General features: G+C 62.9%; 42 protein-coding genes and 3 tRNA genes. 17 read left to right on the top strand and 28 right to left on the bottom strand.

Going from position 1 to position 45,797, the window contains the following annotated elements:
* A partial coding sequence (locus J4D52_RS24265; RefSeq protein ID WP_207272162.1) for an acetyl/propionyl/methylcrotonyl-CoA carboxylase subunit alpha occupies window positions 1-1,877 on the top strand: 1,877 nt, incomplete at its 5' end.
* A 56-nt stretch (window positions 1,878-1,933) separates the two neighbouring features.
* Here the strand turns inward: J4D52_RS24265 and J4D52_RS24260 are convergent.
* A complete protein-coding gene (locus J4D52_RS24260; RefSeq protein WP_025804745.1) occupies window positions 1,934-2,599 on the bottom strand; it encodes a LexA family transcriptional regulator in 666 nt (221 codons plus the stop codon).
* Between the two features lie 131 nt (window positions 2,600-2,730).
* Here J4D52_RS24260 and J4D52_RS24255 point away from each other — a divergent pair, with 131 nt between their 5' ends.
* Window positions 2,731-3,072, top strand: coding sequence for a DUF6124 family protein (locus J4D52_RS24255; protein ID WP_025804746.1), 342 nt, complete (start codon window positions 2,731-2,733; stop codon window positions 3,070-3,072).
* A gap of 510 nt (window positions 3,073-3,582) precedes the next feature.
* On the top strand, window positions 3,583-4,734 hold the full coding sequence (locus tag J4D52_RS24250; protein WP_102676976.1) for a M14-type cytosolic carboxypeptidase: 1,152 nt from the start codon (window positions 3,583-3,585) through the stop codon (window positions 4,732-4,734).
* 39 nt (window positions 4,735-4,773) lie between these two features.
* Here the strand turns inward: J4D52_RS24250 and J4D52_RS24245 are convergent, their stop codons facing one another.
* Entirely contained in the window at window positions 4,774-5,220 is a 447-nt protein-coding gene (locus J4D52_RS24245) for a helix-turn-helix domain-containing protein (RefSeq protein WP_102676977.1), read from the bottom strand.
* A 97-nt stretch (window positions 5,221-5,317) separates the two neighbouring features.
* Here J4D52_RS24245 and J4D52_RS24240 point away from each other — a divergent pair, with 97 nt between their 5' ends.
* Window positions 5,318-6,529 carry an MFS transporter gene (locus tag J4D52_RS24240; protein ID WP_102676978.1) on the top strand — a complete coding sequence of 404 codons (1,212 nt, stop codon included), beginning with the start codon at window positions 5,318-5,320 and terminating at the stop codon, window positions 6,527-6,529.
* Window positions 6,530-6,571: 42 nt separating this feature from the next.
* Here J4D52_RS24240 and J4D52_RS24235 read toward each other — a convergent pair whose 3' ends face one another.
* Together J4D52_RS24235 and J4D52_RS24230 are read right to left on the bottom strand one after the other, a co-directional pair.
* The gene (locus tag J4D52_RS24235) at window positions 6,572-7,111 is read right to left on the bottom strand and encodes a cytochrome b (protein WP_025804750.1); all 540 of its coding nucleotides are present in this window, start codon (window positions 7,109-7,111) and stop codon (window positions 6,572-6,574) included.
* On the bottom strand, window positions 7,108-8,193 hold the full coding sequence (locus J4D52_RS24230) for a catalase family peroxidase (RefSeq protein WP_102676979.1): 1,086 nt from the start codon (window positions 8,191-8,193) through the stop codon (window positions 7,108-7,110). The genes J4D52_RS24235 and J4D52_RS24230 overlap by 4 nt, the downstream gene beginning before the upstream one ends.
* Before the next feature lie 177 nt (window positions 8,194-8,370).
* Between J4D52_RS24230 and J4D52_RS24225 the strand changes: the two genes are divergently transcribed.
* Together J4D52_RS24225 and J4D52_RS24220 are read left to right on the top strand one after the other, a co-directional pair.
* Entirely contained in the window at window positions 8,371-8,877 is a 507-nt protein-coding gene (locus J4D52_RS24225; protein WP_025804753.1) for an RNA polymerase sigma factor, read from the top strand.
* Window positions 8,874-9,626, top strand: a complete 753-nt coding sequence (locus J4D52_RS24220) for an anti-sigma factor (protein WP_102676980.1) — start codon at window positions 8,874-8,876, stop codon at window positions 9,624-9,626. The genes J4D52_RS24225 and J4D52_RS24220 overlap by 4 nt, the downstream gene beginning before the upstream one ends.
* A 132-nt stretch (window positions 9,627-9,758) precedes the next feature.
* Here J4D52_RS24220 and J4D52_RS24215 read toward each other — a convergent pair whose 3' ends face one another.
* From J4D52_RS24215 to J4D52_RS24185, 7 genes are all read right to left on the bottom strand, one after another.
* Window positions 9,759-10,760: a spore coat U domain-containing protein gene (locus J4D52_RS24215; protein ID WP_102676981.1), complete on the bottom strand. Its 1,002-nt coding sequence runs from the start codon at window positions 10,758-10,760 to the stop codon at window positions 9,759-9,761.
* 32 nt (window positions 10,761-10,792) lie between these two features.
* Window positions 10,793-13,150 carry a fimbria/pilus outer membrane usher protein gene (locus tag J4D52_RS24210; protein WP_102676982.1) on the bottom strand — a complete coding sequence of 786 codons (2,358 nt, stop codon included), beginning with the start codon at window positions 13,148-13,150 and terminating at the stop codon, window positions 10,793-10,795.
* 127 nt (window positions 13,151-13,277) lie between these two features.
* Entirely contained in the window at window positions 13,278-14,069 is a 792-nt protein-coding gene (locus tag J4D52_RS24205) for a molecular chaperone (RefSeq protein ID WP_102676983.1), read from the bottom strand.
* A 27-nt stretch (window positions 14,070-14,096) separates the two neighbouring features.
* Window positions 14,097-14,597, bottom strand: coding sequence for a spore coat U domain-containing protein (locus J4D52_RS24200; protein ID WP_025804758.1), 501 nt, complete (start codon window positions 14,595-14,597; stop codon window positions 14,097-14,099).
* A 4-nt stretch (window positions 14,598-14,601) separates the two neighbouring features.
* Window positions 14,602-15,135, bottom strand: a complete 534-nt coding sequence (locus J4D52_RS24195; RefSeq protein WP_025804759.1) for a spore coat U domain-containing protein — start codon at window positions 15,133-15,135, stop codon at window positions 14,602-14,604.
* A gap of 20 nt (window positions 15,136-15,155) precedes the next feature.
* Window positions 15,156-15,695: a spore coat U domain-containing protein gene (locus J4D52_RS24190; protein WP_102677006.1), complete on the bottom strand. Its 540-nt coding sequence runs from the start codon at window positions 15,693-15,695 to the stop codon at window positions 15,156-15,158.
* 57 nt (window positions 15,696-15,752) lie between these two features.
* Entirely contained in the window at window positions 15,753-16,253 is a 501-nt protein-coding gene (locus J4D52_RS24185) for a spore coat U domain-containing protein (protein ID WP_169914325.1), read from the bottom strand.
* 309 nt (window positions 16,254-16,562) lie between these two features.
* On the opposite strand from J4D52_RS24185, the gene zapE reads away from it, so the two are divergent.
* Window positions 16,563-17,708, top strand: a complete 1,146-nt coding sequence (gene zapE / locus J4D52_RS24180) for a cell division protein ZapE (RefSeq protein ID WP_102676985.1) — start codon at window positions 16,563-16,565, stop codon at window positions 17,706-17,708.
* Window positions 17,709-17,801: 93 nt separating this feature from the next.
* A complete protein-coding gene (locus tag J4D52_RS24175; protein ID WP_102676986.1) occupies window positions 17,802-19,115 on the top strand; it encodes a leucine-rich repeat-containing protein kinase family protein in 1,314 nt (437 codons plus the stop codon).
* An 85-nt stretch (window positions 19,116-19,200) separates the two neighbouring features.
* On the opposite strand, the gene J4D52_RS24170 is transcribed toward J4D52_RS24175, so the two are convergent.
* Both J4D52_RS24170 and J4D52_RS24165 read right to left on the bottom strand, forming a co-directional pair.
* On the bottom strand, window positions 19,201-19,905 hold the full coding sequence (locus J4D52_RS24170) for a YebC/PmpR family DNA-binding transcriptional regulator (protein ID WP_025804764.1): 705 nt from the start codon (window positions 19,903-19,905) through the stop codon (window positions 19,201-19,203).
* A 206-nt stretch (window positions 19,906-20,111) separates the two neighbouring features.
* Entirely contained in the window at window positions 20,112-20,975 is an 864-nt protein-coding gene (locus J4D52_RS24165; protein WP_102676987.1) for a LysR substrate-binding domain-containing protein, read from the bottom strand.
* A 128-nt stretch (window positions 20,976-21,103) separates the two neighbouring features.
* Between J4D52_RS24165 and J4D52_RS24160 the strand changes: the two genes are divergently transcribed.
* From J4D52_RS24160 to J4D52_RS24150, 3 genes are all read left to right on the top strand, one after another.
* The gene (locus J4D52_RS24160; RefSeq protein WP_102676988.1) at window positions 21,104-22,213 is read left to right on the top strand and encodes a 2-aminoethylphosphonate--pyruvate transaminase; all 1,110 of its coding nucleotides are present in this window, start codon (window positions 21,104-21,106) and stop codon (window positions 22,211-22,213) included.
* 120 nt (window positions 22,214-22,333) lie between these two features.
* Window positions 22,334-23,161 carry a phosphonoacetaldehyde hydrolase gene (gene phnX, locus J4D52_RS24155; RefSeq protein ID WP_102676989.1) on the top strand — a complete coding sequence of 276 codons (828 nt, stop codon included), beginning with the start codon at window positions 22,334-22,336 and terminating at the stop codon, window positions 23,159-23,161.
* 171 nt (window positions 23,162-23,332) lie between these two features.
* A complete protein-coding gene (locus J4D52_RS24150; RefSeq protein ID WP_063432071.1) occupies window positions 23,333-23,881 on the top strand; it encodes a cytochrome b in 549 nt (182 codons plus the stop codon).
* Here J4D52_RS24150 and J4D52_RS24145 read toward each other — a convergent pair.
* Both J4D52_RS24145 and J4D52_RS24140 read right to left on the bottom strand, forming a co-directional pair.
* Window positions 23,878-24,810 (bottom strand): 1-aminocyclopropane-1-carboxylate deaminase/D-cysteine desulfhydrase, encoded by a 933-nt coding sequence (locus tag J4D52_RS24145; RefSeq protein ID WP_102676990.1) that lies wholly within the window; start codon window positions 24,808-24,810, stop codon window positions 23,878-23,880. The genes J4D52_RS24150 and J4D52_RS24145 overlap by 4 nt on opposite strands.
* Window positions 24,811-24,979: 169 nt before the next feature.
* Window positions 24,980-27,019, bottom strand: a complete 2,040-nt coding sequence (locus tag J4D52_RS24140; RefSeq protein ID WP_063432075.1) for an NADPH-dependent 2,4-dienoyl-CoA reductase — start codon at window positions 27,017-27,019, stop codon at window positions 24,980-24,982.
* A 211-nt stretch (window positions 27,020-27,230) separates the two neighbouring features.
* On the opposite strand from J4D52_RS24140, the gene J4D52_RS24135 reads away from it, so the two are divergent.
* A complete protein-coding gene (locus J4D52_RS24135; protein WP_025804771.1) occupies window positions 27,231-28,361 on the top strand; it encodes a carbon-nitrogen hydrolase family protein in 1,131 nt (376 codons plus the stop codon).
* A 4-nt stretch (window positions 28,362-28,365) separates the two neighbouring features.
* On the top strand, window positions 28,366-29,403 hold the full coding sequence (locus J4D52_RS24130) for an AraC family transcriptional regulator (protein WP_102676991.1): 1,038 nt from the start codon (window positions 28,366-28,368) through the stop codon (window positions 29,401-29,403).
* Window positions 29,404-29,421: 18 nt separating this feature from the next.
* Here the strand turns inward: J4D52_RS24130 and J4D52_RS24125 are convergent, their stop codons facing one another.
* The 3 genes from J4D52_RS24125 to J4D52_RS24115 all read right to left on the bottom strand — a co-directional run bounded on the left by J4D52_RS24125 (window position 29,422) and on the right by J4D52_RS24115 (window position 31,611).
* A complete protein-coding gene (locus J4D52_RS24125) occupies window positions 29,422-29,583 on the bottom strand; it encodes a hypothetical protein (protein WP_155274250.1) in 162 nt (53 codons plus the stop codon).
* A gap of 167 nt (window positions 29,584-29,750) precedes the next feature.
* Complete coding sequence (locus tag J4D52_RS24120) at window positions 29,751-30,620, bottom strand: DUF2242 domain-containing protein (protein ID WP_102676992.1); 870 nt, start codon at window positions 30,618-30,620, stop codon at window positions 29,751-29,753.
* Between the two features lie 91 nt (window positions 30,621-30,711).
* The gene (locus tag J4D52_RS24115; RefSeq protein WP_102676993.1) at window positions 30,712-31,611 is read right to left on the bottom strand and encodes a LysR family transcriptional regulator; all 900 of its coding nucleotides are present in this window, start codon (window positions 31,609-31,611) and stop codon (window positions 30,712-30,714) included.
* Between the two features lie 125 nt (window positions 31,612-31,736).
* Here J4D52_RS24115 and J4D52_RS24110 point away from each other — a divergent pair, with 125 nt between their 5' ends.
* Window positions 31,737-32,942, top strand: a complete 1,206-nt coding sequence (locus J4D52_RS24110; RefSeq protein ID WP_102676994.1) for an MFS transporter — start codon at window positions 31,737-31,739, stop codon at window positions 32,940-32,942.
* 55 nt (window positions 32,943-32,997) lie between these two features.
* Here J4D52_RS24110 and J4D52_RS24105 read toward each other — a convergent pair whose 3' ends face one another.
* The 9 genes from J4D52_RS24105 to J4D52_RS24065 form a co-directional block, all read right to left on the bottom strand.
* Window positions 32,998-34,869, bottom strand: a complete 1,872-nt coding sequence (locus J4D52_RS24105; RefSeq protein WP_102676995.1) for a SurA N-terminal domain-containing protein — start codon at window positions 34,867-34,869, stop codon at window positions 32,998-33,000.
* Between the two features lie 233 nt (window positions 34,870-35,102).
* A complete protein-coding gene (locus tag J4D52_RS24100) occupies window positions 35,103-35,432 on the bottom strand; it encodes an HU family DNA-binding protein (RefSeq protein ID WP_020296819.1) in 330 nt (109 codons plus the stop codon).
* Window positions 35,433-35,525: 93 nt separating this feature from the next.
* Window positions 35,526-37,922 (bottom strand): endopeptidase La, encoded by a 2,397-nt coding sequence (gene lon, locus J4D52_RS24095; protein ID WP_009044652.1) that lies wholly within the window; start codon window positions 37,920-37,922, stop codon window positions 35,526-35,528.
* Window positions 37,923-38,085: 163 nt separating this feature from the next.
* Entirely contained in the window at window positions 38,086-39,369 is a 1,284-nt protein-coding gene (gene clpX / locus J4D52_RS24090; protein ID WP_007927204.1) for an ATP-dependent Clp protease ATP-binding subunit ClpX, read from the bottom strand.
* A 106-nt stretch (window positions 39,370-39,475) separates the two neighbouring features.
* Window positions 39,476-40,117: an ATP-dependent Clp endopeptidase proteolytic subunit ClpP gene (gene clpP / locus J4D52_RS24085; RefSeq protein WP_007927205.1), complete on the bottom strand. Its 642-nt coding sequence runs from the start codon at window positions 40,115-40,117 to the stop codon at window positions 39,476-39,478.
* Window positions 40,118-40,210: 93 nt separating this feature from the next.
* Window positions 40,211-41,521, bottom strand: a complete 1,311-nt coding sequence (tig, locus tag J4D52_RS24080; RefSeq protein WP_009044653.1) for a trigger factor — start codon at window positions 41,519-41,521, stop codon at window positions 40,211-40,213.
* 423 nt (window positions 41,522-41,944) lie between these two features.
* Window positions 41,945-42,029: transfer RNA gene (locus J4D52_RS24075), tRNA-Leu, on the bottom strand.
* Between the two features lie 56 nt (window positions 42,030-42,085).
* Window positions 42,086-42,161 (bottom strand) — tRNA-His (locus J4D52_RS24070).
* 40 nt (window positions 42,162-42,201) lie between these two features.
* Window positions 42,202-42,278, bottom strand: a tRNA-Arg gene (locus J4D52_RS24065).
* A gap of 280 nt (window positions 42,279-42,558) precedes the next feature.
* Between J4D52_RS24065 and folD the strand changes: the two genes are divergently transcribed.
* Together folD and pbpG are read left to right on the top strand one after the other, a co-directional pair.
* Window positions 42,559-43,413 carry a bifunctional methylenetetrahydrofolate dehydrogenase/methenyltetrahydrofolate cyclohydrolase FolD gene (folD, locus tag J4D52_RS24060; RefSeq protein WP_007927213.1) on the top strand — a complete coding sequence of 285 codons (855 nt, stop codon included), beginning with the start codon at window positions 42,559-42,561 and terminating at the stop codon, window positions 43,411-43,413.
* A 284-nt stretch (window positions 43,414-43,697) separates the two neighbouring features.
* On the top strand, window positions 43,698-44,636 hold the full coding sequence (gene pbpG / locus J4D52_RS24055; protein ID WP_102676996.1) for a D-alanyl-D-alanine endopeptidase: 939 nt from the start codon (window positions 43,698-43,700) through the stop codon (window positions 44,634-44,636).
* A 92-nt stretch (window positions 44,637-44,728) separates the two neighbouring features.
* Here the strand turns inward: pbpG and J4D52_RS24050 are convergent, their stop codons facing one another.
* Complete coding sequence (locus tag J4D52_RS24050; protein WP_025804781.1) at window positions 44,729-45,403, bottom strand: PA2778 family cysteine peptidase; 675 nt, start codon at window positions 45,401-45,403, stop codon at window positions 44,729-44,731.
* A gap of 221 nt (window positions 45,404-45,624) precedes the next feature.
* On the opposite strand from J4D52_RS24050, the gene J4D52_RS24045 reads away from it, so the two are divergent.
* Entirely contained in the window at window positions 45,625-45,792 is a 168-nt protein-coding gene (locus J4D52_RS24045; RefSeq protein WP_164485783.1) for a hypothetical protein, read from the top strand.
* The last annotated feature ends 5 nt before the right edge of the window (window positions 45,793-45,797 follow it).

Below are 45,797 nucleotides of genomic sequence, written 5' to 3'. Positions count from 1 at the left end.
CCGCCAAGGCCATGGGCCTGACCACCGTGGCCGTGCACAGCGCCACCGACCGTGACGCCCGCCACAGCCGCGAAGCCGACCTGCGCGTCGACCTGGGCGGCAGCAAGGCCGCCGACAGCTACCTGCAGATCGACAAACTGATCGCCGCCGCCAAGGCCAGCGGCGCCCAGGCCATTCACCCCGGCTACGGCTTTCTTTCGGAAAACGCCGGCTTCGCCCGCGCCATCGAAGCCGCTGGCCTGATCTTCCTCGGCCCGCCGGCGTCGGCCATCGACGCCATGGGCAGCAAGTCGGCGGCCAAGGCGCTGATGGAAACCGCCGGCGTGCCCCTGGTCCCCGGTTACCACGGCGAAGCCCAGGACCTGGAAACCTTCCGCGTCGCCGCCGAACGCATCGGCTACCCGGTGCTGCTCAAGGCCACCGCCGGCGGTGGCGGCAAGGGCATGAAAGTGGTGGAGGACGTCAGCCAGCTGGCCGAAGCCCTGGCCTCGGCCCAGCGGGAAGCCCAGTCGTCCTTCGGCGACTCGCGGATGCTGGTGGAAAAGTACGTGCTCAAGCCGCGCCACGTGGAGATCCAGGTGTTCGCCGACCAGCACGGCAACTGCCTGTACCTCAACGAACGCGACTGCTCGATCCAGCGGCGCCACCAGAAGGTCGTCGAAGAGGCCCCGGCCCCCGGCCTGAGCGCCGAACAGCGCAAGGCCATGGGCGAAGCCGCGGTACGCGCGGCGCAGGCCATAGGTTACGTCGGCGCCGGCACCGTGGAGTTCCTGCTGGACGCCCGCGGCGAATTCTTCTTCATGGAAATGAACACCCGCCTGCAAGTGGAACACCCGGTCACCGAAGCCATCACCGGGCTGGACCTGGTGGCCTGGCAGATCCGCGTGGCCCAGGGCGAGGCGCTGCCGATCACCCAGGACCAGGTGCCGCTGATCGGGCATGCGATCGAAGTGCGGCTGTACGCCGAGGACCCGGGCAACGACTTCCTCCCTGCCACCGGGCGCCTGGCGCTGTACCGCGAATCGGCGGCGGGTCCCGGACGGCGGGTGGACAGCGGCGTCGAGGAAGGCGACAGCGTGTCGCCGTTCTACGACCCGATGCTCGGCAAGCTGATCGCCTGGGGCGAGAACCGCGAGCAGGCGCGCTTGCGCCTGCTGGGTATGCTCGACGAGTTCGCCATTGGTGGGCTGAAGACCAACCTGGCGTTCCTCCGGCGCATCATCGCCCACCCGGCCTTCGCCGCCGCCGAACTGGATACTGGCTTTATCCCGCGTTATCAGGATCAGTTGCTGCCACCGGCCACAGCCCTGAGCGACGAGTTCTGGCAAGCCGCCGCCCAGGCGTTCGCCCAAAGCCAGCCGGACCAGCTGCGTGCCGACGACCGTCACTCCCCCTGGGCCAAGGCCAGTGGTCTGCGCATCGGCCTGCCACGGGAAACCGTGCTGCACCTCGACTGCGAGGGCCAGGACCGGGCGGTCAAGCTGGACCCAAGCAACGCCGCCATTGCCTTGCACGGCGAGCAGCTGTCGATCGAGCACAAGGGGTTGCGCCAGCAGCACCGGGCGATTCGCCAGGGCGACAGCCTGTACCTGCAGTGGCAGGGCGAGATGCACCGCGTCACGGCCTATGACCCGATTGCCGCGGTGGAGGCCAGCCACAGTCATCATGGCGGCCTGACCGCGCCCATGAACGGCAGCATCGTGCGGGTGCTGGTGCAGGCCGGGCAGAGTGTCGAAGCCGGCGCGCAACTGGTGGTCCTGGAAGCCATGAAGATGGAACACAGCATCCGCGCCCCCCAAGCCGGGGTGGTCAAGGCACTGTATTGCCAGGAAGGCGAGATGGTCAGTGAAGGAAGTGCCCTGGTGGAGCTGGAATAAGCTCCTGAGGCAGAAGATCGTTCCCGCAGCCTTGCGGGAACGATCGTATTTTTACGTCAGAATTTCGCAGTAGCCTGCACCACTACACCAATAATCCGACACTCATCGCTGTAAAGCGCCTTCGGGTAAGTCGGATTCAGCGGCACCAGATAACGTTGCCCACCCTCTTCCACCAGCTTGCGGAAAATCGCTTCGGTACTGCCCGGGCATTGCACGATCACCAGCTTGCCGGGAACCGCCTCCACCGCCGGATCCACCAGGATCAACATGTCCTGGGCGATGCTCAGGCCGCTCGGGGCAATCATCGCGTCGCCCACCACGACCAGCCAGAAAGCCGAGCCTTCGGCCTGGTAGTCGGAGAGCTCGTAACGCTCGGCGGCGTAGCCCGCGCCACCGGCCTCGCGAACCTCGCCAACGCCCCGCCAGTCGCTGACCGGGTAGCGAAAGTACGGGTTGTACTTCTGCACCAACGACGGCCCTTCCAGCAGCAACTGGCCCTCGTCATCCACCTGGGGTTTTTCGCGGATCACCAGCGCGACTTCGAGAAAACCCAGGCCGATTTCTTCCAGCACCCGGTTCATGTCTTCGATCTTCGGCTGGCGGCGTTTGCTCAGCCAATGGCCGATGCCGCCCTGGGACATGCCCAGGCGCTCCGCGAGCTTTTCTTGCGTGACCTTGCGGTCCTTCATGTTGGATTTAACCAACTCGATCCATTTGTCCATGGACCGGAACAATACGTTGTGTATTTCGGCCCTCAACACACAAGTTGTAGTATTTGAAACCTAGTCACAAATACATTAAGTATTACCATTCCTCAGACCCTCTTATTCCACGTCAAAGGATGGAACCGCTCATGAACACAACCAGCAAAGATGCACCGGAACTGGAAACCGATGTCGGCTTCAACGCCCTCAAGGACAGCGAGGCCGCCCGCCGGGCCATGGACTACTACTTGAAACCGGCTATTGCAGAAGCCTCGATCGACGAGAAATTCTTCGAGGTCAAACCCAGCATCAGCAGCGAGGAAGCGATGATCCACGCTTCCGACCTGCTGCGGTGCGCCGCGGCCAGCGCCTACGAGGCCGCCGACCACCTGCGGGGTACCCGGCGGGACCTGGCGTTTTCCGTGGTGCACATGATCGACATGGCCAAGGCACTGGTGGATCGCTCGCTGGACAGCCAGCGCCAGGAATGAGATGCACGGCGGAATTTGCCCGCGGCTCATCCGGCCGATGAACAGGGCTGGCAACAGGGACAGGAAATTATTTTCCAAAAGGCGGGGAAAAACATTTGACTTGCAAATGATAATGATTATTATTGCAAGCAACTGGTCGCGAGATCAGTCGATAACCCAAGAGACCTTAGGTCGGACTCCTGGATTATCTCCTCATCAGGCTAATCACGGTTTTTGACCCGGCTTTTTGCCGGGTCTTTTTTTTCTGCCAGTTTTTCTGGCTTGGCTTCAGGCTAATGAAGACTGGGTACCGCTGAATTGGCGGCGATGATAGCAAAAGAATGCCTCATTGCAAGCCGACGCCCGCCGCAACGGCTCGCAAATGTAAAAACAGCGCTTGAGAATCAATCGCATAGCTTCTAAGCTGCTTTCGCGTCAAGGACGACGCCCCCCTCTCCCACGGAAATTACCCCCGGTAATTCCCTGCCTTGCTAAAGTAACGGCCATAAAAATCCTGTTCAGGAATCGACCATGACCGTGGCTCAAAGCTCGTTTCAAATCTCTGCCAATTTCGACAGCGGCAATATCGAAGTACTGGATGCCAGCAACCCCTCGCAAGTCCTGCTGGCCATCAAGCCCGACACCCGCAGCGCGCATTTCCAGTGGTTCCACTTCAAGGCCAGCGGCCTGCGTGTTGGCCAGGAACACTGGTTCCGCCTGAGCAATGCCAGCAAATCCTCGTACAACAAGGCCTGGAGCGGCTATCAGGCGGTGGCGTCCTACGATCACGTCAACTGGTTCCGCGTGCCGACGATTTTTGAAGGCGACACCCTGCGCTTCTGCCTGGAAGCCACCCAGACCCACGCCTGGTTCGCCTATTTCGAACCCTACAGCCGCGGCCGGCATGACTGGCTGATCGAGCAGGCGCTGAACAAGGCCGGCGCCGAACTGCTGGCCACCGGCAAAAGCGTCGAGGGCCGTGATATCCAGTTGCTGCGCAAAGGCAACGGCGGCGAAGGCCGGCGCAAGGTCTGGATCATCGCCCAGCAGCACCCTGGCGAGCACATGGCCGAATGGTTTATGGAGGGGGTGATCGAGCGCCTGCAGCATCGCGACGACGCCGAACTGAACCGACTGCTGGCCAGCGCCGACCTGTACCTGGTGCCGAACATGAACCCCGACGGCGCCTTCCACGGCCACTTGCGCACCAACGCCATGGGCCAGGACCTGAACCGCGCCTGGCAGAGCGCCAGCCAGGAGCTCAGCCCGGAAGTGCTGTTCGTCCAGCAGCAGATGGAGCAGTACGGCGTCGACCTGTTCCTCGACGCGCACGGCGACGAAGAAATCCCCCACGTGTTCACCGCCGGCTGCGAAGGCAACCCGGGCTACACGCCGCGCCTGGCCAAGCTCGAGGAGCATTTCCGCAGCCACCTGAAACACAAGACCCGGGACTTCCAGACCACCCACGGCTACACCAGGGACAAGCCCGGCGAAGCCAACATGACCCTGGCCTGCAACAGCGTCGGCGAGAAGTTCGATTGCCTGTCGCTGACCCTGGAAATGCCGTTCAAGGACCACGACGACAACCCCAACCCGCTCACCGGCTGGTCGGGCAAACGCTCGATGCAACTGGGCAAGGACGTCCTCAGCACCGTGGCCGACATGGTCGGCATCCTGCGCTGATCCTGCCGCGCTGGCCGCGGCTCGAACCGCGGCCAGCGCCTATTGCACCGGCACCCGCCGGCAATCCTCGGGCCCGAGCAAGCGCCCGTCCGCCGAGCGCAATTCCAACGGTCGCAGCGGCAATCCCTGCTCGCGGTCGACCATCAGCGAATGCGCTTCCCCCGCCTCATAGAAATACGCCTCGCCCCACTGCCGTAGACCGATGATCAGGTTGAACAGGCCGTTGCCCTTCGGCGTCAGCACGTACTCCTGATAGGCACTGCCGTCCGACGCCGGCAGCACTTCGAAGATGCCATGGGCCACCAGGGTGCGCAGACGGGCGGCGAGGATATTCTTGGCCATCCCCAGATTGCGCTGGAACTCGCTGAAGCGGCGGATGCCGTCAAAGGCGTCACGAATGATCAGCAGCGACCACCAGTCACCGATAGCGTCCAGCGAACGGGCCACCGGGCATTCGGCGCCCTCCAGGCTTGTACGTTTGACCATGATGCAGACTCGCGGCAGGAAAGTGGTTGCAATATAAAACCAGTCTCTCTACCGTACAACTGGTTTCATAAAGCAACCAGAAATCACGGAGCCGAGCATGACAGCCGCAATCGCCCCCCTGCCATCCGCCACCATCCCGGCGTCGGTGGTGCTGCTCTTTGCCATTGCCTGCGGGTTGGCGGTGGGCAATGTCTATTACGCCCAACCCCTGCTCGACGCCATGGCCCACAGTCTGGAGATGCCGCAAGCGACCATCGGCCTGGTCATCACTCTGACCCAGGTCGGCTATGGCCTCGGCCTGCTGTTCCTGGTGCCGCTGGGCGACCTGCTGAACCGGCGGCGCCTGATCGTCGGCCAGATGAGCTTGTCGGTCGTTGCCCTGTTGATGGTGGCGCTGGCGGCGGACAGCACTTGGCTGTTGCTGGGCATGGCCCTGACCGGGCTGCTCGCGGTGGTGACCCAGGTGCTGGTGGCCTATGCCGCGAACCTGGCCGCGCCGGGCGAACGTGGCCAGGTGGTGGGCAGCGTGACCAGCGGCATCGTGCTCGGGATCCTGCTGGCGCGCACGGTGTCGGGAACCATGGCCGACCTGGCCGGCTGGCGTTCGGTGTACCTGCTGTCGGCCGGGCTGACCCTGCTGATGGCGCTGCTGTTGTGGCGGGTGCTGCCCAAGGTCGAGCAACCGGCAGCAATGCACAGCTACGGCCAGCTGATCCGCTCGCTGTCCGGCCTGTTCCGCGAAGAAAAGGTCCTGCGCGATCGAGCGGTGCTGGCGATGCTGATCTTCGGCGCCGGCACCGTGCTGTGGACCCCACTGGTGCTGCCCCTGAGCGCCCCGCCGCTGTCGCTGTCCCATACCGAGATCGGCCTGTTCGGCCTCGCCGGCGCCGCCGGTGCCCTGGGCGCCTCGCGCGCCGGACGCCTGGCCGACCGTGGCCTGGGACAGTGGACCAGCGGCCTGGCGCTGAGCCTGATGCTGGCCTCCTGGTTGCCGATCGCCTACACCCAATCGTCGCTCTGGGCCCTGCTGCTGGGAGTGATCGCCTTCGACCTGGGTTTGCAGGCGGTGCATGTCACCAGCCAGAGCCTGATCTACAGCACCCGCCCCGAGGCCCAGAGCCGCCTGGCCGCGGGCTACATGCTGTTCTACTCGATCGGCAGCGCCAGCGGTTCGATCGGCGCCACCGCCATGTACGCCTGGGCCGGCTGGACCGGGGTGTGCCTGCTGGGTGCCGCGATCAATGCCGTGGCGCTGCTGTACTGGCTGTGGAGCCTGAACCCGCGCAAAGCCCTGGTGTGTGCCGGTTGAGACGGGGCCGGTGCGATCCTTTTCGAGCACACCGCCCTCCCCTCAGTCCTTGCCGCGCAGCATGCTCTCCAGCACCCCGTCGCGGCGCACCCAGCCATGGAACAGCGCCGCCGCCAGATGCAGCAGCACCGTCAGGAACAGCAGGTAGGCGAGAACACCGTGGGCCTTGCGCAGAAAGGCGAACAGTTGGGCATTGGCCGGCAGGATCGACGGCAACTGCAGCGAGCTGCCGAGCATCACCGGGTCGCCCGCCGCCGAAATCATCGCCCAGCCCAGCAGCGGCAGGATCAGCATCAGCGCGTACAACAGCACGTGGGAGGCCTTGGCCGCCAACGCCTGCCAGCCCGGCAGGTCCGCCGGCAACGGCGGTTGCCGGGTGGAAAAGCGCACCAACAGGCGCACTATCACCAGCAGCAGAATGGCAATGCCCAACGGCTTGTGCAGGTGGATCAGCCACTGATGGCGCTCGGACACCGAGGCCACCATGCCAGCGCCGATAAACAACATGGCAATGATCATCAGCGCCATCAGCCAGTGCAGCAGGCGCGCCAGTGGCGCGAAGTGGTTCGGTTGGGCGCTCATGGGCGGGACTCCTGGGCAGCGTGGGGCAATTGGTCGACTTCACTGGTACGGCGCAGATAGGAGCTGGCGTAGGCCGCCGAACGGGCCGCCAGCAGCGGATCGTCGGAGGCGGCAATGCCGCTCGGCAGCACCAGCGGGTCGTAGTTGATGTCGCGGCATTCGCCATCGTTCTGCAGTTGGCTGCGCTCCAGCACCAGGGTCCCGGCATTCAGCACCTTGCGCTCGCTGGGCCAGGCCTTGCTGGCGTCGTCGGTCGGGTCGCCCGGGTTGGCCAGGGTGATGTTCAAGCGCCAGCGCAACGGACCCGCGGCCAGGCGCTGCACCAGGTCTTTTTCGAGGAAGTCGTTACCCTCAGGCACTACCGCGCCGGGCGCGTCCTGGGTCAGCGGCACCACGCCCCAGCGCACCGCCTGGCGTTGCCCGCTGGCGCTCACCAGGTAAAACGCGTTGATGCCGTTGTAGGTCTCGGTGGCATAGCTGGCCGAGGGCTTGGCGCCCTTGATCCATTGCAGGAACGGCATGGCTTCCGGGTGGGCAGCGAAAAATGCCGGCACGCTGGCCGGGTTCGGCTTGCCGGTCGCCGGGTCTGGCGAACTGGCCTGCTGCAACTGGTAAAACGCCTCGGGGGTGCCCACCGGGAACACCGGCATGCTGTTCATCCCGGTGCGCCATTGCTGGCCGTTGGCCTGGGTGAAACGCAGGGCCAGGCTGCGGATCGGCACGCTGCCGTCAGGCGCATAGGGGTTGCCGGCCGGCAAGGCGAAACGCCCGACCACCGGGGTCCGCGCTTCATTGAACACCTGGGCGCTGGAATAGCTGCGGGCCTCGCCGCTGCTCTCGAAATAACCGGCCACGCACACGCCCTTGGCGTGGTTGCGACGAAAGCCCGGATGCACGCCGTTGTTTTTCTCCAGCACATCCACCAGGGCCTTGGGGGTCAGGCGCTGCGGATCGAAGCTGCCGTGCACATAAGCCATGGCGCCGGCCAGGGCCGCAACCACCAGGGCGATCCCGGCCAGACGCAGGCTCAGGCTGGCCGCGCTCAAGGGCGGACGATCAGGGGGTGATGGGCGATCTACCATGAATATCTCCAGGGCCGCGGGCCACAGGTGGAAAGGACAGGTCAGACGAACCCCGGCAGCGGTTATTCCCTGGCCCGCTATTTATTTTTCGGGCACGGGAATAACCTGCGTTGCCGGGCGTCTGGCGCAAGTGTGCTGTTGCAAGCGTAGCGACTGGCCAACGACCCGCAGGAACCCATGAACGATATCGACGAACAGCTGCGTGAAATCATCCCCCGGTTGCGGCGCTTCGCCCTGTCCCTGAGCCGCCAGCCCAGCAGCGCCGACGACCTGGTGCAGGCATGCCTGGAGCGGGCGCTGTCGAGTTGGAGCGAAAAACGCCCCGAGGGCGATCTGCGGGCCTGGCTGTTCGCCATCCTCTACCGGCAGTTTCTCGACGCGCACCGCCGCTCACGGCGTTATGCGCGCATGCTGGAATTCTTCACCGGGCGCGACGACGCCCAGCCCTCGGTGGAACGCAGCGTAGTCGCGCAATCGACCCTGGAAGCCTTCGACCGCCTGCCCGCCGAGCAGCGCGCCCTGCTGCTCTGGGTCTCGGTGGAAGGCCTGAGCTACAAGGAAGTCGCCACTATCCTCGACGTGCCCACCGGCACCGTGATGTCCCGCCTGTCCCGGGCGCGCCAGGCCCTGCGCCAGCTCAGCGACGGCGAAATCAGCAGCCCTTCTTTGCGGATACTCAAATGATCAGCCTGCCCCCCAGCGAACGCGACCTGCACGCCTACGTCGATCATCAGCTCAGCGAGAGCGACCGGCGCCTGCTGGAAAGCTACCTGAGCAGCCACCCGCAGCTCGCCGCCCAGGTCCAGGCCTGGCAGCAGGACGCCCAGCAGCTGCGCGCGGCCCTCGGCGGTGCCCTGCGACAACCGGTCAACCCCAACCTCGACCCGACGCTGATTCGCCAGCGCCTCAAGCGCCAGTCGCGCCGCCACCTGGCCAGTGCCGCGCTGCTGTTGCTCGCCCTCGGCGTCGGCGGCCTGAGTGGCTGGCAGGCCCGGGAAATGACCCTGGCCAGTGCTGCGCTGCCGATGACCGACGCCCTACAGGCCTACCGCCTGTTTGCCCAGCAAGGCGTTCTCCCGGCCGACCTCGAGGTCCGGGGCACCGGCGCCATGCAGGCCTGGCTCGACCGCTACTTCACCCAGGCCGAGCGCCTGCCGGACCTGCGTGAGGCGGGCTTCCAGGCGGTCAGCGGGCGCCTGCTGAGCACCGATCAAGGGCCGGCGGCGATGGTGCTGTACGAGGACCAGGGTGGGCACAGGATCAGCTTCTATATCCGCCCGCCGGGACCGAAGAACTACCTGCTGCCCCGGGGCAGCCGCAGCGATGGCGAACTGCAGGCCGACTACTGGTCCGACAGCGGCTACAACTACGCCATGGTCAGCCCGAGCGGTTCGGCGGTGGCACAGCGGCTGCAGAACACCCAGAAATTTTGAGCCATGGCACCCGCATCCCCTGGGCCTGCCTTGAGACCGTCAAAGGTCCTTCGGACCTATCGCAGTGAGCAGCCGCAGGATCTGCGCCACGCCACAAACACTTGCGACTAGCGCAATAGGGTCCCTCCCCCCTTAAAACCCCACATCCAGCACCACGTTGTCGATATAGGTCCCCGCCGGTGGCGTGGCCTGGTCGGTGTAGATCCTGGCGTTGTAGTTGAACACCTGGCTGCCGGTGCCCAGGCCGTTGCCCGGGTTCACCTCGGCATCGGAACTGGCCCGCCGCGCCGCGCCCACGCTGCCCCAGCGGGTGGTGCCGGCGCTCTTGAAGATGTCGTAGGCCAGGTAGTTGCCCCCCGAGACCATCCGCCGGCGCCCGCCGACGCTGACAGCCTGCTGGCCATCGTCCAGGCCCACGGTGTAGGCGCTGCCCTTGGTGCAGGCGAGGTTGATGGTCTGCCCGCTGACGGTGGCGAAGACGCTGATCACCGGCGCGCTGCCGAAGCTGATGTTGGGCGCGGTGATCACGCAATCGTTGGCCACCGTCAGGTTGACCGTCAGGCTGGCGACGCCGCTACCGATATCGCGCCCCAGGCATATGCCCAGCGCACCGATCCCTGCGCAATAGTTCCAGCTCCAGGCGATGCTCAGAGTCTCGGTGTAGATGCCGGCGGCCACGTTGCTGCCGGTGATGCTGCCCAGATAGACCGGGATCGCCTTGGCCACGGTCGGGCTGCCCAGCAGCCCCAGGGCATCGACAATCGAGTTGCGCGCAAAGTCGAACTGCACGCCGCGGGTGATGGGGTAGTTGGTGCTGTTGTCGCCGTAGATCGTATAGCCGATGACATCGCCGGTGGGGCCCAGCAACCCGCTCTGCGAGGAAGTGATGGTGGCGTAGAAATGGTCGTTGCTGGCCATCAGGGACGCCAACGAGCCGGTACAGGCCAGGCCGGCGTTGGTGCTGGACGCGGACTGCGAGGTGGTGCGCACCAGGATCGAACTGAGGGTGCCGAAACTCGCTGGCGAGGTACTGACCACCGAACACAGGGCCTGGGCCTGATTGACCACCAGCAACGGCAACAACAGCACCATCAGCAACAGCCCCTGGCCCCAATAGCGACGCAACCTGTCCATGTTCACCGCCTCCCGATTCCGTTCATGAATCCTCACTGGCACAGCAAAGGCCCGATCAACGGCACCTGTTCCTGCTCCGGTTCCAGGGTAAAGCTCACCTGGCAACTGCTGCCGTCGGCCAGGCTGACCCGCAGGCTGTTGCTCGGTGCCAGGTTTTCCAGGTACACCAGCCCATCCCAACCCACCACCGCCTGGGCGCCGCTCTGTTCGTGGGTCACCAGGCTGCCCAGGGGCAGCTCCTGGTGCCGGGCGTCCACCAGGACCAGGCTGGCGGCGAGGATGCGGGTCAAGGGGAACTCCACCAGGTAGCCGCTGCCGCGACGCACCGCGACCCGCTGTTCGACCAGCGGACTCTGCACGTTGGCCGGCAGGTTCAGCGGGTCGATCTCGTATTTGCCGCGGTAATAGGCGCTGCTCCAGGGCACCAGCAGATGGCCGTTCTTATCGGTGCGCCCCACCAACTGGTTTTCATAGCGCACCGGAATATCCCGGTAGCCGTCGGTGCTGACCACCACGAAGGCATCATCGATGCGGTTGGCAGCGAACACCTGGCGGTCCATCCACACCAGCGAACCGCTGGCATCGGCCCAGCGGGTCTCGGCCTCGCTGGAACCATAGACCCCGGCCTGCAATTGCACCGACTGCAAACGCCAGGTCAGGTCGGCCTGGCGGTAGTCCGGCGCATCGCCCTGGGCATAACCGAGATTGAAGCCAAGGCCACCTTCGCTGGGCACCGCCCGGCTGTAGTTGACCCGCTGCCGGTTCTGCCCGTCCTTGCTGCGCTCGCTGCTCAGGCTCAGGCTGCCGTAGAGGTCGAAAGGGATCACCAGTTGGGCCTGGACCGCCCAGTTGCTGTCGCCGATCTCGCGGTTGGCCGACAGGTAGAAACTGCTGCTGCGCCACAGCGGTTTGCTCCAGGTCAGGTTGAGCAGGCGCGTGCGCGAAGCGTCCGCGGCGCGCACATCGAAATAGCCGGCGCCGAGGCTGCCGTAGCGCTCCAGGTTGAGACTCAGGGTCAGCTGCTCGCTGCGCTGGCTGAGGCTGGCGTAGGGGCTGTCCACCACCGTCAGGTCGGCGTAGCCGTCGCGGCGCTGCATGCGCTGGTAGGACAGGCTGTAGCGCTGGCTGCTGTACTGGTAACCGAGGCTGACCTGCTGCCCGCCCTGGCCGTCGAAGCGGCTCTGGCTGATGGCGCTGTTGAGCACGCCGAAGTTGCCCAGGCGCAGGTTGCCACCGAAGCCGCCGAGGGTCAGGGATTCCGCGGCCTCGGCGTGGCCTTCCAGGGTCAGGTTGTCGCTCAGGCCGTAGCGCAGGCTGCCGGAGGTGACGCCTGGGCCATAGCTGAAATCCTTTAGCGTGTAGTCGCGGCGCAGGGTCCCGGCGGCCACCGAGAAATCGCTCAGGCCCTTTTGCAGCAGGCTGCTGGTGACATAGAACGGCACGGTGGTCGACACCTGTCGCCCCAGGGCATCGGTGGTCACCACCACCGCTTCGCCGGCACCGTTGATGAACGGGATATTGGTCAGGGTGTAGGGCCCCGGCTGCAGGTCGGCGCTGCTGGACTTGTAGCCGTTGATAAACAGGTCCACCGAGGACGGTACCGCTGCCTCCCCGGCGAACTGCGGCAAGGGGTAGGTCACCAGGTCCGGGCGCACGGCAAAATCACGGGACAGTTGCACGCCGCCCAGGCGCACCGCGTTGCTCCAGGGCAAGGCGCCGCTGACCAGGTCGCCGGCCTCGTAGGTCAACAGGCGTTCGTCGTCGGAATAACGCCAGGTCGTGTCGTAGCGCCGGTAGCCGTTGTTCAGCGTGCCCTCGCCGAGGCCGGAAAAGGTCCGCCGGTACTGGCCGGTGTTGGACAGGGTGCCCCAGCCGTCGAACAGCCGCACCTCGTTCCAGGCGGCCAGGTAGGTGCCGGCATCGTCGGTGTCGTTGAGGTACAGATCGTAATTGAGCAAGGCGCCGAAACTGCTCAGCGCCGGGGTTCGAGGATAGGCCTGGCGGCTGCCGATCAGTTGCTCCGGCAGCCAGTCCGGCGGCACTTCCAGCAACAGGCGCTGGCCCTGGCTGTCATAGTCGCTGTGCAGCCCTTGCAGGCTGTCGAGGGCGACCTGCGCGTCGAGCCCCTCGGGCAATTTCATCCCGGTTTCACGCAAGGCCTGGACCGGCACGAACAGGCGTCCGGCACGTTGCTCGACGGCGATCACTCGCCCGGTATTCATCTGATTGACCACCAGTTCCAGGAACAGCTGGGCATCGCTGATCGCCTCCATGCTGCTGGGCGGCGGCGGCAGTTCGCCACCCAGGCCGGCGGAGGCGAACACCCAGCAACACAGCCCGCTCACCGCCCACCCCGGGCGCCAGAAACGACGAGCTGCGCCGAGGCTCATTGTGGCTTTTCGTCCATCGATGGAGACCTTTCTTCCATGGCCAGCCGTGGTTCCCGTTACCGCTCAGCCTGAGTCGCCGATCGGCGGGCAGCCGCGCAACCCTGCCTGCTCGCGGCGGCAAGCGGCCTCAGCGGGCCGGCGCAACGCTCTGCACCTGCGGCGCGCCATTGACCCGCACCTGCAACGCCGCGTCCGCGGTCGGCGCAGCGGGCAACGGCCAGCGCATGATCGCCCCCGGCAGCACGTAGCCCAGCAGCCCTTCCACCAGCGGCCGGGTCTGCCCCGCCTGCTTGAACGCCACATCGGTCAGGCGCGCATGCACCGCGCCCTGGTTGCGCACCTCCACGTAATTGCGCCCGTCCACCGCTACCTTGCGCCAGCTCAGCTCAGGCACGCCGGCGCTTTTCGGGTCACGCTGGCGGGTGCTGTCTTCCTTGCTCCAGAGCCCGGCACCGTAGGCGAACAGCGGCACCGAATAGCGCATCTGGAACCGGATGGCCGCCGCCGTCTTGCCCTCGCCTTCGGCAACCGGCGGCTGGGCCGAAGGGATCTCATCGATGATGATCCGGTAGGCCAGCTCCTGGCCGGGCGGGACTTCGCGGGTCCGGGTCAGACGTACCAGTTGCTTCTGCCCGGGCGCGATCTTCGCCACCGGCGGGCTGCCGATCACCTCCCGCTGGTTCTGGTACTGGTCCTCGAAGCCGCTCTGGCTCCAGGCAAAAACCCGGATCTGCAGGTTCGCGGTTTCCGTGCCGCGGTTTTCCAGCCACAAGGCGCTGGCTTGCTGGTCGGCCTCCAACACCGGGTCGATCGGCCAGATCAACACCGAGCTGGCGGCGCTTGCCTGGGCCGCCCCCAGCAGTGCCATGGCCAGCACGGCACAACGAACGGCCTGCAAGCGCCGGGAAGTCGAATACATGCTGCTACTCCTTATGGTCTTGCCCCATCACCACGACAGCTGCACCTGCAGCACGTCGCTGTACGTCCCCCCAGGCTGGTTGCCCGGTAATTGCACCTGGCCGTAGATCGGCAGGCTGATGTTGTTCGCATCGCTGTAGGCCACCGCCACGCTCTGGCCGATGCCCAGGCTCTGGCTGAACGCCGCGTCGCGAAACAGCTGGTAAGCCACCCGCGCACTGCCGCCATCGAGCTGCATGTGCCGTCCGCTGCTGTTGTACTGGCCGCCGTCGACACTCATGTTCAGGGTCACCCCCGGCGTGCATTGCAGCTGCACGCTGCTCGCCAGGGCAACCTGCAGCGTGCTGGTGGACAACGCCGACTGGCTGCCGAAGTTCAGGCTGCCGTAATTGCTCACCCCGCCCACCACCAGGCACCCGGCGACCACCGTGGCGCTGACCTGGAAGCTCTGGCTGGTCACCGCCGCCAGGGGCAGCGGCAGGCTGCTGGCACCGAGCAGCACCAGCGCCGTGCACGCGTGACGGGCCATGGCGTCAGAAGGTCAGTTCGACGGCGACGGTATCGGTGTAGGTGCCCGCCGGCAGGCCAGCCTTGCCGAGCGCCTTGCCGTAGATATTCACGGTCTGCGCCACACCGGTGCTGGTGGCCAGGTTGATGACATCGTCGATGGCCAGGAGCTGCGAGTGGCCGGAGTCGGTGTACAAGTCGTAAGGCACGAAGTTGCCGCTGCCATCGGCCAGGGCCCGGGTGCCACCGGCGGACTCGCCGTCATGGGCGCCCGCACGGACCTTCACCACCGGGCTGGTGCCGCTGGAGCAGAGGATCGACAAGGCCCCGCCGCCGCCACCGAGCACCTGGGCCGTGGCCTGGGTGAACAGGCTGTCGGTGGTGCCGAAGTTCAGGGCGCCGAAGTTCAGGCCGCTGCTGCCGCCCGCGCCGTTGACCTGGCAACTGCTGGTGAGAATCAGGCTGGACGTGATCTGGCCGGTGACTGTCGCGGCCTGGGCCACGGAAAACATGGCCAGTCCAAGCAGCGACAGGGCGATCCGGGATACAAGCATGTGCATGACATTCGTCCTCTTGGGGTTTACCAATCCAGCGTCACCGTCAGGGTGTCGGTGTAGACCCCTGCCGGTAGCGCGCGGGTATTCGCGACCACCGAGCCAAACACCGGGATGGGTATCTGGGCTCCACTGGTAACGGCGAAATTGCGTTGCTGACCGATGCTGTAGCTGTCGCTGCCGGAGGCATCGAGGAACAGCCGATAGGCAATGGTCTGGCGGCCATTGCTCAGGCGTCGGGTGCCGCCGTCGCCATTCAGGCCACCGTTGATGGTCACGGTGAAACCGGTCACCGAAGGGTTGCAGGCCACCTTCAGGCGCCCGCTGCCGCTACCGCTGACGTTGGCCCTCAGGGGCGCGTTCCAGGTCGGGCCATGCTCGCCGAAATCCAGCAGGCCGAAGTCCTCGACCGGACTCTCGGGCGTGCGGGTCGCGGCATTGGTCACTTCACAGCCGGCGATGATGGTCAGCCGCGCGTGGATCTGCCCGCTGATCGCCGCTTGCGCGTTGCCCGCCAACAGCAGCAACGAACCCAGGGCCGCCAGCGCCCAGCTGTTGATCGTCATCGCCGCCATCCTAGATTCATCGGCTCTCTCCCCTTGACCAGCCTCGGTGCCCGGCCACTACCAGGTAACCGTCACTTTCAGCAGATCGGAATAACGGCTGACCCGCGGGATCTCGGCCAGCGGTTCGATCCGTCCGTACAACGGCAGCTCCACCGAACCCGAGTCCGGCACCCGGCCGCTCACCGGCACGTTCACCGGCAGCGGAATGCGCCGGGCCGCGTCCTGGTACAGGCGATAGGGAATGGGCTTGCTGTGTTCGGCAGTGCCGGCCAGGTAGCGCACTTCGCCGACGCCCCCGTGTTGCCCGCCGTCGACGCGCAACTGATAAGGGGTGTCCGGGTTGCATTCGAGCCTGGGCAGGCGAGCATCGAGTAGCGCCGCGCTGAGGGGGCCGGCGGGGTTGTCGAGACGCGGGCTGCTGCCGAAATCCAGCACGCCCAGTTGCTCGATGCCGGCATCGCGCTGCTGTCCCACCAGCTGGCAGCCACGCTGCACGTTGACCCGAACCTCCACCTGGAGATCCACGGCCCATGCCGTCGCGCTGAGCAGCATGCTCATGACTGCGAAAACCAGCTTGCCATTCAACGCCTCAATCCTTTTGAGGAACGATAGGTACAGCTCAGGTTAGTCAGCACCGGGGAAATCGCCAGCAGCGGTGGCGAATTGCCCTACCTTAAACCACCCCCACTGAGCGCCCGGCGCGCCCTTGTTGAGCACAGTGACACGGGCAAAAAGCTGTACCGACCAGAGCTTTTCGTAGAACCAGCCAGCGCTTTCAGACAGCGCTGGATGCCGGGCCGGGGATTGGTTAAATTACCGCGCCGGTTCCAGGGGGGGAGCGGGCCTGGAACAATCGGGGTGACACCATTGGCCGCTTTACCGCCAAACCGCTCGCTACGCCCATCGCGCTGGCCCAGGCTACGCGCGTTCTTCGGCAAGGCCTTTGCCCGGCCTGCCGCCGGCACCAGCCACGGTCGGGTGATTCACGAGTATTTCCGGCATAAGGCCCACGACCAGGGCTATACCCTGAGCCACAGCCAGCAGCGGGTGATCGACTACATGGCCCAGCAGGCCAATGCCCTGCTCCAGCCAGACGCCAAACCACACGCCAGCCGCAGCCTGTACCTCCATGGCGCGGTGGGACGGGGCAAGAGCTGGCTGCTGGATGGGTTCTTCCGCGCCATCCCGCTGGCGGAAAAACAGCGCCTGCACTTCCACGATTTCTTCGCCCAGCTGCATCAGGGCATGTTCCGTCACCGCGAGCAGCCCGACGCCCTGGAGGCCACTCTCGACGAATTGCTCAGCCACTGCCGCGTGCTGTGCTTCGACGAGTTCCACGTCCACGACATCGGCGACGCGATGTTGATCACGCGGCTGTTCAAGGCCCTGTTCCAGCGCGGCATCCTGCTGTTGGTGACCTCCAACTACGCCCCCCAGGGCTTGCTGCCCAACCCGCTCTACCATGCGCGCTTCAAGCCGGTGATCGACCTGATCGCCAGCCGCATGCAGGTGATGGAGGTCGGCGGCCCCCACGACTACCGCAGCCAGCCCCGCAGCCATTCGCAGCAGGTGTTCACCCAGGGCCGTTACCTCTGGCCCGGCAGCGACCAGCAGCGCCTGAGCCTGGGCCTGCCGCGGCGCAACGGCCCGACCTCGCCACTGATGGTCGGTGCGCGCCAGCTCCAGGTACGGCTGTGCAAACAACACAGCGTAGGTTTTGCCTTCAGTGACCTGTGCGAACAGCCGACCGCGGTCATGGACTACCTGGAGCTGAGCCGGCGTTTCGACCATTGGATCATCGACGAGCTGCCCAAGCTGGGCGAATGCCCGATCGCCGTGCAGCAGCGCTTTATCAACCTGATCGACGTGCTGTACGACCAGGACAAACACCTGACCCTGATCGGCGAACGCTCCCTGCGCGAGAGCCTGGGCGGCAACGCCATCGACCTGGCGCGCACCCGCAGCCGCCTGGGCCAGTTGCAGGAAATCAGCGCGGATACGCCGCCGAGCTGAACCGGCGGTCGCCACCCGCCGCCCCGCGCCGCTATCATGGCGGCCATTTCCAGGGCCGCGCGCCCTCCTCCTGCCTGAGTGTCGAATCTGTTCATGGATACCCTTGCCCAACTGCGAGCCGGTCAATTGGCCGGGCTCAAGCGTCTGGACCTGTCTTGCGGGCTGACCGAATTTCCCCGGGAGATCTTCGACCTGGCGGACTCGCTGGAAGTGCTCAACCTCAGCGGCAACGCCCTGAGCAGCCTGCCGGACGACCTGCACCGCCTGACCCGCCTGCGGGTGCTGTTCTGCTCCGATAACCACTTCACTGTAATGCCGGCCTGCGTCGGCCAGTGTGCGCAGCTGAGCATGATCGGCTTCAAGGCCAACCGGATCGAGCGGGTGCCCGCCGCCGCCCTGCCGCCACTGTTGCGCTGGCTGATTCTCACCGACAACCGCATCGAGGACCTGCCGGACGAGCTGGGCCAGCGCCCGCACCTGCAAAAGCTGATGCTCTCCGGCAACCGCCTGACCCGGCTGCCCCAGAGCCTCGGCCAATGCCACCAGCTGGAGCTGATCCGCATCGCCGCCAACCGGCTCAGCGAATTGCCAGCCTTCCTGCTGGGCCTGCCGCGCCTGACCTGGCTGGCCTATGCCGGCAACCCGCTGGAATCCGAGGCCGATGCGGCGGCGCTGGAGTCGGTGGCACAGATTCCCTGGGCTGAGCTGGAGTTGCAGCAGCGCCTGGGCGAAGGCGCCTCGGGGGTGATTCACCAGGCCCGCTGGCAGCGCCCCGGACAGGCGCCAAGCGAAGTGGCGGTCAAGCTGTACAAGGGCAACATGACCAGCGACGGCTCACCGCTGCATGAAATGAACGCCTGCATCAGCGCCGGCCGGCACCCGAACCTGATCCGGGTCGAAGGCCGGATCAGCGATCATCCCCAAGGGCAGAACGGCCTGGTGATGCAGTTGATCGAGCCGAGCTACCGCAACCTGGCGGCCTTGCCGAGCCTGGCCTCCTGCACTCGCGACATCTACGACGAAACCACCCGGTTCAGCGCCGACGCGGCCTTGCGCATGGCCCGCGGCATCGCTTCGGTCGGCGCGCACCTGCACCGCCAGGGCATCACCCACGGCGACCTGTACGGCCATAACATTCTGTGGAACCCAGAGGGCGAGTGCCTGCTGGGGGATTTTGGCGCGGCGTCCTTCCATGCGCTGGCCGACACCGAGGAAACCCGGGCGCTGCAACGCATCGAAGTACGGGCCTTCGGCATTCTGCTGGAGGAGTTGCTGGAAAGGATCGAGTCGGGCTTGAGCCCGCGGCAGCATGAACGCCTGCAAGCGTTGGTCAGCGACTGCTGTCAGCCCCAGGTACTGGCGCGGCCGGGGTTTGCCGAAGTCGGGGACATGTTGCGGGGGATTTGAAGAGCATCGCCAGCCAGCTCGTTCCTGCTGGAACTCGCCGGCTGGCGCAAGAATCGCTCAGGTAGCGCGATTCACCAGGCGGGGCTTAACCCGCCAGGCCGACGAACATGTCCTGCACGTCGTCATGGTTGTCCAGGCCTTCGAGGAAGGCTTCGACTTCCGCCATCTGCTCGTCGGACAGGCCGCTGACCGGGTTCTTCGGCTGGTAGCCCAGCTTGGCCGACAGCACGGTGAAGCCTTGCTCGGGCAGGGCTTTCTGCACCGCGTCGAGGTCCGCAGGCTCGGTCAGGAACAGGGTCGCGCCCTCTTCGCCCGGCTCGAAATCCTGGGCCCCGGCTTCGATGGCCGCCAGTTCCGGATCGGCGTCCGGGCTGTCCGGGGCGGCTTCGATCATGCCGACATGGTTGAAGTCCCAGGACACCGACCCCGAAGCGCCCAGCTGGCCCTTGCGGAAGGCCACGCGGATTTCCGCGACGGTGCGGTTGATGTTGTCAGTCACGCATTCGACGATCAGCGGCACCTGGTGCGGCGCGAAACCTTCGTAGGTCACGCGGTGGTACTGCACGGTCTCGCCGAGCTGGCCCGAACCTTTCTTGATCGCACGCTCCAGGGTCTCGCGGGGCATCGAGGCCTTTTTCGCCTGCTCCACCACCAGACGCAGGTGTGCGTTGGTGGCGACGTCAGCGCCGTTGCGGGCAGCAATGGTGATCTCTTTGACCAGCTTGCCGAAAATCTTGCCCTTGGCGTTGGCTGCTGCTTCTTTGTGTTTAACCTTCCACTGTGCGCCCATTACTCACTCTCTTTGATCTGTGGCGTCGAGTTGGATTTGGCCGACGCGATGGGCAAGTTTATACGGCCTGAAGGCACCAATCGACCAAAAAGTCAGATCCGCGACCTGTAGCTGCGGTCGCAGGCTGCGACAAACCTCCCGGGGCCTCAAGAGCGCGTCCCGTTCCGGGCCGATCGCAGCCTGCGGCAGCGGCTACAGGTTCAGTGTCAGCCTGTGGGGGCCAGCCCCAGGAAGGCCTGGATCAGGCGCAACTCCCGACGTCGCTCCAGGCAGCCGAGCATGTGCCGGTTCAGCAGCCCCTCGCCGATGATCGGCAGCGCCCGCACCCGCGGGTCAGGGCTGAGTTCCAGCGACGACACCACGCCCACCCCCAGCTGCGCCGCCACCGCTTCGGTCACCGCCTCGCGGCTGTCGAGCTCCAGCAGCACCTTGGGGTTGATTCCGGCTTGGGCGCAGGCCGTGTCAAAGGTGCGGCGGGTGATCGAGCTGGGTTCGCGCAGGACCATGATCACCTGGTCCAGGCGCTCCAGCCGCACGCCCTCGGGCTCGGCCAGCCATGGATGGCCTTGCGGCACAAGAGCGCAGATCCGCGACTCGCCGAGGCTCTGCAGATGCAGGCCCTTGCGCGGTTCGACCTCGGTCAGCACCGCCACATCGGCATGCTCCGAAAGCAGGGCCGCCAGGGTTTCCTGGGCATTGCCCAGGCGCAGGTTGACGGTAATCCCCGGATAGCGCTCGCGCAGGCTGGCGAGCATCGGCATCACCATATGTGGGCCGTCCGCCGCCACTTCCAGGCGCCCGGTGAGCAGCTGCCGGTTGGCTTCGAGCATGGCCTGGGCCTCTTCGGCCAGGCCGAACATGGCGCGGGTGATCGCCGCCAGCTTGGTGCCCTCTTCCGTCAGTTCGACCCGGCGCGCGGTGCGGCGCAGCAGAGTGATCTGGTAGTGCTCCTCCAGCGCCTTGATATGCCCGGTGACCGCCGGCTGGCTGATGAACAGCCGCGCGGCGGCGCGGGTGAAGCTGCCTTCACGGGCCACGGCATCGAATGCGCGGAGTTGGAACAGGTTCATATCTATCGGCCTCACTTATGACTGGCATAACAACAAACAATTTGATTGATAACCAGCCAAACTGCAATTTAGGCCCCGTAGTTTTTATCCCAAGCGCATCCCATAACGCTTCTGCGAGGACACCCGAATTGAGTACCGCCGCGCCCATCCTGCTCACTCCCGGCCCCCTGACCACCTCGGCCCGTACCCGCCAGGCGATGCTGCTGGACTGGGGTTCATGGGATGACCGTTTCAACCAGTTGACCGCCAGCCTCTGCGAGCAATTGCTGGCCATCGTCAACGGCGCCGCCAGCCACCACTGCGTGCCCCTGCAAGGCAGCGGCACCTTCGCCGTGGAGGCCGCCATTGGCACCCTGGTGCCGCGCGACGGCAAGGTGCTGGTGCTGATCAACGGCGCCTACGGCAAGCGCCTGGCGATGATCTGCGAAGTGCTGGGCCGCGACTTCAGCACCTTTGAAACCGCCGAGGACCAGCCAACCACCGCCGCCGACGTCGATCGCCTGCTGCGCGCCGATGCTGCCATCAGCCATGTGGCGCTGATCCACTGCGAAACCAGCACCGGCATCCTCAACCCGCTGCCGGACATCGCCCAGGTGGTCGCCGGTCATGGCAAGCGCCTGATCATCGACGCCATGAGTTCCTTCGGCGCGCTGCCGATCGATGCCCGACAGGTGCCGTTCGACGCGCTGATCGCCGCGTCCGGCAAATGCCTGGAAGGCGTCCCCGGCATGGGTTTCGTCTTCGCCCGCAAGCAAGCCCTGGCCGCGGCCGCCGGCAACTCGCACTCGCTGGCCATGGACCTGCACGACCAGCACAGCTACATGGCCAAGACCGGGCAATGGCGCTTCACGCCGCCGACCCACGTGGTCGCGGCGCTGCACGAAGCCCTGCTGCAATACCACGAAGAAGGCGGCCTGCCGGCGCGTCACCAGCGTTATGCCGCCAACTGCCAGGCGCTGCTCGACGGTATGGTCCGACTGGGCCTGCGCAGCTTCCTGCCGGCGGCGATCCAGGCGCCGATCATCGTCACCTTCCACGCGCCGAAAGATCCGCGCTACCAATTCAAGGAGTTCTACGAACGGGTCAAGGCCAAGGGCTTCATCCTCTATCCCGGCAAGCTGACCCAGGTCGAAACCTTCCGCGTCGGCTGCATCGGCCATGTCGACCCGGCCGGGATGCGCGCCGCGGTCCAGGCCATCGCCGATGTGCTGCGGGAAATGGAAGTGCTGGATATCTGATCCCGACACACAACCTGTAGGAGCAAGGCTTGCCCGCGATTGCGGGCACCGCGTTCCATCAGGTTCACCTCGTCATCGTTCATCGCGGGCAAACCTCGCTCCTACACAGGTCTTCAACACATGAACTACAACACCCCCAACCAGCTGCAAGCCGCGATCCTCGACTGGGCCGGCACCGTGGTCGACTTCGGCTCCTTCGCGCCGACCCAGATCTTCGTCGAGGCCTTCGCCGAGTTCGATGTGCAGGTCTCCATCGAAGAAGCCCGCGGCCCGATGGGCATGGGCAAGTGGGACCACATCCGCACCCTGTGCGACCTGCCGGAGGTTGCCGAGCGTTATCGCCAGGTGTTCGGCCGGGCCCCGACCGACGATGACGTCACCGCCATCTACCAGCGCTTCATGCCGCTGCAGATCGAAAAGATCGCCGAACATTCGGCGCTGATCCCCGGCGCCCTGGAAACCATCGCCAACCTGCGCCAGCAAGGCATCCGGATCGGCTCCTGCTCCGGCTACCCGAAGCAGGTCATGGACAAGGTGGTGGAACTGGCCGCGAGCAATGGCTACGTCGCCGACCATGTAGTAGCCACCGATGAAGTGCCGAACGGCCGTCCATGGCCGGCCCAGGCCCTGGCCAACGTGATCGCCCTGGGGATCGACGATGTCGCTGCCTGCGTGAAGATCGACGACACCGTGCCGGGCATTCTCGAAGGCCGTCGCGCCGGCATGTGGACCGTGGCCCTGATCTGCTCCGGCAATGCGCTGGGCCTGACTTACGAAGCCTATCGCGCCCTGAACAGCGACACCCTGGCCAGCGAACGCCAGCGCATCCACAGGCTGTTCGAGGGTTCGCGGCCGCACTACATGATCGACACCATCGGCGACCTGCCGCAGGTGATCGCCGACATCAACCAGCGCCTGGCCAACGGCGAGATGCCACAAAGCAGCTGACCGGCCATTGGCCTCCCCCGAACGGCAGCCCGACATGGAGCTGCCGTTTTTTTATCGGTACCCGCTCAAACCGCGCATTTGCCCCGGGCAGAGCCTCGGAAACAGGATTACAGTTACAACACTCCGTCGCCAAGAACGGAGGCTACTGACCTGATGAACGAGGAAGGATCTATGCCCTGGAAGAACTCCGACAACCGTTACAGCACGGTGTCGATTGCATTGCATTGGCTGATGCTGGTGTTGTTGATCGCGGTCTACGCCTGCATCGAATTACGCGGTATTTTTCCCAAGGGCAGCGGTGGCCGGACGCTGATCAAGGAAGCCCACTTCATGCTCGGCCTGACCGTGTTCGTGCTGGTCTGGCTGCGCCTGTTCGCCCGTAGCCTGGGGGTGGCGCCGAAGATCCTGCCGACGCCACCGAGCTGGCAGATGATCCTGGCCAAGCTGATGCACTGGGCCCTGTACCTGTTCATGATCGCCATGCCGATCCTCGGCTGGCTGATCACCAGCGCCGAAGGCCATCAGGTGATGTTCTACGGCATCGACCTGCCGCTGCTGGTGGCTGAGGACAAACAGTTCGCCAAGCAGGTCGAAGGCTGGCACGTGCTGCTGGGCACCGTCGGCTACTGGTTGATCGGGCTGCATGCGGTGGCCGGGCTTTATCACCACTACTTTATGCGCGACAACACCCTGCAACGCATGCTGCCCAAGCGCGGCTAAGGCTGCGCCGGCGCGGCAAAACCCCGGCGGCCCTGCAAGCCGCCGGTATGCACGAAGACCAGGCGGCTGCCGGCGGCAAAACGCCCGGCCTCCACCTGTTGCTTGAGGGCCAGCAAGGCCTTGCCGGTGTACAGCGGCTCCAGGGGGATGCCGCTGTGTCGTTCGCTCTCCTCGATAAACGCCAGCAGCAGCGGATCGACCTTGGCAAAACCGCCGCGACTGCTGTCGAGCAGTTCATAGCGCGCGGCCTGTAGCCCCGCCTCCCGCACGATCGCCGCCACCTGTTGCGCGACACCGTGATCGTCCGGCACTGCCAGGGCGCCATACACAGGGCGGGCGCCGGCTTCCCCCAACACCAGCCCGGCCAGGGTGGTGCCGGTACCGGCGGCCAGCCACCAGCCGTGATAGTCGTCCCAGCCCAGGGCATTCAGTTGGCTGCGCACCTGCTTCACCAGCGGCATGCAGCCGGTCGCCCCGAGCAAGCCGCCACCACCCTCCGCCACCGGGAACAATTCAGGGTACTGGGCCTGCCAGGGCTGCCAGAACCCTGGCTCATGCCGCGCCCGGTAGCCGGCGTAACCCAGCCAGTGCAGCTGCATGCCGAAGCCTTGCAGGTCGAGCACGGTGGGCGTGTCCTGCGGATGGCCGCGCAGCAGCCCCACGGTGGCGAAACCGAAACGTTTGCCGGCGGCCGCCAACGCGTGCAGGTGATTGGAATGAGCACCGCCCAGGCTGATGATGCCCCGGGCGCCGGCTTCGCCAGCCGCCGCCAGATGCGGGGCGAGCTTGAACCATTTGTTGCCGGAGATCAGCGGGTCGATCCGGTCCAGGCGCAGGACCGCCACTTCCACCCCGGCGCGGGACAGCCAGTCGAGGGCCAGGGTTTGCAGGGGCGCGCTCGGCAGCCAGTGGAAAGGTCCGAGGCTCATGGGCGGGTTGGAACGGCAGCGGGAAGGCAATGCATCGCGGGCGGGTTCTGAATGACGAAGGCGGGAAGTTTACCAGCCTCAGGGGACTTGCCCGCGATGGCCTCGGAACAGACATAAAAAAGCCACCGGGACTCTGCGCAGAATCCCGGTGGCCATGATCAGCGGCGTATCAGAGTTCGGCGGCCAGGCGCGAGCCCTGGTTGATCGCACGCTTGGCGTCCAGCTCGGCGGCCACATCGGCGCCACCGATCAGGTGCACGTTCTGCCCGGCGGCCACCAGGCCTTCGTGCAGTTCGCGCAGCGGGTCCTGGCCGGCGCAGATCACGATGTTGTCCACCGGCAGTACCTGCGGCTCGCCGCTCTCACCGATGCGGATGTGCAGGCCGGCGTCGTCGATCTTCAGGTATTCGACGCTGTTGAGCATCTGCACCTGCTTGTTCTTCAGGCCGGTGCGGTGAATCCAGCCGGTGGTCTTGCCCAGGCCGTCGCCGACCTTGGAGGTCTTGCGCTGCAGCAGGAACACCTGACGCGCCGGAGCATGACGCTCGGGCTTGATACCGGCGACGCCGCCACGGGCCTCCAGGTGCGTGTCGATGCCCCACTCCTTCCAGAACGCCTCACGGTCCTGGCTGGTGGCCACGCCCTGATGCACGAGGAACTCGGAGACGTCGAAGCCGATGCCGCCGGCCCCGATCACCGCCACTTTCTGGCCCACCGGCTTGCGCTGCAGCAGCACGTCCAGGTAACTCAGGACCTTGGCGTGGTCGACGCCCGGGATCGCCGGCGTGCGCGGGGCGATACCGGTGGCCAGGATGATTTCATCATAACCGCCAGCCAGCAGTTGCTCGACATCGACCCGGCGGTTCAGGCACAGCTCGACGTTGGTGGTCTGCAGCTTGCGCTTGAAGTAGCGCAGGGTTTCGAAGAACTCCTCCTTGCCCGGCACACGCTTGGCGACATTGAACTGGCCGCCGATTTCGCTGGCCGAATCGAACAGCGTCACCTGATGACCGCGCTCGGCCGCCACGGTCGCGGCGGACAGCCCGGCAGGGCCGGCGCCGACCACGGCGATCTTCTTGATCTGCTGCACCGGCAGGTAGTTGAGTTCGGTCTCGTAGCAGGCCCGCGGGTTGACCAGGCAACTGGTGAGCTTGCCGCCGAAGGTATGGTCCAGGCAGGCCTGGTTGCAGCCGATGCAGGTGTTGATTTCGTCGCCACGGCCCGCGGCCGCCTTGTTGACGAACTCCGGGTCGGCAAGGAACGGCCGCGCCATGGAGACCATGTCGGCGTCGCCTTCGGCGAGGATCTGCTCGGCCACTTCCGGGGTGTTGATGCGGTTGGTGGTGATCAGCGGGATGGACACCGAACCGCGCAGCTTGGCCGTGACCTTGCTGAAGGCGGCACGCGGCACCTTGGTGGCGATGGTCGGGATCCGCGCTTCGTGCCAGCCGATACCGGTGTTGATGATGGTCGCGCCGGCCTGCTCGATGGCCTTGGCCAGTTGCACGATTTCTTCCCAGGTGCTGCCGCCTTCCACCAGGTCGAGCATCGACAGACGGAAGATGATGATGAAATTCGGGCCTACCGCTTCACGCACGCGGCGGACGATTTCCACCGGCAGGCGCATGCGGTTTTCGTAGCTGCCGCCCCAGCGGTCGGTGCGGTGGTTGGTGTGCGCGGCGAGGAACTGGTTAATGAAGTAGCCTTCGGAACCCATGATCTCGACGCCGTCGTACTCGGCCTGCTGCGCCAGGGTGGAGCAGGTGACGAAGTCGCGGATCTGCTTCTCGATGCCCTCTTCGTCCAGCTCCTTGGGCTTGAACGGGTTGATCGGCGCCTGGATCGCGCTCGGCGCCACCTGTTTCGGGCTGTAGGCATAACGCCCGGCGTGGAGGATCTGCATGCAGATCTTGCCGCCCGCTTCATGCACAGCGCGGGTGACGATACGGTGCTTGAGCGCCTCTTCTTCGGTGGTCAGCTTGGCCGCACCGGAGTACACGCCGCCTTCGTCGTTGGGGCCAATACCGCCGGTCACCATCAGACCCACGCCACCGCGGGCACGCTCGGCGAAGTAGGCCGCCATGCGTTCGAAACCGCCGGGCTTTTCTTCCAGGCCGGTGTGCATCGACCCCATCAGGGTACGGTTGCGCAGGGTGGTAAAGCCCAGGTCCAGCGGGGCCAGCAAATGCGGGTAGTGAGCGGCGGCCATCGGTAACTCCACATCGAAGGATCACGGAAAAAATGCGGAAGCTCTGCGGCCTCCGTCGGTCATGTTCGACAGACTAAGAGCAGCCCCAAAGGCGCTCAATGACCGTAACTGACAACTTATTGATCCAAATGCGCAGCCCGCCCTTGGCAATCCTGGACATGGGCCCTACCCTAGTCAGCGAATCCCGCACACGGCTGCCGACTGTCTTCCCATGCGCAAACTTCTTTACTTCACCTTCACCCTGGCCCTGATAGCCGCCATCACCAGCTACGCCCTGTGGACCCGCGAGCGGCCGATCGGGCATTACCTGTCCGACCTGCGGATCAAGCTCGCGGTGGACCAGGGCACCCCCGCCGACCACGGCAACCTGCTGGGCATCCAGCCCGAGCTGTTCCCCACCGACTACCAGAGCCCCGAGCGCCTGCACCGCAAGCTCGCGGCCTACCTGCAGCAGGCCCGGGACCAAGGGCTGCTGAATGAAAAGACCGTGGTGGTACTGCCGGAGCACATCGGCACCTGGCTGATGGTCAGCGGCGAGAAAAACGAGCTGTACCAGGCTGCCAGCCTGAAAGAGGCAATGAACTGGCTCGCGGTGAGCAACCCCCTGCCCTTCCTGCGCGCCCTGATCACCGCCAAGGGCGACAACCGCCTGAACGACGCCCACCTGCGGATGAAGGCCAGGAGCATGGCCGAGCAGTACCAGCGGCTGTTCGGCGGCCTGGCCAAGGAATTTGGTATCACCCTGGTGGCGGGCTCCATTGTCCTGCCGGAACCGGTGATCGAAGGCAGCAACCTGCGCATCGGCAGCGGCGCCTTGTACAACACAACCCTGGTCTTCGGCAGCGACGGCCTGCCGATCGGCCAGCCGCAACGCCAGCTGTACCCGACCTTCGACGAGCGCGGTTTTATCCAGGCCAGCGCCGACCAGGCTGTCCAGGTCGTCGACACCCCGGCCGGCCGCCTGGGTGTGCTGATCGGCAGCGACAGCTGGTACCCGGACAACTACCGCAAGCTCAACGCCCAGGGCGCGCAACTGGTGGCGGTCCCGGCCTTCGTCATGGGCCGTGGCGCCTGGGACAGGCCATGGCGCGGCTACAAGAACCTCTCGACCCCAAGCGAGGTCAGCCTCAAGCCTGAAGAAGTCAGCGAAGGCGAAGCCTGGCGCCGCCTGACCCTGACCGGCCGCGCCCCCAGCAGCCTGGCCAGCGCCGGCGTCAGCGTGTTCCTGCGCGGCCAGTTCTGGGATCAGGGCAGCGCAGGACAAAGCTTCATCAACAGCAACGGCGAGCACTTCGCCGATGGCGATGCCCGTGGCGCCCGTTTGCTGAATATCTGGTTGTAAATCCATGAAGCCCCAGCCGATGCGCCTCGGAGACCTGTCGGTGGGCTTCGTCCATAGCCTGGCCGACGCCGTGCGCAGCCATGGCCTCGACCCGCAGCCGCTGCTGGAACAATACGGACTGGATGCCGCGCGCCTGGCCGAGGCCGGAGCGCGGTTGTCGATTCCTCGTTACATGCGCCTGGGCCACGCAGCGATTCAACTGACCGGTGATCCGGCACTCGGGTTGCGCATGGGCCAGCTCAGCCGCCTGAGCCAGGCCGGGCTGGCGGGCGTCACCGCTGCCCAGGCGCCGACCGTACGCGAGGCCGCGCGCTGCCTGACCCGCTTCGAAGCGTTGTACGGTTCGAACTATCGCGGCCAATCGAGCTTCCATGAAGACGCCGACGGCGCCTGGCTGCGCTTCTACTCCATCAGCCCCTACAACGCCTACAACCGCTTTGTGGTGGACTCGATCCTGGCCGGCTGGCTGCAGCAATTGGGCAGCCTCGGCGCTCCAGTCAAGGCGGAACGCATCGAGATCGAGTTTGCCCAGACCGATTACCGCGACCGCTACAACAACCTGGGGGATTGCCCGATCCAGTTCGGCGCCGAGCACAATCAGCTGCGCCTGAGCCAGGCCACCCTGGCCCAGCGCAATGTCGAGCACTGCCCCAGTACCTGGCGCCATCTGCTGCAACTCTGTGAACGGGAACTGGAGCAACTGACCCGCACCCGCAGCCTGCGTGAACGCATCACTCAGTTGCTGGGGCCTTTGCTCAATGGTGGCCGGGAGCCCGACCTGGAAGAAGTGGCGACACGCCTGAAGCTGCCAACCTGGACCCTGCGCCGCAAACTCGCCGAGGAAGGGACGCAGTTTCGCGCCATTCTCAACGACACCCGCCGCGACCTAGCCATGACCTACATTCGCGATACCGAACTGGCCTTCGGGGAAATTGCCTATCTGTTGGGGTTTGCCTCAGCCGAGGCCTTTCAACGCGCCTTCAAGCGCTGGAGCGGCCAGACACCGGGTGAGTTTCGTCGCAGCCACCGGCAGTCCGCCTGAAAAAAAACGCCACCGGCGTTACAGCTCGGTGGCGTCTTCTGCGGGTTCCAGCGGGTCCAGTTCGAAAGCCTGGAATTCCAGCAGTTCTTCTTGGTAATCGTCCATGGCGGACTCCTTGTGTGTGGGGGGTAGGTAACCTTCTGAGTGAATAGCCTTCTTACTGACCTTGGCCACCAGCATAAAGTGCCGGTGTGACAGAAAAAATACCGCGCGGGGATCATCCGTCCCTCAAATGGAACGTAGCAGCTGGCAACGGATTTACCCGCGAGCTGGCAAAGAAATTTTCAGAGGGGCTCGGCAACCGCGGGATCGACACCTGGGTCGATCCCGCAGCTATCCGCGGATGCTTAGTGTGGCAGCGCCGGAATCGGCTCTGTCGGGGCCGGCAATGTGCTGGCCGGAGGCGGGGTAAGGATCTCGGTGGCCGGCGTCGGCTCGGCAGGTGCGATCGGCGCGATCGGCGCCGCTTCCACGGGTGGCGCTAGCGGCTGCGAGAGGCTCGATTCGGCCGGCACAACCGGCGGGGTGGCCGGAGCAGGCTCGGTAGCCGGTGCAGCAGGCGGTACCACAGGCGCCGGTTGCGGTGTCACTGGCGCCGGAGCTGGTGCTGCAGCAGGTTCGGCGGGTTTGGGCTCAGGCACGCCCAGGTCGGTCTTCGGTTTTTCGATGATGTGCGCGGCCTTTTTCGCTTCCTGTGGCAGGAACAGCTCCACCAGGGCGAAATAACGCTCGTAGAACTTCGCCGAGGAAACCGTCTCGCTGGCGACCTTGACCATCGAGTCGTCGGTCGAGCCGATCGGCATCGACACCGAACCCAGCACGCCCACCCCCAGGCTCGCCGAGTTGTTGACCTTCTTCAGCGCATAACGGTCCTGCAGGGCGTTGGCGAACACCGTGGAACGGTGATTGGTGTTGCCGTCCTGGGCGCACACCACGCTGAAGCTGATCTCCATGTGGGTTTCGCCCGTCTGCTGGAAGCTCTTGTGGCCACTGACCAGTTTCGGATCGCTGCTGGTGATGATGTAGCCCTGGCTGAGCAAGGCGCGACGAGCGGCCTCGCAGGACGCCGTGTCACTCACCGGGTAATTGCGCGAAAAGGTGCCGGAGTCATCGAAGTTTTCATGCTCGTAAATGGCGGTCTTTTGCGACGAACAACCGGCGACGGCCGCCAGCAGCAGCGTCAACCCGGCGGTACGCAGGTGAAATGATCTATACATCGAAAATCCTGAGGAAAACGGTCCGGGGCGTATTGTGCAACAGTTCGAGGCTACAGGGCTCGCGGATTAGTGTCTTAAGGTTAATACAAGGTTACTGACCACGGTTTGCCGGAAAAAGTCGCGCGCACAGATGATCGATGAATACCCGCAGCTTGGCGGCGGTGTGCCGGCTCGCCGGCCAGAGCAGCCAGAAGGTGCCGTTGTATTCGAGATGCTCGTCGAGCACTGGCTGCAACTCTCCTCGCACGAGCGCCTCGTGCACCATGAAATCGGGCAGGCAGGCGATCCCCAGGCCACGCCGTACCGCATGGTCCACGGCTTCGATAGAGGTACTGACAAAACGTGTCGGCAGCAGCGGTTCCGGGGCGTCGACCGCTCGTCGCAATGGCCAGTGTTCGAGTTTGCCCGTGTTGTGGAAGGTATGCCGCAAGCATCCGTGGTTGGCCAGGTCGGCGGGCGTCTGCGGAACGCCATGCTCGCGAAAGTACTCAGGCGTGCCCACCAGCACCAGGCGGAACTGCCCCAACGACCGGGCCACCAGCCGTGAGTCACCGGGGCTGCCAGTGCGTATCACGGCATCGAAACCCTCCTCCACGACATCCACTATGCGGTCCGTCAGCTCGATATCCAGCTCGATCTCCGGATAACGCTGCATGAACTCCACCAACACCGGCATCACCAGGCCATGAACCTGCGGCAGGCTGACCCGCAGCTTGCCCCGCGGAACATTGGAAGACTTGCACAGATCGAATTCGGCCGCCTCGACCTCGGCGACAATCCGGCGGCAGCGCTCGAGAAAACTCGCGCCTTCGGCGGTCAGGGTGATACTGCGGGTACTGCGATGGAACAGCTGGGTCTCCAGGCGCTCCTCGAGCCGAGCGATGCTCTTGCCGACAGCCGACGACGATACCCCCAACAACCGCCCCGCCTCGGTAAAACTGCGGGTTTTCGCCACATGCAGAAAGACCGAGATATTGCTCAACCAGTCCATCGCCGACCTCGCTATTGCGGACATGGATGTCCGATAAGTTCGGAACCTTAGCCTATTTTTCTCTTTATCACAGCGCCCTACCCTCAGCCTCCCTACTTCCTGAAACCTGTAGCGAGCCTGAGACCATGACCGAACCCCTTGCCACCGTCGACCTGCTGGACATCGAGTCCAGGCGTCGCGACCGACTTCCACTGGGCGGCCTGCTGGCGCTGGCGACCGCCGGTTTCATCACCATCCTTACCGAAGCCATGCCAGCCGGCCTGCTGCCACAAATGAGCCAGGACCTGGCGGTGTCCCCGGCGCTGGTCGGCCAGTTAGTCACGCTGTATGCCATTGGTTCGCTACTGGCGGCGATTCCCTTGGTGATCCTCACCCAAGGCTGGCGCCGTCGCCCCTTGCTGATGATCGCCATAGGCGGTTTTGCCGTGGTCAACAGCGTCACGGCCCTCTCCAGCAACTACAGCCTGATCCTTGTCGCGCGCTTTTTTGCCGGGATATTCGCCGGGCTGCTCTGGGCCCTGCTGGCCGGATATGCCAGCCGCATGGTCGCACCGCACTTGCAGGGCCGGGCCATCGCCGTCGCTATGCTTGGCGCACCGCTGGCTCTGTCCCTGGGAGTTCCAGCGGGCACACTGCTCGGTGCATTGGTCGGCTGGCGGGCCAGCTTTGCCTTGATGACGGTGCTGACTCTGGTTCTGCTCGGCTGGGTGCGCTGGCAGGTACCGGACTTTCCCGGCCTGCGCAGCGACAAGCGCCTGTCGCTGAAGAGCGTGTTTGCCTTGCCCGGGGTCAAGCCGGTGCTGTTTGTGACCTTCGCTTATGTCCTGGGCCACAACATCCTCTACACCTATATCGCGCCGCTCCTGGAGCCGGCCGGTATCACCGGGCAGATCGACCGGGTGTTGCTGGTATTCGGGTTGACCGCGGTGCTGAGCATCTGGATCGTAGGTCTGCTGATCGATCGCTGGTTGCGGCGGCTGGTACTCGTCAGTTGCACCTTGTTCGGTCTCTGCGCACTGCTGCTGGCGTTCCGCCCTGACGCGCCTGCCGCGGTCTACGCCTCGATGGTCCTCTGGGGCTTGTCATACGGTGGCCTCGGCACCCTGCTGCAGACAGCCCTGGCGAAGACCTCCGGTTCCTCCGCCGACGCCGCACAGTCGATGCTGGTGACCGCCTGGAACCTGGCCATCGCCGGTGGCGGGCTGGTGGGTGGCGTACTGCTGGAAGGCCCGGGCGTTCTGTCGTTTCCCTGGGTGATCATCGGCCTGCTGCTGGTTTGTCTGTTGGTCGCCGTGAATGCCCGGCATCACGGCTTTCCCGCCGCACGCTAAAAACAAAAACCCCGGCACGTTGGCCGGGGTCTCTGTTTGTTACTTCAGTCAGGCATCAGAAGCGCTTGATGTCAGCCTGGTTTTCCAACTGCTTGCGGTATGCCGCGAAGTCTTGCTGACCCACACGCGAGGCAAGGAAGCGGCGGTACTGCGCCTTTTCTTCGTCAGTCGGTGCAGCGGCTTCGTTCACGCCACTCAGTTGCAGGACCACCAGGCTGCCATTCGGCAGGGTCACGCTGCTGAAGGTCGGCTTGTCCTTGGCCGCTGGCTTGGACATGCGGAACAGGGCCTGCAGCACGATCGGCTCGACGCCTTCCTGGCCGCGGGTCACGGCTTCGGAAACCTTCCAGTTCTGGCCATCGACAGGCGCCTTCAGCGCAGTCTTGCCTTCACGCAGGCTGGCGATCAAGGTATCGGCCTTGGCCTTGGCGGCAGCACTGGCGTGCTCCTTGGCCAATTGCGCGCGGATGCTGCTGGCGACGCTTTCCAGCGGCAGTTGCTCTGGCTTGCGGTGCTCTTTGGCGCGCAGGACCACTACGGTTTCCGGATCCAGCTCGATGGCAGTGCTGTTGGCACCTTCATCCAGCACTTCAGGGCTGAAAGCAGCCTGAATCACGGCGCGGTTGGCAGCGATGCCCTCGCCCCCTTCACGCCCGAATGGAGCGGAAGTGTGCACGGTCAGTTTCAGCTCTTGAGCCGGCTGGGCCAGATCCGAAGCTTCAAACGACGAATCTTCCAGTTGCTTGGTCGCCTCGACAAAACGCTGCTCGACCTGCTGGGTTTTCAGCTCGCGGGTCAGCTTGTCTTTCAGGCTGGCGAAGCTCGGCACCTCAGGTGCCTCGACGCCCAGCAGCTTGATCAGGTGGAAACCGAAACCGGTGCGTACCGGCGCCGAAACCTGATCCTTGTTCAAAGCGTACAGCGCTTCCTCGAAGGCCGGGTCATAGACGCCAGGACCGGCATAACCGAGGTCACCACCGTTGTTCGCCGAACCCGGGTCCTGGGAGAACTCCTTGGCCAGTGCCTCGAAGCTTTCGCCCTTGGCCAGGCGCGCCTGGATCTCTTCGATCTTGGCCTTGGCCTGTGCTTCGTTCACCTTGTCATTCACTTCGATCAGGATGTGCGCGGCACGACGCTGTTCGGACAGGTTGGCGGTTTCTTTCTGATACAGCGCCTGCAGCTCTTCGTCCTTGACGCTGACCTGATCGAAGAAGGAAGCCTTCTTCAATTCCAGGTAGTCGATGACCACCTGGTCCGGCGACATGAATTCCTTGGCGTGTTCGTCGTAGTAAGCCTTGACCTCATCGTCGGTCAGCTTGACTGCCGCCGGGTCGGCCTTGATGGTCAGGGAAGCGTAGTCACGGGTCTGTTTTTCCAGACGAGCGAATGCCAGCACCTGGGCATCGGTCACGAAACCGCTGCCAGCCAGACCGGCGCGCACCTGGCCGATCAGCATTTCCTGAGCCAGCATCTGACGGAACTGCATCCGGCTATAACCCAGCTGGCGGATCACCTGGTCGAAACGCTCAGGGCTGAACTTGCCGTCCACCTGGAACTCCGGCGTTTGCAGGATCACCTGATCCAGAGCGGCTTCAGAGAAGGCGAACTTGGAGTTTTCCGCGCCTTGCAGCAGCAGTTTGCGGTCGATCAGACCTTTGAGAGCCGCTTCGCGCAGCATCTTCTCGTCGAGCAAGGAAGCATCGAAATCCTTGCCCAGTTGTTGCATGAGCTGACGGCGTTGCATATCAACCGCCTGGCTCAGCTCATTCTGGGTGATTTCTTCGCCATTGACCTTGGCCGCGTCCTGACTGGTGGAAGTGGCTTGAAAAATGGCATCGAAACCGGTCAGCGCCATCAGTGCGACGATGACCCCGATAATGGTCTTGGCAATCCAGCCTTGTGAATTGTCCCTGATATTCTGCAGCATGCGTCCCCCAGAAACGGTTGTACTTCAAATTAAGCAACCGTGGAGCGTGGGTAGAGTCCGGATAGAAGAAAGGCGCATCCGAGGATGCGCCTTTCTCGTAACTGGCGGAGCGGACAGGGGTTCGAACCTTCGATCCCCGATGTGACAAACCGGATTTCTAACCGGCTGCCCTACCGCTCCGCTGCCAGGTCGGGAAAGACCCCGACCCGGGTAGGCAAAGGCTTGAAGGAAGCTTAGTTAACGGCTTCTTTCAGTGCTTTACCAGCTTTGAAACCTGGTTTTTTAGCTGCAGCGATTTCCAGCGTCTTACCGGTCTGTGGGTTACGACCAATGCGAGCAGGACGATCGGTAACAGAGAAAGTACCGAAACCAACCAGTACAACGGAGTCGCCAGCCTTAAGAGCGCCAGTGACGGATTCGATTACTGCATCCAGCGCACGGCCAGCAGCAGCTTTCGGGATATCAGCAGATGCAGCGATAGCATCAATCAGTTCCGACTTGTTCACTCTAAGTCCCCTTATATATCTATTTGAGTATGATTCTAAGTTTTTTGGTGAAAGCAAAAACCAGTGCTGAATGGCCTACAGACACTTAAGAGCCGCTTTATAACAAGGGCTCTAAAAAGCTGTCAAGGAAGCCCCCCAGGCTAATGCGTACTAATGCGTGCTAATTCTTTCCTTAGAGTCAGACTCGCGTTTTTCATCCTTTGCAACTATCTCGGGAGCCACATCCGGCAAGGGCTCCGGCGCGTATTGCAGCGCAATTTGGAGGACTTCGTCAATCCATTTAACTGGCTTAATTTGCAGATCCTGCTTGATATTGTCAGGAATTTCCTTCAAATCACGCACATTCTCTTCTGGAATGATGACTGTCTTGATTCCGCCGCGATGTGCTGCAAGAAGTTTCTCTTTCAAACCACCGATCGCCAACACCTGACCACGCAGGGTAATTTCCCCGGTCATGGCCACATCAGCCCGCACCGGAATGCCGGTCAGTGCCGAAACCAGGGCCGTGCACATGCCTACGCCAGCACTAGGGCCGTCTTTCGGGGTCGCCCCTTCCGGCATATGGATATGGGTGTCGCGCTTCTCGTGGAAGTCCAGGGGGATCCCCAGGCTCTTCGCACGGCTACGCACCACCGTCAGCGCCGCAGTGATCGACTCGACCATCACGTCGCCCAGCGAACCGGTCTTGATCAACTGACCTTTGCCAGGCACCACGGCAGCTTCGATGGTCAGCAACTCACCACCGACCTGGGTCCAGGCCAGGCCCGTTACCTGACCGATCTGATCCTGCTGCTCGGCCAGGCCGTAGCGGAATTTGCGCACACCGAGGAAATGCTCCAGCAGGTCGGAAGTGACCTTCACCGAGAAGCGTTTTTCCAGCGCATGTTCCTTGACCGCCTTGCGGCAGACCTTGGCGATCTGGCGCTCCAGCCCACGCACACCGGCTTCGCGGGTGTAGTAACGGATGATGTCGCGAATGGCTTCTTCGTCGAATTCCAGCTCGCCTTTCTTCAAGCCGTTGGCCTGGATCTGCTTCGGCGACAGGTATTTGACCGCGATGTTGATCTTCTCGTCCTCGGTGTAACCCGGCAGGCGAATCACCTCCATCCGGTCCAGCAACGCTGGCGGAATGTTCATCGAGTTGGAGGTGCAGAGGAACATCACATCGGAAAGGTCGTAATCGACTTCCAGATAGTGGTCGTTGAAGTTGTGGTTCTGCTCGGGGTCGAGCACTTCGAGCAACGCCGAAGCCGGATCGCCACGCATGTCGCTGCCCATCTTGTCGATTTCATCGAGCAGGAACAGCGGGTTGCGAACGCCCACTTTCGTCATCTTTTGAATCAATCTTCCTGGCATCGAACCGATATAGGTACGACGATGGCCACGAATTTCCGCTTCATCACGCACGCCACCGAGGGCCATGCGCACGAATTTACGGTTGGTGGCGTGGGCAATCGACTCCGCCAGGGAGGTTTTACCAACCCCGGGAGGCCCGACCAGGCACAGCACCGGACCACGAATCTTCTTCACGCGCTTTTGCACGGCGAGGTATTCGAGAATCCGCTCTTTGACTTCTTCCAGGCCATAGTGATCGGCATCGAGAATGTCTTCGGCGCGTGCCAGGTCCAGGCGAACCTTGCTTTGAGCCTTCCACGGCACCTGAACCAGCCAGTCGATGTAGGAGCGCACTACTGTGGCTTCGGCCGACATCGGCGACATTTGCTTGAGCTTGTTCAGCTCGGCCTGGGCCTTGGCCAGGGCGTCCTTTGGCAAGCCGGCGGCGTCGATGCGCTTTTTCAGCTCTTCGACTTCGTTGTGACCTTCGTCACCGTCGCCCAGCTCTTTCTGAATGGCCTTCATCTGCTCATTCAGGTAGTACTCGCGCTGGCTGCGCTCCATTTGTTTCTTCACGCGACCGCGAATGCGCTTCTCGACCTGCAACAGGTCGATTTCCGCATCCAGCAACGCCAGCACGTGCTCGACACGCGCCGACAGGTCGATGATTTCGAGAATTTCCTGCTTCTGCTCGATTTTCAGCGCCATGTGGGCGGCCATGGTGTCTACCAGGCGACTCGGCTCATCGATGCTGTTGAGGGACGACAGCACTTCGGCAGGGACTTTCTTGCCCAGCTGCACGTATTGCTCGAACTGGGACAGCAGGCTGCGGACAAAGACTTCCGACTCGCGCTCAGGAGCATCCACCTCGTCAATCAGGGAGACTTCGGCACGGCAGTGGCCATCCACTTCGCTGAAACGCTCCACAGCGCCCCGCTGCTCGCCCTCGACCAGTACTTTGACGGTGCCGTCAGGCAACTTGAGCAATTGCAGAACAGTGGCGATGGTACCTACGCGATAGAGTGCATCTTCACCGGGATCATCATCAGCAGGATTTTTCTGAGCCAACAGAAGAATCTGCTTGTCGCCCGTCATCGCGGCCTCGAGGGCTTCGATAGACTTCTCGCGCCCCACGAACAGCGGGATAACCATGTGCGGATAAACCACGACATCACGCAATGGCAGGAGAGGCAATTCGATGGTTGTCTTCATGATTTCGCCTCTACGGCGGCCATAAGGCCGTAAACAGATGGAAGTAAGCTTGAAACCAAGATGGGGGCTGCCTCGAAAAAAAACAAGCTCAAAGACAGTACTTTAAAGGCAGTAAAAGCAAAGGGGCCCGAAGGCCCCTTCTGTCAAACCAGCAGTCCGGCGCTTAAGCGTCCGGGGCTGCCTTGGCAGTCGGCTCACTGTTTTCATAGATATACAGTGGCTTGGACTTACCTTCTATAACGCTTTCATCGATCACTACTTTACTCACCTCGGACTGCGAGGGGATTTCGTACATAGTGTCGAGCAACACGCCTTCGAGAATCGAACGCAATCCGCGAGCACCGGTCTTGCGCTCAAGCGCACGCTTGGCGACCGACTTGAGGGCATCGGTACGGAACTCCAGATCGACGCCTTCCATCTCGAACAGCTTGGCATACTGCTTGGTCAAGGCGTTTTTCGGCTCGGTGAGGATCTGGATCAACGCAGCCTCATCCAGCTCGTCCAGGGTCGCAAGAACCGGCAGACGGCCCACGAACTCCGGAATCAGGCCAAACTTGACCAGATCGTCCGGTTCGACTTCACGCAGGGATTCGCCGACCTTCTTGCCCTCTTCCTTGCTGCGTACTTCAGCATTGAAGCCGATACCGCCGCGAGTCGAACGGTTCTGAATAACCTTTTCCAGCCCCGAGAACGCACCACCGCAGATGAACAGGATGTTGCGTGTATCGACCTGCAGGAACTCTTGCTGCGGATGCTTGCGACCACCTTGAGGCGGAACGGAAGCCACAGTGCCTTCGATCAGTTTCAACAAGGCCTGTTGCACGCCTTCACCCGAAACGTCACGGGTAATCGAAGGGTTGTCAGACTTGCGGGAAATCTTGTCGATTTCATCGATATAGACGATGCCCATTTGAGCTTTCTCTACATCGTAATCGCACTTCTGCAGCAGTTTCTGAATGATGTTCTCGACGTCCTCACCCACATAACCGGCTTCGGTCAGGGTGGTGGCGTCGGCAATGGTGAACGGTACATTCAACAGGCGCGCCAGGGTCTCTGCCAGCAGAGTCTTGCCCGAACCTGTAGGGCCAATCAGCAAGATGTTGCTCTTGCCCAGTTCGACCTCGTCATTCTTTTTGTCACGTTGGTTGAGGCGTTTGTAGTGGTTGTATACCGCTACTGCCAGAACCTTTTTCGCACGTTCCTGACCAATCACATACTGATCAAGGATGCCGCTGATTTCTTTAGGCGAAGGCAATTTATGCGCGCTGCTTTCGGCCTGTGCTTCCTGCACCTCCTCACGGATGATGTCATTGCACAGGTCGACGCACTCGTCGCAGATAAAGACCGAGGGGCCGGCAATCAATTTGCGTACTTCATGCTGGCTTTTGCCACAGAAGGAGCAATAAAGCAGTTTGCCGTTGTCCTCGCCGTTGCGGGTGTCAGTCATTCGATCGATCCAAATCCGATAGGCTTGCAACACAAGATGAAGGCAATTGCGGGCTTTTTCAAGTCCGCAGGTGGCCGGTTAAACCAACCACCTACATTTGAGTTGCTTAGGCGGGCATTTGACGCTTGGTGATCACAGAGTCAATCAGGCCGTATTCAGCCGCACGCTCTGCGCTCATGAAGTTGTCGCGCTCGGTGTCGCGCTCGATGGTCTCGAGGCTCTGACCGGTGTGATGAGCCAGCAGCGAGTTCAGACGCGAACGGATGTGCAGGATTTCCTTGGCATGGATGTCGATATCCGAAGCCTGACCTTGGAAACCGCCCAATGGCTGGTGAATCATCATCCGCGAGTTAGGCAGGCAATGACGCTTGCCCGCTGCGCCACCGGCGAGCAGGAAGGCCCCCATGCTGCAGGCCTGGCCGATGCAGATGGTGGAAACGTCCGGCTTGATGAATTGCATAGTGTCGTAGATCGACATGCCTGCAGTCACCGAACCGCCTGGCGAGTTGATGTAAAGATGGATGTCCTTGTCCGGGTTTTCCGCTTCAAGGAAGAGCAATTGTGCCGCGACCAGGTTGGCCATGTAGTCTTCTACCGGGCCAATCAGGAAGATCACCCGCTCCTTGAGGAGGCGCGAGTAGATGTCATAGGCGCGTTCGCCACGGGCGGACTGCTCGATAACCATCGGGACCAGGCCGCCTGCGGCCTGGATGTCAGAGCTCTGCTGATAATAAGAATTGCGGGACATGTCCTGCAGTCACTCCCAAATAGTCATGTCTTGAATACGCATAAGCCAGCACGAAGGCTGGCTTATGGTGTGTATTTTCGAACGAGTAAAAAATCAGTCGGCTTGTGGTGCTTCTACCGGCTTGACCGCTTCTTCGTAAGAGACCGATTTGTCGGTCACGCTAGCTTTCTGCAGAACAGTATCCACAACTTGTTCTTCCAGCACAACCGAACGGACTTCGTTCAGTTGCTGCTCGTTCTTGTAGTACCAGGACACGACCTGCTCCGGCTCTTGGTAAGCAGAAGCCATTTCCTGAATCAGCTCACGCACGCGGGCTTCGTCAGGCTTGAGGTCGAATTGCTTGACCACTTCGGCCACGATCAGACCCAGTACAACGCGACGCTTGGCTTGTTCTTCGAACAGCTCGGCCGGCAGTTGATCAGGCTTGATGTTGCCACCGAACTGTTGAACGGCCTGAACGCGCAGACGGTTCACTTCATTATCCAGCAGAGCCTTAGGCACTTCGATCGGGTTGGCAGCCAGCAGGCCGTCCATTACCTGGTTCTTGACCTTGGACTTGATGGCCTGACGCAGTTCACGCTCCATGTTCTTGCGAACTTCGGCGCGGAAACCTTCCAGACCGGCTTCCTTGATGCCGAATTGAGCGAAGAACTCTTCGGTCAGCTCTGGCAGCTTAGGCTCGGAAACGGTGTTGACGGTCACGGTGAACTCGGCGGCCTTGTTAGCCAGGTCCAGGTTCTGGTAGTTCTCAGGGAAAGTCAGGTTCAGAACGCGTTCTTCACCAGCCTTGGCGCCGACCAGGCCTTCTTCGAAGCCCGGGATCATGCGGCCGGAACCCAGTACCAGCTGAGTACCCTTGGCGGAACCGCCAGCGAACACTTCACCGTCGACCTTGCCGACGAAATCGATGTTCAGCTGGTCTTCGTTCTGGGCGGCACGATCGGCCACTTCGAAGCGAATGTTCTGCTTGCGCAGGATTTCCAGCATGTTGTCCAGATCGGCATCAGCCACGTCAGCGCTCAGACGCTCAACGGCGATGGACTCGAAACCGGCAACGGTGAACTCAGGGAACACTTCGAACGTTGCAACGTATTCCAGGTCCTTGCCCTTCTCCAGAACCTTTGGCTCAACCGAAGGAGCGCCAGCCGGGTTCAGCTTCTGCTCGACAACGGCTTCGTAGAAGGAAGCCTGGATCACGTCGCCCACAGCTTCTTGACGCGCATCAGCTTCATAACGCTGACGGATCACGCTCATTGGGACTTTGCCAGGACGGAAGCCTGGAATCTTGGCCTTTTGGGCAGTCTGCTGCAGACGCTTGTTGACCTGTGTCTCGATGCGCTCAGCCGGCACGGTGATGCTCATGCGGCGCTCAAGAGCAGAAGTATTTTCAACAGAAACTTGCATGGATATTCCTCGTTGCACAGACGTTAGCCGGCCGTTTCCGACCCCAGAATCAAGGGCATGCATTCTAGTGGGTCAAACTCAAGAAGTCACCCTACTGAAAACGGGTAAAAAAACAGCTGGCGATTTAAAGGCGGGGACCAAGGGTTGAGCCTCGCCCTGAGAGCAAATACAGCGAATCAAACCAGGGCCTCTGCACCAACGCTTCTATATATAGAAGGAATGGCGCGTCACATCCCTGATGGCCGGACCAAACCACAACCCGACCGGTAAACCTTCAGCATTCCAGCGACAAAAGGACGAGTGTTTCGTCGCTTCCCTGGCCCACCACCTGCGACCCACTGGAAATACAGACTTCTGAAACGAAAACGGCGCAGCCCTTTTCAGGTGCTGCGCCGTTATCTGCTATATAAATAGCTACTTAATTGGTGCGGACGAAGAGACTCGAACTCTTACACCTTGCGGCGCTGGAACCTAAATCCAGTGTGTCTACCAATTCCACCACGTCCGCGTATCAAGCTTTTAAAGCAAAGGCGCCAGATTATTAATCTGGCGCCTTTCGGAATATGGGGTGGACGATGGGGATCGAACCCACGACAACAGGAGTCACAATCCTGTGCTCTACCAACTGAGCTACGCCCACCATATTGCGTTGTTGCGTTACTTGTGCCAAAGCTGCCTAATGGCGCACCCGGCAGGACTCGAACCTGCGACCATCCGCTTAGAAGGCGGATGCTCTATCCAGCTGAGCTACGGGCGCCTTATTAATCTGTATTCTTTAATGATTACAAACTAATTGCTTTCAGTCGTTACGAGCTAAACATCAACTCTGCCCGACCTTCTTAACCAGTGCTAGGCTGTGCCCGACAAGTGCGACGAATGTTATAGACGAGCCGTTAGGTCGTCAACTCTTTTTTGAAAAAAATTCATTTAATTAAAGGAGTTAGGGGAATTTGCAGACCAAGCGCCTTTGCCCTCACGTCCTGGCATGCGAGAATGCGTGCTCTTTTTCTCTCCCTCTCGATGGTTAATCACGCGTCATGACTGCACAACTAATCGACGGCAAAGCGATCGCCGCTAGCCTGCGCCAGCAGATCGCCAAACGTGTCGCCGAGCGTCGCCAGCAAGGCCTGCGTACTCCAGGCCTCGCGGTGATCCTGGTCGGCAGCGACCCGGCCTCTCAGGTTTATGTCTCGCACAAGCGTAAAGACTGCGAAGAGGTCGGCTTTCTTTCACAAGCCTATGACTTACCTTCCGACACCACTCAAGAAGCACTGGCCGGCCTGATCGACCGCCTCAACGATGACCCGAACATCGACGGCGTCCTGCTGCAACTGCCACTGCCCGAACACCTCGATGCCTCCAAGTTGCTGGAGCGCATCCGCCCGGATAAAGATGTGGATGGTTTCCATCCTTATAACGTCGGTCGCCTGGCCCAACGCATCCCTCTGCTGCGTCCATGCACGCCGAAAGGCATCATGACCCTGCTGGAAAGCACCGGTGCCGATCTGTACGGCATGGATGCAGTAGTGGTCGGCGCTTCCAACATCGTTGGCCGCCCGATGGCGATGGAGCTGCTGCTGGCCGGTTGCACCGTTACCGTCACCCACCGCTTCACCAAGGATCTGGCCGGCCACGTCGGGCGTGCCGACCTGGTGGTCGTGGCCGCCGGCAAGCCGGGCCTGGTCAAGGGTGAATGGATCAAGGAAGGCGCTATCGTCATCGACGTCGGCATCAACCGCCAGGAAGACGGCAAACTGGTGGGCGACGTGGTCTACGAGACCGCCCTGCCCCGTGCCGGCTGGATCACCCCGGTACCGGGTGGCGTTGGCCCGATGACTCGCGCCTGCCTGCTGGAAAACACGCTGTATGCGGCAGAAACGCTGCACGACTGACCCTGGGAAATAGCCCGGATAAAAGAACCCCGCCACTGGCGGGGTTCTTTGTTTCTGCTCGCCAAAAACCTGAAGCGAACAGCCCCCGCTTGCAGTGACCATCAACTCATCAGAAAGGATGGGGATCGAACTGATTCAAAACTGATACAGGATGAAATTTAATTTACCCAAGGCCCTTTACCTACGGGCGTGTAGCTCTTTCCTGGCACATACTCATAAAATGTAACGTTTTTCTGAAAGCAGCCCGTTGCAGAACGGCATATCCACTTTATGAGTCCGCCCGCGTGAAAATCCGTCTTTCTATCCTGAGCCTATTTTTTGCATTTACAGGCACCTTTATCACGCAGAGCGCCGTCGCTCGCGAAACCACCGAAGCGCCGCGCGACCCTTCCCAACTGCATATTGCCTCCGGCAGCGCCCTGCTGCTGGATCTGCAGACGAACAAGGTCATCTATTCCAGCAATCCCGACGTGGTCGTGCCCATCGCGTCGGTGACCAAGCTGATGACCGGCCTGATCGTACTCGACGCCAAACAACCGCTGGATGAGTACATCTCCGTGGACATCAGCAACACCCCGGAAATGAAAGGCGTGTTTTCCCGGGTCAAGCTCAAGAGCGAGCTGCCGCGCAAGGAGATGCTGCTGATCGCCCTGATGTCGTCGGAAAACCGTGCCGCCGCCAGCCTCGCCCACCACTACCCGGGCGGGTACGCAGCCTTTATTGCCGCCATGAACGCCAAGGCCAAGGCACTGGGTATGACCAGCACGCACTATGTCGAGCCGACAGGCCTGTCGGTCCATAACGTGTCCACTGCCCGCGACCTGAGCAAACTGTTGCTGGCAGCGCGCAAATACCCGCTGCTGAGCGAGCTGAGCACCACCAAGGAAAAGACCGTGGCGTTCCGCAAACCCAACTACACCCTGGGTTTTCGTAATACCGATCACCTGGTCAACAGGGCCAACTGGGACATCAAGCTGACCAAGACCGGCTTTACCGATGAAGCAGGCCACTGCCTGGTACTGGTGACCAGCATGAGCAACCGCCCGGTCGCCCTGGTGATTCTCGACGCCTTTGGCAAATACACGCACTTCGCCGATGCCAGCCGCATCCGCCAGTGGCTGGAAACCGGCAAAAGCAGCTCGGTACCGAATGCCGCCTTGAGCTACAAGGCCGGCAAAAACCTGAAAAGTCGTCAGAACGGCGTCGCCCAGACTGCCGAATAGAACCTGACAGACACAAAAAAGGCTGCAGATCCGTCGATCGCAGCCCTGTTCAAAGGACGGCGCCCAAAGGCGCCGTCAGCGTTTCTGCAATATCAGTTGGCGGTCAATGCCTTGGTCGCCCGCGCCGCCGCGTTCTCCTGCCCGGCCTGTGCCAACTCATCGGCCGCCTTCAGCCAACGCTGACGATCGACCTGAGCCGGCACCTGGGTCGGCCCCTGAATCAGCACCGCCCAGCGCCCCGCGCTGCTCCAGGCCGACTCGAACTTGGCAAAGTCCATCAACAGGCGACGATTCATTCCCGCTCGCAGCAACACCGTCTGCTTGTGCCGGTTGTAACCAGCCAATACGGCATAACGAGGCTCGGCCCAGAACGCCGAGCCTTCGGTGTAACGCACCATCACCGGGTATCCCGCGGCGACCTGGGTCAGCAGCGCCGCCAGATTGTCGTCCAGCGGGTAGACCACCATCCCGTACTCACGCGCCAGGGTCAGCATGTTCTGCTGCAACTTCGCCTCGGCGCCCGGCAAATGCAGCGGCTTGTCCAGCAGACCTGGGGTGATCGCGATGCCTTGCTGGGACAGCATGCTGGCCAGGGTGCCTGGACCGCTCTGATAGGTTTCGCCGCGGAAAAACGGCACGCCGTTGAGTTCCACCCGCTCGGGCAAGCGCTGAATCTCCGGCTGCACGCTGCTGGCGCAACCGGCCAGCGTCAGGGCGCAGGCGCCCGCCAACAACAGTGTTCGAAATCGCAGAAACATCCGTTCCATCATGACTCTCTTGTGCAGACGCCAAGCCAGGAGCCCCGGCCGAAACGCTGATCATAGGGCGCCGCGATGCAGGGGTATAGCGTCCAGCCGCAGTAATTTGCGCCCCATAGAGCAAACAGTTTGATGACACTCGACTATTGGTCAATGGCTTGAAACACATCCACGACTAGACTGTCCATTGCAACGAGAGTGTGCCCGGACAGGGCAAAAAGGAGGCATGTATGAGCCTGACAACGACAATCCTGATGCTGATCGGCGGCTGGCTGGCCGTCGCCGCTGCCATGCTCTGGGGCGTCCTGCGAATTGCTCGCCGACACCATCATCCGCGTTTGCCGACTCCCGCCGTGAAACCCGCAAAACCGGCCCGGCATCACGCCACCGCGCACTGACTGGC

It is taken from the genome of Pseudomonas sp. GW460-12-10-14-TSB1, from assembly GCF_017349775.1.
Taxonomy (GTDB): domain Bacteria; phylum Pseudomonadota; class Gammaproteobacteria; order Pseudomonadales; family Pseudomonadaceae; genus Aquipseudomonas; species Aquipseudomonas piscium.
Note: the sequence above shows the minus strand (reverse complement) of the source record. Positions and strands in the feature narration are given on the sequence as shown.

Coding starts and splice junctions, on each gene's coding strand:
- J4D52_RS24260 (WP_025804745.1), bottom strand. CDS start 2,599: ATGGACAAATGGATCGAGTTGGTTAAATCCAACATGAAGGACCGCAAG.
- J4D52_RS24255 (WP_025804746.1), top strand. CDS start 2,731: ATGAACACAACCAGCAAAGATGCACCGGAACTGGAAACCGATGTCGGC.
- J4D52_RS24250 (WP_102676976.1), top strand. CDS start 3,583: ATGACCGTGGCTCAAAGCTCGTTTCAAATCTCTGCCAATTTCGACAGC.
- J4D52_RS24245 (WP_102676977.1), bottom strand. CDS start 5,220: ATGGTCAAACGTACAAGCCTGGAGGGCGCCGAATGCCCGGTGGCCCGT.
- J4D52_RS24240 (WP_102676978.1), top strand. CDS start 5,318: ATGACAGCCGCAATCGCCCCCCTGCCATCCGCCACCATCCCGGCGTCG.
- J4D52_RS24235 (WP_025804750.1), bottom strand. CDS start 7,111: ATGAGCGCCCAACCGAACCACTTCGCGCCACTGGCGCGCCTGCTGCAC.
- J4D52_RS24230 (WP_102676979.1), bottom strand. CDS start 8,193: ATGGTAGATCGCCCATCACCCCCTGATCGTCCGCCCTTGAGCGCGGCC.
- J4D52_RS24225 (WP_025804753.1), top strand. CDS start 8,371: ATGAACGATATCGACGAACAGCTGCGTGAAATCATCCCCCGGTTGCGG.
- J4D52_RS24220 (WP_102676980.1), top strand. CDS start 8,874: ATGATCAGCCTGCCCCCCAGCGAACGCGACCTGCACGCCTACGTCGAT.
- J4D52_RS24215 (WP_102676981.1), bottom strand. CDS start 10,760: ATGGACAGGTTGCGTCGCTATTGGGGCCAGGGGCTGTTGCTGATGGTG.
- J4D52_RS24210 (WP_102676982.1), bottom strand. CDS start 13,150: ATGAGCCTCGGCGCAGCTCGTCGTTTCTGGCGCCCGGGGTGGGCGGTG.
- J4D52_RS24205 (WP_102676983.1), bottom strand. CDS start 14,069: ATGTATTCGACTTCCCGGCGCTTGCAGGCCGTTCGTTGTGCCGTGCTG.
- J4D52_RS24200 (WP_025804758.1), bottom strand. CDS start 14,597: ATGGCCCGTCACGCGTGCACGGCGCTGGTGCTGCTCGGTGCCAGCAGC.
- J4D52_RS24195 (WP_025804759.1), bottom strand. CDS start 15,135: ATGCACATGCTTGTATCCCGGATCGCCCTGTCGCTGCTTGGACTGGCC.
- J4D52_RS24190 (WP_102677006.1), bottom strand. CDS start 15,695: ATGACGATCAACAGCTGGGCGCTGGCGGCCCTGGGTTCGTTGCTGCTG.
- J4D52_RS24185 (WP_169914325.1), bottom strand. CDS start 16,253: ATGAGCATGCTGCTCAGCGCGACGGCATGGGCCGTGGATCTCCAGGTG.
- J4D52_RS24175 (WP_102676986.1), top strand. CDS start 17,802: ATGGATACCCTTGCCCAACTGCGAGCCGGTCAATTGGCCGGGCTCAAG.
- J4D52_RS24170 (WP_025804764.1), bottom strand. CDS start 19,905: ATGGGCGCACAGTGGAAGGTTAAACACAAAGAAGCAGCAGCCAACGCC.
- J4D52_RS24165 (WP_102676987.1), bottom strand. CDS start 20,975: ATGAACCTGTTCCAACTCCGCGCATTCGATGCCGTGGCCCGTGAAGGC.
- phnX (WP_102676989.1), top strand. CDS start 22,334: ATGAACTACAACACCCCCAACCAGCTGCAAGCCGCGATCCTCGACTGG.
- J4D52_RS24150 (WP_063432071.1), top strand. CDS start 23,333: ATGCCCTGGAAGAACTCCGACAACCGTTACAGCACGGTGTCGATTGCA.
- J4D52_RS24145 (WP_102676990.1), bottom strand. CDS start 24,810: ATGAGCCTCGGACCTTTCCACTGGCTGCCGAGCGCGCCCCTGCAAACC.
- J4D52_RS24140 (WP_063432075.1), bottom strand. CDS start 27,019: ATGGCCGCCGCTCACTACCCGCATTTGCTGGCCCCGCTGGACCTGGGC.
- J4D52_RS24135 (WP_025804771.1), top strand. CDS start 27,231: ATGCGCAAACTTCTTTACTTCACCTTCACCCTGGCCCTGATAGCCGCC.
- J4D52_RS24130 (WP_102676991.1), top strand. CDS start 28,366: ATGAAGCCCCAGCCGATGCGCCTCGGAGACCTGTCGGTGGGCTTCGTC.
- J4D52_RS24125 (WP_155274250.1), bottom strand. CDS start 29,583: ATGCTGGTGGCCAAGGTCAGTAAGAAGGCTATTCACTCAGAAGGTTAC.
- J4D52_RS24120 (WP_102676992.1), bottom strand. CDS start 30,620: ATGTATAGATCATTTCACCTGCGTACCGCCGGGTTGACGCTGCTGCTG.
- J4D52_RS24115 (WP_102676993.1), bottom strand. CDS start 31,611: ATGGACTGGTTGAGCAATATCTCGGTCTTTCTGCATGTGGCGAAAACC.
- J4D52_RS24110 (WP_102676994.1), top strand. CDS start 31,737: ATGACCGAACCCCTTGCCACCGTCGACCTGCTGGACATCGAGTCCAGG.
- J4D52_RS24105 (WP_102676995.1), bottom strand. CDS start 34,869: ATGCTGCAGAATATCAGGGACAATTCACAAGGCTGGATTGCCAAGACC.
- lon (WP_009044652.1), bottom strand. CDS start 37,922: ATGAAGACAACCATCGAATTGCCTCTCCTGCCATTGCGTGATGTCGTG.
- clpX (WP_007927204.1), bottom strand. CDS start 39,369: ATGACTGACACCCGCAACGGCGAGGACAACGGCAAACTGCTTTATTGC.
- clpP (WP_007927205.1), bottom strand. CDS start 40,117: ATGTCCCGCAATTCTTATTATCAGCAGAGCTCTGACATCCAGGCCGCA.
- tig (WP_009044653.1), bottom strand. CDS start 41,521: ATGCAAGTTTCTGTTGAAAATACTTCTGCTCTTGAGCGCCGCATGAGC.
- folD (WP_007927213.1), top strand. CDS start 42,559: ATGACTGCACAACTAATCGACGGCAAAGCGATCGCCGCTAGCCTGCGC.
- J4D52_RS24050 (WP_025804781.1), bottom strand. CDS start 45,403: ATGGAACGGATGTTTCTGCGATTTCGAACACTGTTGTTGGCGGGCGCC.
- J4D52_RS24045 (WP_164485783.1), top strand. CDS start 45,625: ATGAGCCTGACAACGACAATCCTGATGCTGATCGGCGGCTGGCTGGCC.